58 protein-coding genes (2 of these 58 only partly in view) are annotated in these 56,602 nt (G+C 49.4%); 31 read left to right on the forward strand and 27 right to left on the reverse strand.

Annotated elements, in window-relative coordinates; translation table 11 throughout:
• From ACYVIC_RS14540 to bioH, 5 genes are all read right to left on the reverse strand, one after another.
• A protein-coding gene (locus tag ACYVIC_RS14540; protein WP_460861091.1) for a TonB-dependent receptor domain-containing protein crosses the window boundary here: on the reverse strand, positions 1-911 show its 5' end (the start). It extends 1,858 nt beyond the left edge of the window; 911 of the gene's 2,769 nt are visible here — the first part of the coding sequence; the start codon lies at positions 909-911; its stop codon lies off the left edge, out of view.
• Positions 912-1,173: 262 nt separating this feature from the next.
• Positions 1,174-2,334: a metallophosphoesterase gene (locus ACYVIC_RS14545; protein ID WP_460861093.1), complete on the reverse strand. Its 1,161-nt coding sequence runs from the start codon at positions 2,332-2,334 to the stop codon at positions 1,174-1,176.
• 220 nt (positions 2,335-2,554) lie between these two features.
• Positions 2,555-3,526 (reverse strand): putative metalloprotease CJM1_0395 family protein, encoded by a 972-nt coding sequence (locus ACYVIC_RS14550; protein WP_460861094.1) that lies wholly within the window; start codon positions 3,524-3,526, stop codon positions 2,555-2,557.
• 5 nt (positions 3,527-3,531) lie between these two features.
• Complete coding sequence (locus tag ACYVIC_RS14555; RefSeq protein WP_460861095.1) at positions 3,532-3,888, reverse strand: excinuclease ATPase subunit; 357 nt, start codon at positions 3,886-3,888, stop codon at positions 3,532-3,534.
• Between the two features lie 86 nt (positions 3,889-3,974).
• Positions 3,975-4,757, reverse strand: coding sequence for a pimeloyl-ACP methyl ester esterase BioH (gene bioH / locus ACYVIC_RS14560; protein ID WP_460861096.1), 783 nt, complete (start codon positions 4,755-4,757; stop codon positions 3,975-3,977).
• 34 nt (positions 4,758-4,791) lie between these two features.
• Here bioH and ACYVIC_RS14565 point away from each other — a divergent pair, with 34 nt between their 5' ends.
• Complete coding sequence (locus tag ACYVIC_RS14565) at positions 4,792-5,505, forward strand: ComF family protein (RefSeq protein ID WP_460861098.1); 714 nt, start codon at positions 4,792-4,794, stop codon at positions 5,503-5,505.
• Here ACYVIC_RS14565 and ACYVIC_RS14570 read toward each other — a convergent pair.
• Positions 5,502-8,039, reverse strand: a complete 2,538-nt coding sequence (locus ACYVIC_RS14570; RefSeq protein WP_460861100.1) for a M14 family zinc carboxypeptidase — start codon at positions 8,037-8,039, stop codon at positions 5,502-5,504. The two genes, ACYVIC_RS14565 and ACYVIC_RS14570, sit on opposite strands and share 4 nt — an antisense overlap.
• 125 nt (positions 8,040-8,164) lie before the next feature.
• Between ACYVIC_RS14570 and nfuA the strand changes: the two genes are divergently transcribed.
• Complete coding sequence (nfuA, locus tag ACYVIC_RS14575) at positions 8,165-8,743, forward strand: Fe-S biogenesis protein NfuA (RefSeq protein WP_460861102.1); 579 nt, start codon at positions 8,165-8,167, stop codon at positions 8,741-8,743.
• A 133-nt stretch (positions 8,744-8,876) separates the two neighbouring features.
• Positions 8,877-9,860, forward strand: a complete 984-nt coding sequence (locus tag ACYVIC_RS14580; RefSeq protein ID WP_460861103.1) for a polysaccharide deacetylase family protein — start codon at positions 8,877-8,879, stop codon at positions 9,858-9,860.
• Here ACYVIC_RS14580 and ACYVIC_RS14585 read toward each other — a convergent pair.
• Genes ACYVIC_RS14585 through ACYVIC_RS14605 form a run of 5 tightly spaced genes read right to left on the reverse strand, consistent with a single transcriptional unit; the run spans position 9,847 to position 13,614 of the window.
• Positions 9,847-10,488 (reverse strand): SCO family protein, encoded by a 642-nt coding sequence (locus tag ACYVIC_RS14585; RefSeq protein WP_460861104.1) that lies wholly within the window; start codon positions 10,486-10,488, stop codon positions 9,847-9,849. The genes ACYVIC_RS14580 and ACYVIC_RS14585 overlap by 14 nt on opposite strands.
• The gene (cyoE, locus tag ACYVIC_RS14590; protein WP_460861106.1) at positions 10,478-11,389 is read right to left on the reverse strand and encodes a heme o synthase; all 912 of its coding nucleotides are present in this window, start codon (positions 11,387-11,389) and stop codon (positions 10,478-10,480) included. Before cyoE ends, ACYVIC_RS14585 begins: the two co-directional genes overlap by 11 nt.
• Positions 11,386-12,381: a COX15/CtaA family protein gene (locus ACYVIC_RS14595; protein ID WP_460861108.1), complete on the reverse strand. Its 996-nt coding sequence runs from the start codon at positions 12,379-12,381 to the stop codon at positions 11,386-11,388. Before ACYVIC_RS14595 ends, cyoE begins: the two co-directional genes overlap by 4 nt.
• Positions 12,378-12,890, reverse strand: a complete 513-nt coding sequence (locus ACYVIC_RS14600) for a hypothetical protein (RefSeq protein ID WP_460861110.1) — start codon at positions 12,888-12,890, stop codon at positions 12,378-12,380. Before ACYVIC_RS14600 ends, ACYVIC_RS14595 begins: the two co-directional genes overlap by 4 nt.
• Positions 12,883-13,614 carry an SURF1 family protein gene (locus tag ACYVIC_RS14605; RefSeq protein ID WP_460861113.1) on the reverse strand — a complete coding sequence of 244 codons (732 nt, stop codon included), beginning with the start codon at positions 13,612-13,614 and terminating at the stop codon, positions 12,883-12,885. The genes ACYVIC_RS14600 and ACYVIC_RS14605 overlap by 8 nt, the downstream gene beginning before the upstream one ends.
• A gap of 26 nt (positions 13,615-13,640) precedes the next feature.
• Here ACYVIC_RS14605 and ACYVIC_RS14610 point away from each other — a divergent pair, with 26 nt between their 5' ends.
• Positions 13,641-13,850: a DUF2909 domain-containing protein gene (locus tag ACYVIC_RS14610; protein ID WP_460861115.1), complete on the forward strand. Its 210-nt coding sequence runs from the start codon at positions 13,641-13,643 to the stop codon at positions 13,848-13,850.
• A 3-nt stretch (positions 13,851-13,853) separates the two neighbouring features.
• On the opposite strand, the gene ACYVIC_RS14615 is transcribed toward ACYVIC_RS14610, so the two are convergent.
• From ACYVIC_RS14615 to lexA, 5 genes are all read right to left on the reverse strand, one after another.
• Positions 13,854-14,732, reverse strand: a complete 879-nt coding sequence (locus ACYVIC_RS14615) for a cytochrome c oxidase subunit 3 (RefSeq protein ID WP_460861116.1) — start codon at positions 14,730-14,732, stop codon at positions 13,854-13,856.
• A 1-nt stretch (position 14,733) separates the two neighbouring features.
• Entirely contained in the window at positions 14,734-15,294 is a 561-nt protein-coding gene (locus tag ACYVIC_RS14620) for a cytochrome c oxidase assembly protein (RefSeq protein WP_460861117.1), read from the reverse strand.
• A 9-nt stretch (positions 15,295-15,303) separates the two neighbouring features.
• Positions 15,304-16,887: a cytochrome c oxidase subunit I gene (gene ctaD, locus ACYVIC_RS14625; RefSeq protein ID WP_460861119.1), complete on the reverse strand. Its 1,584-nt coding sequence runs from the start codon at positions 16,885-16,887 to the stop codon at positions 15,304-15,306.
• Between the two features lie 3 nt (positions 16,888-16,890).
• Positions 16,891-17,961 (reverse strand): cytochrome c oxidase subunit II, encoded by a 1,071-nt coding sequence (gene coxB / locus ACYVIC_RS14630; protein ID WP_460861300.1) that lies wholly within the window; start codon positions 17,959-17,961, stop codon positions 16,891-16,893.
• Between the two features lie 377 nt (positions 17,962-18,338).
• Complete coding sequence (gene lexA / locus ACYVIC_RS14635; RefSeq protein WP_460861120.1) at positions 18,339-18,965, reverse strand: transcriptional repressor LexA; 627 nt, start codon at positions 18,963-18,965, stop codon at positions 18,339-18,341.
• Between the two features lie 137 nt (positions 18,966-19,102).
• Here lexA and plsB point away from each other — a divergent pair, with 137 nt between their 5' ends.
• Entirely contained in the window at positions 19,103-21,544 is a 2,442-nt protein-coding gene (gene plsB, locus ACYVIC_RS14640; RefSeq protein ID WP_460861122.1) for a glycerol-3-phosphate 1-O-acyltransferase PlsB, read from the forward strand.
• On the opposite strand, the gene tesB is transcribed toward plsB, so the two are convergent.
• Positions 21,541-22,410: an acyl-CoA thioesterase II gene (gene tesB / locus ACYVIC_RS14645; protein WP_460861123.1), complete on the reverse strand. Its 870-nt coding sequence runs from the start codon at positions 22,408-22,410 to the stop codon at positions 21,541-21,543. The genes plsB and tesB overlap by 4 nt on opposite strands.
• A gap of 70 nt (positions 22,411-22,480) precedes the next feature.
• Between tesB and ACYVIC_RS14650 the strand changes: the two genes are divergently transcribed.
• Together ACYVIC_RS14650 and ACYVIC_RS14655 are read left to right on the forward strand one after the other, a co-directional pair.
• Positions 22,481-22,939: an EVE domain-containing protein gene (locus ACYVIC_RS14650; protein ID WP_460861126.1), complete on the forward strand. Its 459-nt coding sequence runs from the start codon at positions 22,481-22,483 to the stop codon at positions 22,937-22,939.
• A gap of 54 nt (positions 22,940-22,993) precedes the next feature.
• The gene (locus ACYVIC_RS14655; RefSeq protein ID WP_460861128.1) at positions 22,994-23,224 is read left to right on the forward strand and encodes a hypothetical protein; all 231 of its coding nucleotides are present in this window, start codon (positions 22,994-22,996) and stop codon (positions 23,222-23,224) included.
• Between the two features lie 34 nt (positions 23,225-23,258).
• On the opposite strand, the gene ACYVIC_RS14660 is transcribed toward ACYVIC_RS14655, so the two are convergent.
• Together ACYVIC_RS14660 and ACYVIC_RS14665 are read right to left on the reverse strand one after the other, a co-directional pair.
• Positions 23,259-23,744 carry a hypothetical protein gene (locus ACYVIC_RS14660; protein WP_460861130.1) on the reverse strand — a complete coding sequence of 162 codons (486 nt, stop codon included), beginning with the start codon at positions 23,742-23,744 and terminating at the stop codon, positions 23,259-23,261.
• Between the two features lie 42 nt (positions 23,745-23,786).
• The gene (locus ACYVIC_RS14665; protein WP_460861132.1) at positions 23,787-25,523 is read right to left on the reverse strand and encodes a DUF885 domain-containing protein; all 1,737 of its coding nucleotides are present in this window, start codon (positions 25,521-25,523) and stop codon (positions 23,787-23,789) included.
• Between the two features lie 288 nt (positions 25,524-25,811).
• Here ACYVIC_RS14665 and ACYVIC_RS14670 point away from each other — a divergent pair, with 288 nt between their 5' ends.
• The 11 genes from ACYVIC_RS14670 (at position 25,812) to hemB (ending at position 34,333) form a co-directional block, all read left to right on the forward strand.
• The gene (locus ACYVIC_RS14670; protein WP_460861133.1) at positions 25,812-26,837 is read left to right on the forward strand and encodes a GGDEF domain-containing protein; all 1,026 of its coding nucleotides are present in this window, start codon (positions 25,812-25,814) and stop codon (positions 26,835-26,837) included.
• Between the two features lie 84 nt (positions 26,838-26,921).
• Entirely contained in the window at positions 26,922-27,677 is a 756-nt protein-coding gene (gene ubiE, locus ACYVIC_RS14675) for a bifunctional demethylmenaquinone methyltransferase/2-methoxy-6-polyprenyl-1,4-benzoquinol methylase UbiE (RefSeq protein WP_460861134.1), read from the forward strand.
• Positions 27,677-28,285, forward strand: a complete 609-nt coding sequence (locus ACYVIC_RS14680; protein WP_460861136.1) for a ubiquinone biosynthesis accessory factor UbiJ — start codon at positions 27,677-27,679, stop codon at positions 28,283-28,285. Before ubiE ends, ACYVIC_RS14680 begins: the two co-directional genes overlap by 1 nt.
• Entirely contained in the window at positions 28,285-29,910 is a 1,626-nt protein-coding gene (gene ubiB, locus ACYVIC_RS14685) for a ubiquinone biosynthesis regulatory protein kinase UbiB (protein WP_460861137.1), read from the forward strand. Before ACYVIC_RS14680 ends, ubiB begins: the two co-directional genes overlap by 1 nt.
• Before the next feature lie 78 nt (positions 29,911-29,988).
• Positions 29,989-30,237, forward strand: coding sequence for a twin-arginine translocase TatA/TatE family subunit (gene tatA / locus ACYVIC_RS14690; protein ID WP_460861138.1), 249 nt, complete (start codon positions 29,989-29,991; stop codon positions 30,235-30,237).
• Positions 30,238-30,240: 3 nt separating this feature from the next.
• The gene (gene tatB / locus ACYVIC_RS14695; protein ID WP_460861140.1) at positions 30,241-30,567 is read left to right on the forward strand and encodes a Sec-independent protein translocase protein TatB; all 327 of its coding nucleotides are present in this window, start codon (positions 30,241-30,243) and stop codon (positions 30,565-30,567) included.
• Positions 30,551-31,300 carry a twin-arginine translocase subunit TatC gene (tatC, locus tag ACYVIC_RS14700; protein WP_460861142.1) on the forward strand — a complete coding sequence of 250 codons (750 nt, stop codon included), beginning with the start codon at positions 30,551-30,553 and terminating at the stop codon, positions 31,298-31,300. Before tatB ends, tatC begins: the two co-directional genes overlap by 17 nt.
• 2 nt (positions 31,301-31,302) lie before the next feature.
• On the forward strand, positions 31,303-31,785 hold the full coding sequence (locus ACYVIC_RS14705; protein ID WP_460861143.1) for a hypothetical protein: 483 nt from the start codon (positions 31,303-31,305) through the stop codon (positions 31,783-31,785).
• 1 nt (position 31,786) lies between these two features.
• Positions 31,787-32,590: a TatD family hydrolase gene (locus ACYVIC_RS14710; protein WP_460861145.1), complete on the forward strand. Its 804-nt coding sequence runs from the start codon at positions 31,787-31,789 to the stop codon at positions 32,588-32,590.
• Positions 32,591-32,592: 2 nt separating this feature from the next.
• Positions 32,593-33,336: a GGDEF domain-containing protein gene (locus ACYVIC_RS14715; protein ID WP_460861147.1), complete on the forward strand. Its 744-nt coding sequence runs from the start codon at positions 32,593-32,595 to the stop codon at positions 33,334-33,336.
• The gene (gene hemB / locus ACYVIC_RS14720; protein WP_460861148.1) at positions 33,326-34,333 is read left to right on the forward strand and encodes a porphobilinogen synthase; all 1,008 of its coding nucleotides are present in this window, start codon (positions 33,326-33,328) and stop codon (positions 34,331-34,333) included. The genes ACYVIC_RS14715 and hemB overlap by 11 nt, the downstream gene beginning before the upstream one ends.
• 192 nt (positions 34,334-34,525) lie before the next feature.
• On the opposite strand, the gene gppA is transcribed toward hemB, so the two are convergent.
• Positions 34,526-36,067: a guanosine-5'-triphosphate,3'-diphosphate diphosphatase gene (gene gppA, locus ACYVIC_RS14725; protein ID WP_460861149.1), complete on the reverse strand. Its 1,542-nt coding sequence runs from the start codon at positions 36,065-36,067 to the stop codon at positions 34,526-34,528.
• Positions 36,033-37,319: an ATP-dependent RNA helicase RhlB gene (gene rhlB, locus ACYVIC_RS14730; protein WP_460861151.1), complete on the reverse strand. Its 1,287-nt coding sequence runs from the start codon at positions 37,317-37,319 to the stop codon at positions 36,033-36,035. The genes gppA and rhlB overlap by 35 nt, the downstream gene beginning before the upstream one ends.
• A 102-nt stretch (positions 37,320-37,421) precedes the next feature.
• On the opposite strand from rhlB, the gene trxA reads away from it, so the two are divergent.
• On the forward strand, positions 37,422-37,748 hold the full coding sequence (trxA, locus tag ACYVIC_RS14735) for a thioredoxin TrxA (RefSeq protein ID WP_460861153.1): 327 nt from the start codon (positions 37,422-37,424) through the stop codon (positions 37,746-37,748).
• Positions 37,749-37,940: 192 nt separating this feature from the next.
• Entirely contained in the window at positions 37,941-39,206 is a 1,266-nt protein-coding gene (rho, locus tag ACYVIC_RS14740; RefSeq protein ID WP_460861154.1) for a transcription termination factor Rho, read from the forward strand.
• 61 nt (positions 39,207-39,267) lie between these two features.
• Here the strand turns inward: rho and deoA are convergent, their stop codons facing one another.
• Positions 39,268-40,581, reverse strand: coding sequence for a thymidine phosphorylase (deoA, locus tag ACYVIC_RS14745; protein ID WP_460861156.1), 1,314 nt, complete (start codon positions 40,579-40,581; stop codon positions 39,268-39,270).
• A 3-nt stretch (positions 40,582-40,584) separates the two neighbouring features.
• Positions 40,585-41,010, reverse strand: coding sequence for a cytidine deaminase (locus tag ACYVIC_RS14750; RefSeq protein WP_460861157.1), 426 nt, complete (start codon positions 41,008-41,010; stop codon positions 40,585-40,587).
• Positions 41,011-41,053: 43 nt separating this feature from the next.
• Here ACYVIC_RS14750 and ACYVIC_RS14755 point away from each other — a divergent pair, with 43 nt between their 5' ends.
• Entirely contained in the window at positions 41,054-41,656 is a 603-nt protein-coding gene (locus tag ACYVIC_RS14755; protein WP_460861159.1) for a YgjP-like metallopeptidase domain-containing protein, read from the forward strand.
• Between the two features lie 15 nt (positions 41,657-41,671).
• Here the strand turns inward: ACYVIC_RS14755 and ACYVIC_RS14760 are convergent, their stop codons facing one another.
• Together ACYVIC_RS14760 and ACYVIC_RS14765 are read right to left on the reverse strand one after the other, a co-directional pair.
• Positions 41,672-42,460, reverse strand: coding sequence for an amidohydrolase (locus ACYVIC_RS14760; protein WP_460861160.1), 789 nt, complete (start codon positions 42,458-42,460; stop codon positions 41,672-41,674).
• Complete coding sequence (locus ACYVIC_RS14765; protein WP_460861163.1) at positions 42,448-43,593, reverse strand: methionine aminotransferase; 1,146 nt, start codon at positions 43,591-43,593, stop codon at positions 42,448-42,450. Before ACYVIC_RS14765 ends, ACYVIC_RS14760 begins: the two co-directional genes overlap by 13 nt.
• Before the next feature lie 106 nt (positions 43,594-43,699).
• Here ACYVIC_RS14765 and ACYVIC_RS14770 point away from each other — a divergent pair, with 106 nt between their 5' ends.
• The 5 genes from ACYVIC_RS14770 to ACYVIC_RS14790 all read left to right on the forward strand — a co-directional run bounded on the left by ACYVIC_RS14770 (position 43,700) and on the right by ACYVIC_RS14790 (position 47,450).
• On the forward strand, positions 43,700-44,332 hold the full coding sequence (locus tag ACYVIC_RS14770) for a methylthioribulose 1-phosphate dehydratase (protein ID WP_460861165.1): 633 nt from the start codon (positions 43,700-43,702) through the stop codon (positions 44,330-44,332).
• A 3-nt stretch (positions 44,333-44,335) separates the two neighbouring features.
• Positions 44,336-45,019 (forward strand): acireductone synthase, encoded by a 684-nt coding sequence (gene mtnC / locus ACYVIC_RS14775; RefSeq protein WP_460861166.1) that lies wholly within the window; start codon positions 44,336-44,338, stop codon positions 45,017-45,019.
• Positions 45,016-45,558, forward strand: a complete 543-nt coding sequence (locus ACYVIC_RS14780) for a 1,2-dihydroxy-3-keto-5-methylthiopentene dioxygenase (RefSeq protein WP_460861168.1) — start codon at positions 45,016-45,018, stop codon at positions 45,556-45,558. The genes mtnC and ACYVIC_RS14780 overlap by 4 nt, the downstream gene beginning before the upstream one ends.
• A gap of 185 nt (positions 45,559-45,743) precedes the next feature.
• Positions 45,744-46,631, forward strand: a complete 888-nt coding sequence (locus ACYVIC_RS14785) for a LysR family transcriptional regulator (RefSeq protein WP_460861169.1) — start codon at positions 45,744-45,746, stop codon at positions 46,629-46,631.
• A 111-nt stretch (positions 46,632-46,742) separates the two neighbouring features.
• Positions 46,743-47,450, forward strand: coding sequence for a substrate-binding periplasmic protein (locus ACYVIC_RS14790; RefSeq protein ID WP_460861171.1), 708 nt, complete (start codon positions 46,743-46,745; stop codon positions 47,448-47,450).
• A 32-nt stretch (positions 47,451-47,482) separates the two neighbouring features.
• Here the strand turns inward: ACYVIC_RS14790 and ACYVIC_RS14795 are convergent, their stop codons facing one another.
• Positions 47,483-49,903, reverse strand: coding sequence for an alpha/beta hydrolase family protein (locus tag ACYVIC_RS14795; RefSeq protein ID WP_460861173.1), 2,421 nt, complete (start codon positions 49,901-49,903; stop codon positions 47,483-47,485).
• Between the two features lie 271 nt (positions 49,904-50,174).
• Here ACYVIC_RS14795 and ACYVIC_RS14800 point away from each other — a divergent pair, with 271 nt between their 5' ends.
• On the forward strand, positions 50,175-50,699 hold the full coding sequence (locus tag ACYVIC_RS14800) for a tetratricopeptide repeat protein (RefSeq protein ID WP_460861174.1): 525 nt from the start codon (positions 50,175-50,177) through the stop codon (positions 50,697-50,699).
• 1,757 nt (positions 50,700-52,456) lie between these two features.
• Here ACYVIC_RS14800 and mtnA read toward each other — a convergent pair.
• Entirely contained in the window at positions 52,457-53,482 is a 1,026-nt protein-coding gene (gene mtnA / locus ACYVIC_RS14805) for an S-methyl-5-thioribose-1-phosphate isomerase (protein WP_460861176.1), read from the reverse strand.
• Positions 53,483-53,570: 88 nt separating this feature from the next.
• Between mtnA and mtnK the strand changes: the two genes are divergently transcribed.
• The 4 genes from mtnK to ACYVIC_RS14825 form a co-directional block, all read left to right on the forward strand.
• Complete coding sequence (gene mtnK, locus ACYVIC_RS14810; protein WP_460861179.1) at positions 53,571-54,773, forward strand: S-methyl-5-thioribose kinase; 1,203 nt, start codon at positions 53,571-53,573, stop codon at positions 54,771-54,773.
• 108 nt (positions 54,774-54,881) lie between these two features.
• Positions 54,882-55,556 (forward strand): ABC transporter ATP-binding protein, encoded by a 675-nt coding sequence (locus ACYVIC_RS14815; protein WP_460861181.1) that lies wholly within the window; start codon positions 54,882-54,884, stop codon positions 55,554-55,556.
• Positions 55,550-56,488, forward strand: a complete 939-nt coding sequence (locus ACYVIC_RS14820; RefSeq protein ID WP_460861183.1) for an HlyD family secretion protein — start codon at positions 55,550-55,552, stop codon at positions 56,486-56,488. Before ACYVIC_RS14815 ends, ACYVIC_RS14820 begins: the two co-directional genes overlap by 7 nt.
• Positions 56,485-56,602: the start of an HlyD family secretion protein gene (locus ACYVIC_RS14825; protein WP_460861185.1), read on the forward strand. It continues 896 nt past the right edge of the window; the window shows 118 of its 1,014 coding nt (coding positions 1-118); it begins with the start codon at positions 56,485-56,487; the stop codon falls past the right edge of the window. The genes ACYVIC_RS14820 and ACYVIC_RS14825 overlap by 4 nt, the downstream gene beginning before the upstream one ends.

Here is a 56,602-nt window from a genome sequence, read left to right on the forward strand (position 1 = left end):
CGGCATTTAAACCGGCTTTCAGCGTCATTCCAGATGCCATTTTTACCAAATAAATCGGCACATTGTTGCTGGTTCGCCATTATGTAGCTGGCGCTAGAACCCGATACGCCGACATTGTGGAAGGTTTTGTCGTAATCACGCAGATAAGCCGAGGTAGAACTGTACGTGTCGGTGCCATCGGGCCCGCCCAGCTTTGTCATATCGCGCTGGCCGGCGCGCAAAATCTCATCGTTGGCATATTCCAGTACCAACACAGTCTGACCCAATGCCGTTTCAAAGCCGCTGGTCAGGGTGGCTCTTTGCCGGTCTGCCCCGCCGTGCTGCGGGTTTTCATAGCGCACGTCCAGTGCCGAGCCGTCATACGACTTTTTCAGAATAATATTAACTACGCCGCCAACGGCATCAGACCCATAAATAGCCGATGCACCACCGGTCAAAATTTCTACCCGCTCAACGGCACTAGTCGGGAAGGTTGAGGTATTAACAAAGTTAGTGGTACCACCGGTTGCAGCAGGATATTGCGGCACCCGCTTACCATTAATCAGCACCAAAGTACGGTTTGCGCCCATACCCCGCAGGTTAATAGTGCTGGCACCCTGGGTCCAGCTGCTTTCATTACCCTCAATGGTGCGGCCGGCGTTTGCTACAGACGCCTGCAGTATCTCTTCAACACTGGTAAATCCACTACGCTCAATATCGTCGGCAGTGAAAACAGTTACCGGTGCCACACCTTCCAAATCAGTGCGCTTAATACGCGAGCCGGTTACTTCAATCCGTTCTACTTTGTCTGGCCCGCTTTGCTCTGTCGCATTTTGCTGTGCATTGCCAGCGGTACTGAAAGCTGCACTGCTAACTACCCCCGCCAGCAATGCTGTTTTGATGGCCAGCGCCACTGCTGTTTTCTTGCTCATGTTGTTATCCCTGAGTTCTTGTCACTGAATGTAAGCTACTTTGCCAGCTATGCTGATGTGACATCAGCCCGTTAAACCGGCAGTAATGCAAAGCGACCGGTTTACTGACAGCAGGTTTATCTCTGAGCTGTGTGTCAATGCAATGACTGCCAGCTCCATTTTTAACCAGTTATAACTCTATTTAATATCTATTACTTTAAAATCAATTAGATATAGAGTTTCGATACGAATGCCACAGTAAAGAAATCACACAGCCGCAGCATTAATTCGCCTGAGAAATGTGCTCAGTCAGAGTGCGCATTGGTAGCTGTTGCCCTGATAAAGTGCCGCGCCACAAAGCTCCGGCCTGCCACAATAATATTTCGCCGCTTTTACCCAGTTTGATGTTGCTGTCGACTGAAATAACGCGGCCATCAAAATGAGAGTAGACACCATCCATAGAGGTATGGCCTACGACAATCCGCCTCACATTTAACGTAGCTAACAACTGCTGTAGCAGCGGCTCTGTAATAGCGTTTTCCTGGCGGAAGTAACCGCGATACCATAAAGGTCCTAAAGAACCATATAAGAAATTAAGCACCGGTACGCCCTTTAGCTCGTCACGCGCAATGCCCAGTGATTGCCGGAATTGCTCGTTAACCTCGGCAACCGTCATACCCAAGGCCAGATAATCCGGGTGCAAACCGCCGTGCACAAACAACATATCGTTTACCTGAGCTAACACCGGACGGCTGCGCAACCATTGTCCCAGCACTGAGCTCTCACTGTACAAACCGCTGTAATCGGTGCCCAGCTGCTGCGCCACCTGTTGATACTTCTTGTTGATGTAACGCAAGTCATTGTAAAGCACCATCGTTTCGTGGTTTCCCAGTAACAAATGCACCTTGCCACCGGCAGAGTGCGCCTGCTGCTCTAGCTGATATAGCCACCAGAGGATTTCGGTCACTTTATCGCCACGGTTCATCACATCCCCCACCACCACTAAATGGCCCGCACCAAATGACCAATTTAGCTCAGCATCTACCACGGCATTGGCTTTGAGCAGTGCGGCCATGATGTCATACTGACCATGCACATCACTTATCGCTGCAACCTTATCCGCTCTGTAGCGCAGTGTGGGCTCTGGCAAGTGATGTTGTCGCACCTTAATCGCCTGCGGATAGGCACATATCGGTTGAATAACGTCTTCTACAGGCTGTGTTTTTTCTACCAACTGATCGTTGCACAGCCATTTTACCGCAAGTTGCTGATCGTTTTCGTAAAAAAATGCATAGGGGCCATCGTCAAAGACAGCTGGCGTTGCAGTTGGTTGCGGCACCTTAGTTGCAGGCTCCGCTAGCTGTGGCATTTCTGCGCCGCGCAAGCCAACTCCGTAAAAAAAAATGACGTAAACAAGAATAGAACTGAGCATCCAGCGGGTCATGGCTGTTTCCTGTGTTGTATAACAAACATAAGCGTACTTCAGACAATATTGTCTGTTGGTAATATTCTCAGCATGAGGTAAGCGCGTAGTATGGACAATCACGTGCTGCTGGTAAGAACACTTTTTTTGCCCGTTTTATTGTCTATTGTTAATCTATTCTTTTTTATTCAATACGTTATATGAAAAAGACTGAGATTTTATAACGAAGGGCTGTAGCGGATTAAATTTGCTGCAAAGATTGTTTTACTTGTGGCTCGGTTGCCTTTTGATAATAACCGGCAATAACGCTGCGGCGCAGTTGCATTTGCATCGATTCGGCTAGCGTATCACGTTGCTGATATACGACAGTGTTGCTGCCATTGTTTTCAGCCACCCTATAGCTGATGTCAGCTTGTGTTAGCTGTTCAGCAAAACGCCTGTTTTCGTTACTGCCAGCGACAGCTGTAGCTGCCGCACCGTCGTTGGCAGTACTCTGTGCGGGCGTTTTATCAGTGTTACTTGTCTTAGTTGTTTGCTGCACCAATTCAGCCTGAGCCTGCATTTGGCGCTGCAGGGCTTCACCGGCAATGCGACGGTCGGCTGCAGAAGGTTCGGCAGGTGCCAATGCCGCAGCGCGTACCTGCTGCATCTTTTGCACCGTTGCTTGCGGGTCGCCGGCTACCGGTGCAATATCAATTTGCACTTCACCCGCTACGGCATACTGCTTGCCATCTGGGCCACGCTCGTACGAATAGCTAGGCGCACCGGCATACTGCCCACCTACAGCAGCATGGGCTTGTTCGTGGGTTTTTACTTCCTGATCGCGCGCACTTAATTCACGTATCTCTTGTTGCTCAAGCTGTTCAGCCTGTTGTTGGCGCGCACTTTGTTTTGTCTCTGAATTTCCTTTGCTATCTTGCTGCGATTGCTGGCCCGGTTCACCATCTTGTTTATCTGAACCTTGCTCACCACGGCCCTCTATTGCCTGAGGCGTTTCAGCATCTTTGCCATTGGCATTGTACAGTTGCACTGTACCGTTATTAGTTGGGGCCGAACGGCTTTTGTCGTCCGTCAGTATTGGCTTTTCTGCACCAGACGCATTAGTTTCCTTTACCGGCTCAAATAAATCACGACGCAGCGCATCACGCCGCGCCATCTCTGTTGGTGGGTTGGCAGTGTTAATACTGACATTAGGATAATTTGATACCAGCATAGCGGCTAAACGCGAATATCAATCACAGAACCCAGCACCTGATCGGCGGTCTGGATGGATCTGACATTAGCCTGAGCATTGCGTTCTTCACTATTCAAACGTACCAGACTGTCGGTCAACTCTGGCTGCGCTGGCGTTTGCAACGAACGAGCCTGAGCACTGTTGTCTGTGGCTGCGACAGCTTGTTGAGTATCATTTTGTTGCACCGCATTCTGCTGTGCAACATTTTGCTGGCTAACGTCTTGCCGCGCCTGCTGGCTGGCCTGCGTTTGGCGATTAATATCCAGCGTGGCTTCGGTAACGCCGGCGCTGGCTCGTTGTAAGCCCTGTAAACCGGAATACGATGCAGATTGAATATTCATAATACAACTCCGCTAACCTTAGCACTGTTGGCTAATTATTAACCACAAACGGCATTTTGGGAAGCATTGCTTTAGGTTAATTGGTTTTAACCAACAATACTATTGCTACCAGAAGGACTTAACCATTGTTGCAGCCAGGCTAAAAAAGCGTCCGGATGCGAAATAAAAGGCGCGTGTGATGCGTGCGGTAATATGGTAAAACAACCCTGTGGCTGCAGTTGCTGCAAGTGTTCAACTATCTTTACCGGCACCAATGAATCAAGCCGGCCATACAGACCAGCCAACGGCATTTTTAGCGCGGTAAACTCGGAGCGCAAATCAACGTCGGTGAGCAATTGCAATGCAGCGGCAACAGCCTGCGGTTGCGCCAGCGGATAAGCCAAAATCGCCTGCTTAAGCGCTTTAGTATCAGCTCTTGCGCTGTCGCTACCCATGGCTTGTATGGCCAAAAAGCGCTCGATTGTTTGCTGCAGGTTATCACTTAGTGCACGGGCAAACTGCTGCATTACTGCCGGCGCCATACCTGGCCAGTCTGCCTGCGCCATAAAGCGCGGCGACGCCGCTACCAGCGCAAGTTTATGTACTTTTGCCGGATAACGTTTAGCCAACGCCAATGCGATTAAGCCACCCAATGACCAGCCACATAACGCGCTGCCATCAGGGATCTGCGCCGCTAGTTGCTGACACACTGCTTCTAAGGAATAGGGCTGCGGAAACTGCATCGCGTTACCAAAACCCGGCAGATCTGGCGTTAACACATTGGTAGTTGTAGGTAGACGTTGGCGTATGCTCTGCCATACGCCCTGATTTACCCCCCAACCATGTAAAAGCACCAAGGTCGGTTTGTCGGTAACGCTTTTGTCTGTCATAGTAATTAAAATGTTAATTAGTACGGATGTTAATTTGCCTTTTTCCGCAATCCGTCTGTTGCAGCAAGGCTGGCACCTGTTGATGCCCTCGTCATGTTTGTGGTGTAGTTTACCGGTGCAAAGTGCGGCATGCCAGCTTTGCACTGCATGCCAGCAAGCATTGCCACAGCTGCCTTACAGTCTGTGTCATTACAATTTACTTTGGTTACCGCAGGTAGCGCAGGGGCTAAAGAAACCGCGCTTTGATCAATTGCTCAGTGTCAGCTTGTATCAGCAACCCTACCGGCACTGGTTACAAAGTTGGAAATTCTCTAACGACGAAGCTGCCGGCGAGCTGTTGCAGCAACAATTTTCCGCGCTGTTAGCCCAGTATCACAGTGCTGGTCAGCGCTTACCTGACGCTATTGTCTACGTGCCTATGCATCCTTCCCGACAGCGCAAACGCGGTTACAACCAGGCCCAGTTATTAGCGCAGACTGCCGCCAGCCAACTACAGCTGCCACTGCTGCATATATTGCAAAAAAGCCGCCGTCTGCCACCGCAGGTCGGTTTAAGCCGAAAACAGCGCCAACGTAATTTACGTCAGAGTTTTACGTTGAAAAGCTACAGCAATCTGCCGTTACATCTGGCACTGGTGGATGATGTGGTAACCACCGGTGCTACCGCCAATGAAGTTTGTCGTTTGCTGCGCCGCCACGGTGTCAGACAAATCAGTCTTTGGACAGTGGCGGTGACAGCGTTAACTTAGTCGGCTTTAGTGTTAAAACTATGCCCCAGATACAACGCGTTGACTAGCAAACGGCTAGAGCCGTAAAAGTAACCACGGAATACCGGATTGTCTGTCATAGCAATGACTCTGCCTTTACCCAGATTATGTGCCAGCAGCACAGCAGATTGGCTGATGCGCGGCACATACTCTGGCGCGGTGTAACCGGCCAGTTGTGGCGCACTGCTGTATAGCGCGACATTAACAAAGGGCACGTTTGCCGGCTGCAGTAAGAGAGTGCTATTTTTGAACACCGGCAAAGTGTCTCGTGTCAGACCAAAAGTCAGCGGGTGCGACAGATCCAGCTCTGCCTGATAAATAGCACCAGCAATGCGTTGCTTGCCAGATAGCAGTTCTTTATCTTTATAACTCAGATTATCTGACGGGATCAGGCTGGTCATTTCCTCACCTTGCCATACCCCAGCCGACAGCAAGCCACTTTTTGCCAACCAGGCGGCACCGCGTTTGTGCCCCCACAATACACCACCTTGTTCTGCCCAACCTCGTAGCGCTGCAACTTCGGCGTCCTGCCAGCGGCTGTAATTGCCATCAGGCAAAATAATATGAGTGTATCGGCTAAGGTTCAATGCAGCTAAACGCTCAGGCTCGGCCATCGACGGCGAAATTCCGGCCAGTCGCTCCAGGTTGTACCAGACTTCTCCAGCCTCGGTAGAACTGACACCAGGCCCGGCTACCAGCAATACTTTTGGCAGATGTACCGGTGCAAACTGATGACTGCCCAGATCACTGCCGCTTACTGTCAGACCGCTGCTAATGGCAACAACGGGTAAATTGAAGCGCTGCTGCTGACGCTGCAAACGGGCAAACCAATCCGATTCGGTTTGCAGACCTGCCGCTACAACCATAGCACCACGCTGCAATGCTACCTGGCCGCCAGATGTTTTGGCAGTAAAATCCCCAAGGGCCACACGCATTACCAACTTCTCTTGCAACAGCGCCTGCAGCAATAACGGCGCTTGTTGATCTTGCCAATTAAAAGCATAGGCATAGGCGCCTGTTGTCAACGGTTGAACCTTGACTGGTTGTGGCCAGCTATCGCTTAGTGCCGAGGAGGCAGGCTCACGATTTAATGGCGTAAATGCAATATTGTAAGCGTATGGCAAGGTCCAGGCGGATACATCATAGAAGGTATTGTCATTAAAATTTTTCTCCGTGCTAAACATCGCCTTAATCAACCGGTATTGTGGCTGCTGCAAAGGCACATAGTAGCTGGTGGTTGCAGGATAATTGTTATTGTCGTCCTGCCAGTCTCTATTTAGCTGATGTACGGTAATATGATGACGTTGCAACAGGTCCAGCAACGCGGCCAACCGGCTTTGATCCGCTGTTTCTGTCAACATGTAGCCTTTTACCCTACTGGCTTTGGCCTGCTGCAACGCGGTGCGATAAAATTCCTGCTGGTAACTTAATAGTTCGGCGCGTTTGGCTACCGAGCCGCGAATGGTTGATAGCGAAGCAGTCAGCTGGTTCTGCACTGTTGTTGCAAAGCTAAGCGGACCATTGATGCTGTCTTGCAAGTGCCCACGGCTGCTGGCCTGCTCAAACAAAATACCGACGCTACCCTGCACATCCGGATAAGTTGAACCCTTGCCAACATAAAAATCATCAAAACTTTCCTCGGTGTAGTACAGCTGGCCTTGTTGGTCAAATGCTGCAGCATGGAACTGTGCTATCGCACTGGTCAGCTCGAAATTACGTTTTGGTGTCAGCGGATAGTTACGACTGGGAATGCCCGGCTGAAAAAAGTAGCTGCTGTTGGTACCCATCTCATGGTAATCGCCCACTACATTGGGTAGCCACTGTTGATATTGCGCGATACGGGCCCGGCTTTCCGGATGTTGCAGCAGCAGCCAATCACGATTTAAATCAAACCAATAGTGATTCGGCCGGCCATTTGGCCAGGGTTCATTGTGCTCGCGATGCTGTGGGTCCGCCACCGGCGCGGCACCTCTGTGCATATTGGCCCATAATGCAAAGCGATCATGGCCATCCGGATTTAGCACCGGCTGCAGCAAAATAACGGCGTTATCCAGCCAGTTACGCACTTCGTCTGTTTGTGCTGCGGCCAGGTAATGCGCTAGTAATAAGGCAGCGTTAGCACCACTGGGTTCATTACCATGTACACTATACCCCAACCAGATAATCACCGGCGCATTTTCAGCACGCTCTTTGCCTTGCCGGGCTGCTGCCAAATGCTGCTGCCGTATTTGCTCCAGCTGCTGCAGGTTTTTTTCAGCGGAGATAACTAACTGTAACAACGGCCGTTGCTCGTGGCTGTAACCTATTACCTCGAGCTGAGCGCGGCTGCTATGTTGCGCCAACAACTCAAAATAGCGTTCGATTTGATCATGCCGCGCATGCCATTGCCCTACATTAAACCCCAATACCTGCTGCGGTGTAGGCAGGGTTGAATTTTTTACTTCCGGCACATACTTAGTTTCAGCACTAACGTGGTAACTGATAAACAGTAGAACCAGTACAAGATATTTTTTCATTGTTGTCATTCCCCTTTGCTGCGGCTACGTTAGCCAGAACTGAGGCAAAACTCAAGCGGGGCTGGCAAGGCGGCAACGGGAAGAGTATCATAGTCATTAACCTAGTAATTTAGTCAGGTACTCTTATGATTAGGATTTTCGAACAGGCACAACAGCACTTTGCCAAGTTGCTGGCAAAACAACCCTCTGGCACCCACATTCGCGTGTTTGTGGTTAACCCGGGCACGGCGCAGGCCGAGTGTGGCGTATCTTACTGCCCACCCGATGCAGTAGAAGATACCGACTTACTGCTAAACTTTGATGGCTTTGATGCGGTGGTTGACGCAGAAAGTCAGCCATTTTTAGTTGACGCAGAAATAGATTTTGTTACCGATCAGATGGGATCCCAGTTAACACTAAAAGCGCCGAACGCCAAAGTACGCAAGGTGAGCGACGACGCCTCATTAATGGAACGGGTGCAATACGTTATCGACAGCGAAATTAATCCGCAGTTGGCCAACCATGGTGGCCGGGTGAGTGTAATGGAGCTGACTACCGACGGTGTGGCTATACTGCAGTTTGGTGGTGGTTGTAATGGTTGCTCTCAGGTCGATTTAACGCTGAAAGAAGGTATCGAGAAAGAACTGCTGAACCGCTTTAGTGGCGAGTTATCCGGAGTGCGCGATATCACCGAGCACCAGCGTGGCGAACACTCTTATTATTAAGTTGCTGCCAGTTCTGCACCCTGACTACTGCTGCGTTTCCTGCCCGCCTGTGTTATAAAACAGCCTTGTTTTAACCACTGGCGGGTATTTGACCATGAAGCTACTGTTGTCGTTTTGCACTCTTGTGTTCAGCATGACACTATCAGCGCAAGCTGCCGTTATGCTGATTTATCATCATGTTGCCAGCGATACGCCACGGGTTAGCAGCGTTACTGCTGATGAACTGCGTGGTCATCTGCAGTACTTCAAAGACAACAACTTTCAGGTAATAGGCCTTGATTTGCTGATTAAGCAGCTGCGCGATGGCACACCAGTGGCAGATAATGCCGTAGTGATTACTTTCGATGACAGCTACGAAAATAACTTCACTACCGCCCACCCAATCCTGCAGCAGTTTGGTTACCCCTATACCATTTTTATCAGCCCGGGCAGTATCGACAAAGGCGATGGTCCCTTACTCAACTGGCAACAAATAAAACAGATGTCAGACGACGGGGTGTTGGTTGCCAACCATGCAATGTGGCACGAGCATATGGCAAAACCCGCAGTAAATGAGACTGAGCAACACTGGCTGGCGCGGATGGAGCAAAGCATTCTTGCTGCCGAAGATAAAATTGAACAAGTAACCGGCCAGCGTCACCAATGGTTGGCCTATCCATATGGTGAATACAGCGCACCGCTGGAGCAGCTGGTCAGCAAAATGGGTTTTATAGGCATTGGCCAGCATTCCGGCGCCGTCAATAACAACAGTGCCCTTACCCGGTTGCCACGCTTTCCGGCGGCAGGCCGCTATGCTGATTTGAAAGATTTGGCGCAAAAACTACGTACACTGGCGTTTAATATTACTGACTATCACGGCGTTGACCCGCTGTTAAACGGCGCTAATCCGCCTCAGCTAACACTGTCATTGCAAGTCACAGACTTTAACCGTGGACAACTACAATGCTTTGCTGGCGCAGAAGTACTCAAACCTGAGTGGCTGAACGACAATACCTTTAGGGTAACCGCGTCCACACCTTTAACGATTGGCCGCAGTCGCTATAACTGCACCGCGCCATCGCAAAGTAAAAAAGGCTATTTTTATTGGTACTCGCAGCCCTGGCTTAACCAGCCTTAAGTTTGGCTAACACTAAAGGAAAATCAGCCAGCATTTGCTCAGTATCCAGCACTGGCAGTTTGCCCGCTTCAAGTGGTGGTTTAAACATTGCGACCAGCTGGCCCTGCGGGTTAATAAGTACTACTGAGGCGCTATGATCAACCAGATAATCAGTGTCAGTACTGCTGCTTAGTGCATACATTAAGCCTAGTTGGCGTACAAATGGAAACAGCTGATCATGGCCTGCTGTCATACCCAACACGTTTGGCTGATTAAAATAGCTAACGTAGTCATTAAGCTTTTGCGTACTGTCACGTTTGGGATCAACCGAAATAAACCAGACTTTTAACGGTTCACTAACCCGGGTTGCCAGTTCCGGTTGTAAGCCCGCCAGCTTGGCAAGCGTCAACGGGCAAATATCCGGACAATAGGTGTAGCCGACAAAAGCCAGTGTCCACTGACCGTAAAGGCGCTCACGGCTGACCTCTTCGCCATGTTGATCTGTCAGCTGAAAGTCGGCCAGCACTCTGGGCTGCGGATACACCAGCGCCAGCTTGGGCTCTGCGCTTACTTGCGACCACTGATATAGCAACACCCCGCCAGCCAGCGCAGCTGCAACTAATAACAAAGAAGCCAGATTACGAAACATAGATTGGCGCCACCTTAAAATAATGATCCACCAGCAGAAGCAGAAATAATACCATCAAATGAACGATGGAGAACTTAAACGTAGCCATTGCCGAACTGTTGTCGCTTTGCAGCTTTAGTTTCCAGGCATATTGCATAAACCTAAGGTTCAGTAATGCACTGCCCAGCAGATAAATAGCACCTGTCATACCCACAAGATACGGCATCAAACATACTAAAAACAGTAATACGGTATAAAGGCAAATCACGCTCTTAGTAAATTCAATACCATGGGTTACCGGCAGCATCGGCATATTTACCCTGGCATAGTCATCGCGACGATGTATCGCCAGTGCCCAGAAATGTGGCGGCGTCCAGGTAAAAATAATCATCACTAGCAGCAGTGCATGACCATGTATATCGCCGGTCATGGCTGCCCAGCCAAGTAAAGGTGGCATAGCACCTGCCAGGCCACCGATGACAATATTCTGCGGCGTTGCACGCTTTAAAAACATGGTGTATACCACGGCATAACCAAACAAGCTGGCTAGCGTTAACCAGGCCGTTAACGCATTGACAAAAGCATACAGGATAACAAAACCGGTTACCGCCAGTGCAAGGGCAAAACTAGCCGCCTGCACCGGGCTAATACGGCCTTTTGCTACCGGTCGGCTGTATGTACGCGCCATTTGGGCATCGATACGTTGATCCACCACATGATTAACTGCCGCCGCTGCGGCCGATAACAAGCCTATACCTAAGGTGGCAGCGAACAAGGCCAATAAATCTGGTAAACCGGGCTGAGCCAGCATCATGCCAACCCAGGCTGTCAGCACAAGTAAAGCAACCACCTTGGGTTTGGTAAGCTCGAGATAATCACGGCTGCTGGCTAGCAACGCCTTAGGCTTAATTGCTGCACTCATAGCGCCTCCTTGCTGCGCGTGGTGCGCAACTGCATATAAATAATCACTAATAGCATTAACAGGTTAGCGGCGACAAAGTTGTGCGCTACGGCGTTACCTAGTGGCAAATGCAGCGCCACGTTCAACACCCCCAGCGTGAACTGCGCTGCCAACAGCGCTGCAGCTGCCAATGCCAGTTTACGCAAACGGCCGTCTGTGGCGCTACGCCATAGCTGCCATAAAAACGCGGCTAATACTGCCAACGTTAGCACAGCCCCGAAACGATGGAACACATGCACAGTTTGCCTGGCTTCTGCTGACATCACGCCAAATTCATAATCGTCGTGCCCCAAATGCAAGTCAAACGCCTCACTAATATTCAGCCGTTGCTGCCAACCCGATTCACAAATTGGCAACTCTATACAGGCCAAAGCGGCATAGTTTGCAGCTGTCCAGCCGCCCAACGCAATTTGGCCAACCAGTACAACTATTGCTAGCAGCGCCAGTGGTTTTAACGATACTGGTTGCGGCTGCACTACCCGGTGCTGTGGGTGCAGGCGCAGCCAATACACTGCCAGAAAACAGAGCAAGCTAAAACCACCAAGTAAATGCCCCATTACTACTAGCGGCAGCAAATTCAGCGTTACTGTCCACATGCCCAACGCCGCCTGAAAGACCACCAGAGCCAACAGCGCCGACGGCAATAATTTGTTGTGCTGCCGACGAAATACGGCAATAAAAAACATCGCTGCAATCAACAGCCCCAAACTACCGGCAAAATAGCGGTGGATCATTTCATTCCAGGCTTTGTGCGGCTCTAACGGCCGCTCTGGAAACGCTTCCATCGCAGCGGCAACATGATGCTCCTTATGCGGCACTTTTAAAAAACCATAACAGCCTGGCCAATCCGGACAACCTAGGCCAGCATCAGTGAGCCTGGTGTAGGCGCCCAACAAAATCACAGCCATAGTAAGAAAAATAGCGATAGTCGCCAGCCACTGTTGTGTTCTCATACGCTGGTCCTGTCATAGTTAAGTAATTTAAGTAAATCCTGACGGATAGCCTTGGCCGTTCCGGCCATATCAGCACTCGCGGCTGGCATCGGGTAGCTAAGCAGCACCAATCCTTGCTGATCTATCAGCAATATCTTGTTATGCAACTCTGGTGGTACAGCTGATATGGCAGGCTGCTGGGTAAAAGCGGTAAATTCGGTTGCCGCTTGCTGCGTACTGATAAAAACCGGTTGCACCTGTGCTTGCTTGCGGCCAAGTCCAACATACAGCTGTTGCACTGTATGTAAAGCAGCAAGACATTGAGCTGCACATTCATCCGCTGGTATCACACCAACTCGCCAATGGGCTTTCTCAGCCGTCGCGGCCAATAAAAACACTTCTGCTTGCTGCCACTGCCCGTGGCTCGATACACCACGATTAAACCAGCCAAACTCCAATACCAGTTTAGCCGCCAGTAAAGGTAAGGCGCTGCACAGCACAAATAACCACAGAAATTTTTTCTTATTCATAATTTGCTTTTCCCTGATGACTGGCCGCCAGCGCAACACCCAATACGGCGATACCCAAAAAAAACCATTGCAACGCATAACCACGGTGTTTTTCCGGCGACAACACGACCGGTTGATAATGCGGTATAAATTCACTCTCGTTTTGTTGATACAGCAGGGCGGGATAAAGTGACAGTGCACTGTGCTTTGATAACTGCGCATAATTCACTTGTTGAATACGCATAGGCCATTGACCACTATCTTCAGCATTTTGACCGAGCAACAATAAGCCATCAACTTTAGTGCGTAGCAGGCCATCAAGTGCAATCTGTGGTGTTATTGCCACTTCTGGCAAGCTGTCGCGCCGCTGCGGTGCAGCAAGCCAACCTAAATTCACCAATAAAGGCTGGACCAAACCCTCTGCCTGCACCGGTATAATCACGTCATAACCCACCCGGCCCTGCACAATCTGATTGTCTAGTAGCCAAATATAGGGGGCTAACCAACGCCCCTGGCCTTTTAACGGTGCAGCGTCAATATCTGTGGCAGACAAGCTGGTTAATTGCGACGGTTGCAACGCACCCGCGGCCTGAAGTTGTGCAACCCGCGCTAATTGGGCAGTTTTATCAGCGGCACGGTTTAGCTGCCACCAGGACAAGTTGATTAATATGGCAAAAGCAGTCAAAGTGATTATTACCCACAGCGTATTTAGCACAAAAATCTGCTGAGCCAGCTTAATGCGCATCTATCAAACTCCGGAGCCTGTTACCGATGTTGCTAAAACTTATTATCATCGCACTACTACTTTTTATTGTTATTAACTTGTTCCGCGCCGGGCTGGTAATGGTCAGACAACCTCAGCCAGACGTTAAAATTTCGCGCTATCTTGGCCGACGTGTATTTTTTTCTGCCATAGTGTTAATACTGATCTTTATCGCTCAAGCGCTGGGGCTCATTGAACCGAACCCCAGACCATACTGAACGCTAAATAACATAAACAAACACGTACAAACACAACCAAACAACATCAACAAAGTGCCAGTACCATGCCGCTGCCTGAAACGCGAAGTGTTTCTCCGGCGTGAAATGCCCCTTTAACACGCGGAAGAACACAAACAAAAGGATAATGGCCCCCAAAGTGACATGCATACCGTGAAAACCGGTAAGTAAAAAGAAGGTATTGCCATAAAAGCCCGATGCGAGGGTTAACCCCAGATCGCGGTAAGCGTGGATGTACTCATACACTTGTAAACTTAAAAAGATGGCACCCAACAATAAGGTTAACAACAACATTAGTTTCAGCTGGCCGCGCTTATTTTGTTCCAGCCCGGTATGAGCAAAGTGCAATGTAATAGAGGAAATGACCAGAATCACAGTGTTAATCAGCGGCAGTCCTGTGGCGGGCATAGCCTGTGTTTCAATACCACCTGGCGTTTTCAGCAGCGGCCACATTGCTTCAAAGCTTGGCCAGAGAATTTCAAACGTCATGGCGTTATTGCTGCCACCACTTAACCAATCCAGTGCTATCACCCGGCCATAAAATAACGCTCCGAAGAACGCCATAAAAAACATCACTTCAGATACAATAAACCAGCTCATACCCTGGCGGAAAGAACGGTCCATTTGCGCGCTGTACAAGCCACTCATTGATTCATCTATGACATTTTTAAACCAGCCAAACAGCATAAAAATCAACACAACAAAACCGGCGGCCAGCATATAGCCGCCAAAGCCCGGTTGTTGCTTTGTCACTTCATTAACATAGGTGCCTGCGCCAAAAGCAATTAAAAACAGCGCCACGGCGCCAACAATTGGCCATGGGCTTTGGGCGGGAACATAGTATTTTTCATAGGTTTTAGTCATGTTATTCCCCAAGTTGGGATGGCTCTGCGTTATCGCCGGTCCAACCGCTGGTAACGTCATATAAGGTGTACGACAGCGTAATGGTACTGAACTGGCTTGGCAGCGCCGGATCCACATAAAACTGTAACGGCATCAACATGTTTTTACCGCCCGCTAACTGCTGCTGGGTAAAGCAAAAACATTCTATTTTGTGAAAGTACAATGCAGCCTGACCAGGTGAAACTGACGGTACTGCCTGGCCCACTATCATTCGGCTGGTCGGATTCTCTGCCAGGTAATTCATAATATGAATCTCCCCCGGGTGCACTGTCATACGGGTAACTTCCGGTTTAAATACCCACGGCATCTGTTTATTCGGACGGGCAATAAATTCAATTACCACCTGCCGGCTCAGATCAATCTGAGCCGCTTCCGCAGTAGCAGCTGTTGCTGCAGTTTTGCCGTTTAAACCGGTAAGATCACAGAACACGTCATATAACGGCACCAACGCAAAGCCAAACCCAAACATAGCCAGCGCGGTAACGACCAACTTAAAGGTTAATGGCTTATGCTTTAACGCCATAATGTGCTCCTACTTAATCACGGGTGGTGTTTCAAAGGTATGGTATGGAGCCGGCGAGGCCACTTCCCATTCCAGACCTTCGGCGCCTTCCCATACCTGAGCGGTCGCCTGTTCACCACCACGGGCACATTTCACCAACACCCAAACAAAAATCAGTTGCGAGGCACCAAACAGGAAGCCACCAATACTGATAAAGGCATTAAAGTCTGCAAACTGCAGCGCGTAATCCGGAATTCGTCTGGGCATACCGGCCAGGCCAACAAAGTGCATTGGGAAGAACAGTAAATTAACTGAAATCAGCGAACACCAGAAATGCCATTGACCAAGGGTTTCGTTGTACATATGGCCAGTCCACTTCGGCAGCCAGTAATATACCGCGGCGATAATTGAAAAGACTGCACCGGTCACTAACACATAGTGAAAATGCGCCACAACAAAATACGTATCGTGATACTGGAAATCAGCCGGGGTAATGGCCAACATCAAGCCGGAAAATCCGCCAATAGTAAACAGCACAATAAACGCCAGAGCAAACATCATCGGTACTTCAAAGGTCATGGCCCCTCGCCACATGGTCGCCACCCAGTTAAACACTTTTACCCCGGTTGGCACTGCAATTAACATGGTGCAATACATAAAGAACAGCGCCCCTGCTACTGGCATACCGGTGGTAAACATGTGATGCGCCCAGACCAAAAACGACAGTATCGCAATACTGGACGTGGCATAAACCATAGAGGCATAACCAAACAATGGCTTGCGGGCAAAGGTAGGAATGATTGCAGAAATAATACCGAAGGCCGGTAATATCATAATGTACACTTCAGGGTGACCGAAGAACCAAAAAATATGCTGGAATAACACCGGATCACCGCCACCGGCCGCATCAAAGAAGCTGGTGCCAAAGTATTTATCAGTTAGCACCATAGTGACTACACCTGCCAAAACCGGCATTACCATAATCAGTAAGAAAGCAGTAATTAACCAGGTCCAGACAAACAGCGGCATTTTCATCCAAGTCATGCCCGGTGCACGCAGGTTAAAAATGGTGACGATGACGTTTATTGCGCCCATAATCGACGAAATACCCATAATATGCACAGAAAACACAAACAGTGCAGTACTGTCTCCGCTGTAAGTAGTGGACAGTGGGGCGTAAAAAGTCCAGCCAAAGCTGGGACCACCGCCAGGCATAAACAATGACATCAGCAGGATTAAAAACGCAAACGGCAGGATCCAAAAACTCCAGTTATTCATCCGCGGCAGGGCCATATCAGGCGCCCCGATCATCATCGGTATCATCCAGTTGGCTAACCCGGTAAATGCCGGCATTACCGCACCAAACACCATAATCAAACCATGCACTGTGGTCATCTGATTAAAAAAGTGCGGATCTACAAACTGCATACCAGGTTGAAACAATTCGGCACGGATCACCATCGCCATAGCGCCGCCGATAAAAAACATAATCAATGCAAACACCAGATACATAGTACCGATGTCTTTGTGGTTAGTGGTGTACAGCCAGCGCTTTATACCGCTGGGTTTGTGATCATGATGATCATGTTCGTGATCTGTTACTACTGCACTCATCGGTTATTCCCCTTTGCCTTGTGCTGCCGCATGCACATCTGCCGCCTGTATCAGTTCGCCGGTATTGTTGCCCCAGGCATTGCGCTCATAGGTAATAACTGCAGCCAGCTCTTTTAAACTCAGCTGTTTAGCATAAGCTTGCATCGAGGTTCCTGCTTTGCCGTTTAGCACAATATCTATATGAGCCGCTTTATCATTTAGCGCCATAGCACTGCCTTTCAATGCTGGAAAAATGCCGCCCAGGCCTTCACCGTTTGGTTGATGACAAGCCGCGCAGTGGGCGATATAGGTACGCTCACCTACACTCATCAACTCATCCATGCTCATATTCATTGCCAGCAACTCTTGCTCTTCTGCTTTGGCTTTGGCAATACGCTGTTGCTCAGCGTCAAGCCAGGCAGCATAGTCAGCCGGTGCTTTGGCAATAACCACGATCGGCATAAAAGCGTGGTCTTTTCCGCACAACTCAGCGCACTGACCTCGATAGACACCGGGTTGATCAACCCGGGTCCATGCTTCATTAATAAAGCCGGGATTGGCATCTTTTTTCACCGCAAATGCCGGCACCCACCATGAATGGATAACGTCATCAGATGTCATGAGAAAGCGCACTTTTTTTCCGGTAGGAATAACCAAAGGCCGGTCAACTTCCAGCAGGTAATTTTCACCTTTGGCAAATTTGTTGTTTATTTGCTCTTTTTGAGTGGCAAGCAGCGAGTAAAACTCGACATCATGGTTAAGGTACTTGTAATGCCATTTCCACTGCGAGCCGGTAACCAGCACAGTGACATCAGCTTCTGTCGTATCTTCCATTGCAATCAAAGTTTTGGTGGCCGGAATAGCCATGATAATCAGTATTACTACTGGTATTGCGGTCCAGAGTATTTCTACTTTGGTACTTTCATGAAATTGGGCTGGCTGCACCCCACGCGCTTTTCGGTGTCGAAATATGGACCAGAACATGATCCCAAACACCACTGCACCAATTACACAACAGATCCAGAAAATGGTCATGTGCAGATCGTAAACCTGCTGACTGATTTCCGTTACGCCTTGGGTCATATTCAAGGGCATATCCGTTGCATTAGCTGTTGCAGCTAAAAGCAGGGTTGGCAGCGACCAACGAAGACAACGCGTTTTCGTCACTGGACTTCTCCTCTGTCATTTTGCAAAGCAAACTGCAGAAACTAAGTACACAGTACTACACGGTTCTTACTCACCCACACCGAACCCATGTCTGAAGTTTCATCAGTTTATTATTGTTATTGTACTTAGGCTTCTGGGCTAGCGCTGAAGCCGGAACTGACCTTATTGTTATTATTTAATCAGTTTCAGCTTAAGAATTATCCAAATCTGGCTCAGTGTAAACCCCTAAATAACAAAAGCGCCGGCAAACCTCAGTGGTCATACCAGCGCTTTTAGGTAAATTAACTTATTGAGCTAAGTACAAATTACAACCAACTTCCATTGCGAATAACGCCTACAGCCAAACCTTCAATAGCGAAGTACTGTGCGCGTAAATCAACTTTAATCACATTAAAATCTTTATTTTCACTTTGCAGCAATACCGTATTCCCCTCACGTTGAAAACGTTTAACGGTAACATCATCACCTACCCGAGCCACTATTACTTGCCCAGGCTGGGCAATATTAGTTTTATGCACGGCCAGTAAATCACCATCTAAAATGCCGATATCCTGCATACTCATCCCCTGCACCCGCAGCAAAAAATCTGCATGCGGTTTAAACAAGCTAGCATCAACTTTATAGTGGTCCTGCACGTGCTCTGCCGCCAGGATAGGTTGCCCGGCGGCTACCTTGCCAATCAGAGGCAAACCTGTTTCTTCTGCTGCATCATTCTGAGCGCTGTCCATCAAACGGATACCACGTGACGTGCCGGGCATCATTTCAATAACACCTTTTTTTGCCAGCGCTTTTAAATGTTCTTCTGCAGCATTAGCCGATTTAAAGCCAAGTTGCTGGGCGATTTCTGCCCGCGTGGGAGGCATACCTGTGTCTTGCTGATAATCTTTTATTAATTGCAGGATCTCTGCTTGCCGTGGCGTTAGAGGTCTCATAGTGCTGTTTACCTGTACAGTGAATACTGTGAGTATATACAGGTGCACTGTAATTGCAAGTTTCTGTAGCGACGGACGTTTTTCCGTACCAGCCGGGCATGTTATGCTAGCCAACTTTTACATTTGGAAGAAGAGCAATGTTTCGGTCGGTAAAATTGTTTGCAGCCCTGTTAAAATGGCCCATGTGGCCGCTGCTGAAGTACAAAATCGTTCCCGAGCAACCCATTTCCGATCTAGCACTGGATCAAGCCAGGCCGCTTTTTTACATCTGCACTACCGAGTCAGCAGCCGATCTGGCGGCAATCAGGCACATTTGTGCTGAACTTGCATTGCCCGATCCTGCCGGTAACGTCACGCTAAACGGTACTGAGCATCCACGTACTTTGTTTTTAGAAAAGCCACACACACTACTACTTAAGCGCGGTAAAACCACAGCCCTTGCCCAGGGCCAGGCACTATTGCATGCTCATTTGACTAATCCGGAACTGAATGCCCAGCTGGTGCCGTTGGCGTTGCTATGGGGACGGGCACCGGGCAAAGAAAATAGCATCAAGTGGCTATTGGGCGAGGCGCATGCGCCAAATTGGCTGGCAAAATTATTAATTGTGTTGATTTCAGGCCGTCACACGCTGGTTCGCTTTAGTCGGGCTGTGTCCTTGCAGCAGATGTCCGCTCAGTTTGGCGCAGAGCAAGATACCGCACATAAACTGTTGCGTATGTCACGCTTTCATTTTTACCGACAGCGTCTGGCTGCAACCGGCCCGAAACTGGTCAATCGCGCCCAGTTATTTAATGCGCTGTTAGCCGCACCCGCGCTGAAAAAAGCCGTTGACGATGAAGCGCGCAGCAAAAAAATATCCTCTAGCTCAGCACGGGCGGAAGCGCGCAAATTATTGCTTGAAATTGCAGCAGATTACCGTGCATCCACACTGCGGGTTGGTGATCGCGTGTTACGCTGGCTCTGGCACAAGCTGTACACCGGTATCAATGTTAACAACGCTGACATGCTGCGCGACCTGGCACAAAAGGGCCATGAAATCGTCTATGTCCCCTGCCATCGTAGCCATATGGACTATCTGTTGTTGAGCTATGTTATTTACCAACAAGGTTTAGTACCGCCACATATAGCCGCCGGCATAAACTTGAATTTCTGGCCAGCTGGGCCAATTTTCCGCCGTGGCGGAGCGTTTTTTATCCGCCGCAGTTTTAGTGGTAATAAGCTGTACTCGGCAGTTTTTCGCGAATACCTGTGTCAATTGTTTGCAAAAGGCTATTCGATAAAATATTACACCGAGGGAGGCCGCAGCCGCACTGGCCGCTTGTTGCAGCCCAAAACCGGCATGCTGGCAATGACACTGCAATCCATGTTGCGCGGTATAGAGCGCCCGGTAACGCTGGTGCCGGTATACTTGGGCTATGAGCACGTAATGGAAGTAAATACTTACCTGCGCGAATTGAAAGGCTCTGGCAAACAGAAAGAATCCATCTGGGGTGTGCTGAAAGCTATACGCAACCTGCGCAATTATGGCTATGGATTTGTTAATTTTGGCCAGCCATTGACACTTAACAACTATTTGAATCAACGGGTTCCTGACTGGAAACAGGACATTGACCCAGTAGAGGCAGCAAAACCACAATGGCTGAACCCGGTAGTTGCTGAACTTGCTCAGCAGATGATGCAACGCATTAACCAGGCGGCAGCATTAAACAGCATTAACCTGATTGCGCTATGTTTGCTGGCAACCGAAAAGCATGTGTTAACCCGGAACGAGTTGACACAGCAAATCGACTTCTACCTGAATTTGCAACGAACTGCACCTTACAACAGCGAGGTTACATTGCCGCCAGAAAACGCCGACGAGCTGATTGACCATGCGTTGAAGCTGCAAAAGGTCAGCCAGCAAAACGATAGTTTTGGTCAGTTAATTCAGCTCAGTGACGATAACGCTATTTTACTTAGTTACTATCGCAACAATGTACTGCATTTGTTTATGCTACCCGCAATTATTGCCAGCGCTATTTTGCATCAGCGTGATGTTAGCGAAAATCAGCTAAATACCATGGTGCAGCAGCTATACCCTTTGTTGCAACAAGAGCTATTTTTAAATGTCACTGATGTTGAGCGCTATTGTGCGGCTGTGCTCCAGCATTTACTCGACAGCGGCATGGCTGAGTTGCACGGCAACAAATACCGTGCACCGGCACAGCATAGCCAGGGTTACTTTATGCTAAACCTGCTGGCACACAACGCTGAGCATACGTTGCAGCGCTATGCGATGGTATTGCAACTTGTGGAAAGTCAGGGACCTCAAAGCCGGGCCGGGCTGGAGAAGCATAGCCATGAGCTGGCCCAGCGTCTATTGCAACTGCATGGTATCAACGCACCGGAATACTATGACAAACAGCTGTTTAGCACCCTGCTCAATGCGTTAAAAGACTGCGGCTACACCCAAACAGATGAGCTAAGCCGTGTTAACAGCACAACAGCGTTAAGCCACCTTAACGACACTGTCAGTCAGCTGTTGCGCAACGATGTACTTCAGAGCATTCAAAGCATTTTACCCGCCAGCACGCCTTAGCGGCTGGTAGGGTAGGCTCTGATAACCCCCTCCTGTATGGTCGACGCCACCAGTTTGCCATCGCGATTATAAAATTGGCCGCGAACCAGACCTCTGCCACCAGAGGCACTGGGGCTATCTACCGCATACAGCAACCAATCATCGAAGCGAAAATCCTGATGAAACCACATAGCGTGATCTATGGTGGCAACCTGCATATTTGGCGCCATAAAAGACTTACCATGCGGCTGCAACGCGGTTGGCAGGAAATTAAAATCAGATGCATAGGCCAACAGGTATTTATGCACCCGCAAATCATCTGGCATGGCGCCGTTAGCTTTAAACCAAACATAACGCTTGGCGGCACTCACTTGTGGCTTAAACGGGTTTTGAAAATCTACCGGGCGCATTTCAATGGGCTTTTCACAAATAAACTTGCTGCGCAAACTTTCCGGTATCAGCTCAGCATGTTGCTGATAAAACTCTAAATCCGATACTAATTGCTCGGGTCCTGGCACCTGCGGCATTACATCCTGATGTTCAAAGCCGCTTTCTTCGGCCTGAAACGAAGCCGTCATGTAAAAAATTGGCTTGCCGTATTGGATAGCACTAACCCGCCGGGTGCTGAAGCTTTTACCATCCCGGATATTTTCTACCTCATAGACGATTGGTTTAGCTGCATCGCCCGGACGCAAAAAATAGGAGTGAAATGAATGCACCTTGCGGTCTTCAGCGATAGTTTCTTTGGCTGCGGATAACGCCTGCCCCATCACCTGGCCACCAAACACCGCCTTAAAGCCTAAATCCTGGCTTGGTCCGCGGTACAAACCTTGCTCTATGGTTTCCAGTTTAAGCAAACCCAGCAAATTCTTCAGTACCTGACTCATCGCTACCTCTCCTATTACATCGGCAGAATATCTCGTGCTATTCTGCCGCAAAGCACGGAGATCAGCAAAGATGGCGTATTGGTTATTTAAAACAGAACCGACCGAATGCAGTATAGATGACTTTGCCAATACACCCGACACAGCCATTGTGTGGGAGGGCGTACGCAATTACCAGGCGCGAAATATGCTACGCGATAACGTCGCCGTCGGTGATCGGGTGTTTATTTATCATTCCAGTTGCAAACTGATCGGAGTAGCAGGGATTGCTCGCGTAGTTCGCCAAGCCTATGCTGATCCCAGCCAATTTGACGTTGCAAGTGCTTATTTTGACGCCAAATCTACTGTAGTGAAACCGCGATGGATTGCCGTAGACCTAATATTTGAGAGCAAACTGCCTGCTGTTATCCCGCTGGACAAACTTAAAAGCTCAGCTAAGCTCAATGAGCTGCCTTTAGTACAAAGGGGCAGCAGGCTGTCTGTTATGCCGGTTACACCCGAGCAGTGGCAAACGATATTGCAGCTAAGTTAAGCCGCAAACCCGATTGCACCTGAAACCTGTTATCCCTGATGGTTGGAGCCTGTTATGAACGATGAAAGGCGCCAGATGGATAAGGATATACATTTTTTCTGGGACGATCTTAATCTGGCACAGAAATTCTCTGTCGCTGAGTTGCAACGTTTTGGTTATGACTTGCTGTTTGTACGCCACCAAGCCAATGGCAGTATGGCGGTGTTATCTGCCGGCGCCAAGTTGGCAGCTATTGATATTGAAGGGCAGATAAATACCGAGCCCGAAGTAATGCTAAGGCACTAATTCACCAATACACGGCACACAGGCAATGGCGGGGCTAACCCGCTTTTGCCTGGGTTTCCTCTTGCGCCAAAGCCACTACCACTGAACACAACTGCAAATGCGACATTACACTGTTGTTCTGCCATAGTGATGTCAATCTGCTATGGCGCTTCATCATTAGTTCCATATGAGCGCCATCCGGTAAGCGTTGTGTCTGGCTTTTTATTACCTGTTGCGGCGTTACTGCCTTACTGCAGCATTCTTTTACCAGTAATGGCAAGCTTTGCACCAGTAACTGACACATTTTCAGTTCTACAGCACTCAGCACAGATGCGGCGGGAACCTGCTGTAACTGCTGTTGCAGAGCTGCTTTTTGTTGCTCGGCCAACTGATAAGCGGCCTGTTGTAACTTGAGCAGCTCCTGTTCCCGTGCTGTAGCCTGCTGCTTCAACCTTTTATTCGCTTTATCCAACAAGTCCATTTGCCACAATATATACAGCAGCACAACAACTAACACACCGATAAAAACTGCCCACACCATGCTAAATTCCTGTTAACCGTGCAATACCAGCGACATACCCAATTACTGCTGTTTTTGTATTATGTAGTTGCGCACCTGCTGTTCCAGCACAGCCAAGGGCACACTACCATTGCCCAATACGACATCATGAAAATCACGAATGTTAAAACGCTCGCCCAGTGCTTGTTCAGCTTCTAGCCGCAGGCGTTTTATCGTAATTTCGCCCAGCTTGTACGACAAAGCCTGACCGGGCCAACTGATGTAGCGGTCAATTTCAGTAGTCACATTATGCATCGACAGCGCCGTATTCGCCGCAAGAAAATCTATTGCCTGCTGCCGACTCCAACCCATGCTATGCATACCGGTATCAACCACTAATCTGGCGGCACGCCACATTTCATAGGTTAAACGGCCAAAGTTATTATACGGGTCCTGATAAAAACCCATCTCCAGCCCCAGATATTCTGCATACAAGCCCCAGCCCTCACCAAACGCCGAGGTGTAAAAACTGCGACGATAATCCGGTAGCGTGGCTTGCTCGCGCGCCAAAGCAACTTGTAAATGATGGCCAGGCACAGCTTCGTGCAGCGTCAATGCTTCCATTTCATATAATGGGCGCCGATCCAGCCGGTACGTGTTTACCCAGTAAAAACCAGCCTGATCGTCACGTGACGGACCAGAGTAACGCCCCGTAGTATATTTAGGCGCTATCTCTGCCGGCACCGGCACGACGCCATAAGGTGTACGAGGCAAAGTTTTAAACAGTTTTGGCAACTGCGCATCAGCTTTTTTCGATAAATACGCAGCATAACGCATCAATTCGTCCGGCGTCCTGGCATAAAATTGTGCATCGCTGCGTAAAAACTGGACAAAATCGGCGAAGCTACCGCTAAAACCCAACGTATCAATCACCGCCTGCATCTCAGCACGGATACGTTTTACTTCGTCAAGCCCCAGTTGATGTACTTGCTGTGGTGTCATCTGCAACGTGGTGTAATGCTGCAACCGGTTTTGATAATACGCCGCACCATTTGGCAACTCGCTGGCCGCGATGGTGTCGCGGGCACCTGGCAGATACTTCTCAACAAAAAACTGGTAGTACGCCTGATATGCCGGATTTACCGCCTTGACGATCTGCTGCTGTGCCCGCTCGGTTAAACTCTGCCAGTCCGCATCATTGATAAAAGCAGGCTGTTGTTTAAATGGCCGGTAAAATACGCTCTGGCTGGGCTGTTCGACAATATAGGAGCTGATGCTTTGCTCGTATCCCTGCAACATAGCTTTGGGTTGTGTCATGCCCATGGCCAGGCCTCGCGTCATCCAGTCTATTTGCTGTTGTACAAAGCGTGGCATATCCGCAAGTTTACTCAGGTAGTTGTTGTAGCTCTCAAGCGTATTAAAGCGACTGTATTGCGGCAAAAAGCCCAGGCTGGTGTGAAATCCTGATTCTGACGTCAGCGGCATCAGGTGAGCATTAAAACGATACTCGTCAATCTCGTTGGCTAACCGGTAACTCAAAATGGCATGGTTTATCTGATTTTGTTCAGATAGCTGGTTAACAGACACCTGCTGTAACCGCACTTGCCATGCCAAACGTTGCTGCTGCCGCTGCTGCATAGCCTGCGGTGATATGTCATGTAGTGCCGCAGCAGGCGCTTCATTTAATTGTTGCTCTGCCAGCCAAAGCTGCCGGGCAAGTTTAGTAAAGCTGTCATCTTCGCCACGCATACTGGCAGCGCAGCCGTTTAGCAAAAGCGCAATTAACAGCAAAGGTACTTTAAGGCCGGTGGTTCGTTTCATTTTATTTGTTCCCACGGTTCATGTCATAGCGATTGTAGCGACTTTAATGACAGAAAACAGCGTACTTAACCCATAACTTTTGCGGTTAAACTTAATTAGACATGCTTATTAGCAACGCCAGCCGGGAAAAGCACAGCAAACTGCTGAATTTTCCAACAGCATGATCTGTACTGAAAAAACAGCTGTTGCCAGCCTAAAATATTCGCGTACTATGACTGCCGTATTATGCAGGTTAACTTCAGGCTGCGATAGCATGACAAGGCAGCAAGCGGAGTAAGATGTGACCTTATGAAGTACCAGGATTCACTACAACAGGCAAGTGAAAAAGCCGCTCAGGTGAAGGCGTTTTTACAACATGCCGGCTTAGCTGCTCATCCGGTAAATTACGCGGTTTGCTATGACTACATCAGCGGCTATAATGCTGAGCTTTGCCATGTTATTGAGCAAAAACTGGCTGCCAGAGCGCTGCTTGACGATTTTGTTATGGCAGATTTGTATAGCCGTTTTTTAGCGCCTGCCAACAAACAACAAGAACAACTGCTCAATGACGCATCCAGCATGGTCAGCCGGATAGCTGCATACAGCGATGTTGCAGCAGAACAGGTTGATGAGTACCTGCAACAGCTAGATGTCGGTATTTATCAGCTACAACAGATATCCGGTGTACAACACTCATTGCCGCTATTAAACCAGCTACACCAGCAAACTACTGAATTCCGTCACAGCCAACAGCAACTAAAGCAGCAGCTCCTGCTGGCACATCAACAAAGCCATCAGTTACGCCAGGAGTTAGACCAGGTAAAACAGCAGCGCCTGCTTGACCCACTTACCGGGCTGTATAACAGATTTGCTATGCAAAACCAGATTGATCTATGGTTCAGCGAGCAACCCAGCCGTCGCATTGCAGCCATCGCCATTAATTTGGATCACTTTAGCCGGTTTAACCAGCAATATGGCGCCACTATCGGAGATGTAATTTTATCGAAAGTCGCGCGTAAAATAAGTAGTTATGTCCAAAGTAGCGGTTTACCCGTGCGCAGCGGTGGTGAAGAATTTTTAATCCTGTTACCTGATGTTGACTTGCGCAGCGCCAGTGAAATCGCCGAACAAGTGCGTCGCGGTGTTGAAAAGCTCCGCTTCGTATCTTCACGCAATAAAACCACCTTACCAAAAATTACCATATCGCTGGGTGTATCCTTGTTTCAACATCGCGAAAACTGGTATCAATTTTTGGGCCGCACAGCACAGGTACTGCAGCTGGCAAAGCAACGTGGCCGCAATCAGGTCGCCAGCGAAGCAATGTTGTCAGCCTGAACAGTATAAAAGCAACGAGATAAGTTGGCGGAGACAGCGTAATCTTTTACACTAGCCGCATTAGTCCGCCAACAGGCCTGCAGTATGAACGACCAGAACAGCAATACTACCCACTTCGGCTTTAAAACCGTTGCCGCTGATGAAAAAGTGTCGATGGTTGCCGATGTATTCCATTCCGTTGCCGCAAAATACGACCTGATGAATGATCTGATGTCATTGGGTATACACCGGCTTTGGAAACGCTTTACTATCGACTGTAGCGGTGTGCGCCCAGGCCAGCAGGTACTTGATCTGGCAGGTGGTACAGGTGATATCACCGCATTGTTTTCCAAGCGGGTTGGACCAAACGGCAAAGTGGTGCTGGCCGATATCAATGCCTCGATGCTAAACGTTGGTCGCGATAAACTGCGTGATCTGGGCCTTGTGAGTAATATTGAGTATGTCCAGGCCAACGCTGAAGCCCTGCCCTTTGCCGACGCCAGTTTTGATATTGTCAGTATTGGCTTTGGTTTGCGCAATGTGACTGATAAAGATGCCGCCCTACGTTCAATTTTTCGGGTGTTAAAACCAGGAGGCCGTTTGCTGGTACTGGAATTCTCTAAACCGGAGCAACAATGGCTGAGTAAAGTATACGACCTGTATTCCTTCAAACTATTGCCGGCAATGGGCCAGTTAATAGCCAACGATAAAGACAGTTATCAGTATCTTGCCGAATCTATTCGTATGCATCCGGATCAGGACACATTAAAAGTTATGATGGAAGATGCTGGCTTTGCCGAGGTCAGCTATCATAACCTAACTGGTGGTATCGTTGCGTTACATCGCGGATATAAATTCTGATGTTACCGCTGCTACCTCAGTTGGTTTGTGCGATGGCGGAAAAGATAAGCAGCCGACTCATCGCGATGGATCCTGCAGCAGCGAACGGTTTAGCGCGCTTACACGGTCGGCAGCTGGCATTTAGCTTAAAAGAGTGGCCCACCACCTTAGTGTTGAGCGCCAGTACAGACGGCATTTTATTTAATCAGCATGAAGAACCCGTTGATTGCCGGATTAAAACCGATCTTGCCAGCCTGCGGCTGTTACGTGATCCAAGCCAGTTAACACGGTTAATTAAAACAGACGCGCTACAGATTGATGGCGACATTCAGGTTGCACAACAATATAGTTATTTTTTTCAACATCTTAGCCCCGACTGGCAGCAGAGCTTATCTGGCTATGTCGGTGATGCTGTGGCACACAAAATTTCGCTAAGTCTGTCACAGCTGCAACGCTATATCAGCAAGCGCATTAGCTTGTTACAACAAACCGGCACTGAGCTGGCACAAGACGAATTGCAGCTAACACCCACGCCAACAGAAATGGCACAGTTTAGTGACGCAGTAAGCCAGCTAGCTGCCAGAGTAGAATTACTGCAGCAACACATAGCTAAAAGCCGGGAGCACTAGTGCGGATCAGTCGTTTTTATCACATTCAGAAAACTCTGCTGCAATTCGGACTTGACGAACTCATCCCGCGACAGTGGCAGCCCTGGTATGCCAGGTTAGCCAGACGCAGTTTTTTTTGGTTACGCAACCGTCATCCAGACCAGCCTGTTGGTGTGCGTTTGCGCCTTGCGCTGCAAAGTCTGGGGCCGGTCTGGATTAAGTTTGGCCAGATGCTGTCAACCAGACGGGATCTATTTCCTCCACAACTGGCCGACGAGCTGGCCAAATTACAAGACAAAGTGCCACCATTTGATGGCGCACTGGCACAAAAACTAATAGAGCATGCATTAGAGCTCGACAATATTGAGCAACTGTTTGACGGCTTTGATACCGTGCCGCTAGCCTCAGCATCAATTGCTCAGGTGCATACCGCGCGCTTGCGTCTTGTAGAAGGCCAATTGGCCGATGTCGTTATAAAAGTAATACGCCCTGATATCCGTAAGCAAATTCTGGCTGACCTGGCACTAATGGATACACTGGCAGATGCTGCCGCCCGCTTTTTGCCAGACGGCAAAAGACTGCGGCCACGCGAAGTCGTACAAGAGTATCGGAAAACCATACTCGACGAACTGGATCTCCAGCGCGAGGCAGCCAATGCCATCCAATTAAGACGCAACTTTGACGGTTCGGACTCGTTATACATTCCATTTGTTTACAGTGACTACAGCCGCACTAATGTCATGGTAATGGAGCGTATTTACGGTATACCGGTATCTGATATTTCTGCACTACAGGCACAGGGTACGGATATGGAACTGCTGGCAAAACGCGGTGTTGAGGTTTTTTTTACTCAGGTGTTTCGCGACAGCTTCTTCCATGCCGACATGCACCCCGGCAATATTTTTGTCAGCCGCGAAACACCTGATAACCCAAAATATATTGGTATAGACTGCGGTATTGTTGGCACCCTGAATGCCGAAGATAAGCGTTATCTGGCAGAAAACTTCGTTGCCTTTTTTAACCGCGATTATAAAAAAGTGGCTCAGCTGCACGTCGACTCAGGCTGGGTGCCGGCACATACCAAGGTTGAAGAGTTTGAAAGCGCTATCCGCACTGTATGTGAGCCAATTTTTCAAAAACCGCTGGCCGAGATTTCTTTTGGCCATGTATTGCTGAACCTGTTTAATACCGCACGACGCTTCGACATGCAGGTACAGCCACAATTAGTGCTGCTACAAAAAACCCTGCTGTATATTGAAGGCTTAGGCCGTCAGCTTTATCCTCAGCTGGATTTATGGAAAACAGCTAAACCCTTTTTAGAAAACTGGGTCAAACAACAAGTAGGCTTACCTGCGGTATGGCGGCAGATTAAAGATAATTTGCCATTCTGGGCCGAAAAGCTGCCACAAATGCCTAACCTGCTGCACCAATACCTGGAGCAAGGGCCGAGGCAGCAACGACAGTTATTACAACTGCTTACGCAGCTGCAGCAACAGCAGGTCAAGAGCAGAGTACAAATAGTTGCGGCAACCTTTGCTGCAGCCAGCCTTATTAGTGCTAGTATAGTGTTCTTTCAGGGTAGTATGCTGCTGGCTGCAATGTTAGTCGCTGGCAGTATCGGCTTTGCGATCAAAGCGTTAAATTAGGCGATCATAACGTTGTCATACTAGCGCCATATACTGGCAGTGACATCTGGTTAATTTTATCGTCGATGAGGATCTAACATGTTTGGCAATATCAGTATCTGGCAATTACTTATCGTACTGGCCATTATAGTATTACTTTTTGGTACGAAGAAACTGCGTGGCATAGGTTCAGATTTAGGCTCTGCCGTGCGTGGTTTTCGCAACTCAATAAAAGATGAACCGGAGCAAGATAACGAAGACTCCGCCACAGTACAATTGTCAGACAAAGCAAAGGCAGATACCGCAAAAACCTCTGCCACTGAAACAGCACCAAAAGATAAAGTGTAAGTAATGGGCTTTTGGGAACTGGTCGTTATTGGTGTAGTCGCTCTGTTAGTGCTGGGGCCTGAACGGCTTCCCGGCGCTATACGTTCTGTACATAAAACGGTACGTGGTATCAAACAGTTCGGTCAGCAAATGCAAGCCGAACTAAACGATGAACTACGTTCGCATGAGCTACATCAAAAGCTAAAAGACGCAGAAGCTAAAGATCTGCTTAATCTCACCGAGCAGGAAAAGGCTGCGATAGCCGAATTAAAACAAGCCGCCGCCGACGTAAATACACCACTGAGTTCTGCTACTGGCAGTAAAGATAATAAGCATGAGCCTGAACGCTAGCCCAAACAGCCTGCTTGGGCATTTAATTGAATTGCGCAACCGGCTGCTAAGATGTGTGATTGCTGTAATCCTGGTATTTGCGGCATTGGCTTCCTTTGCGCAGGACATCTACCACCAACTGGCAAAGCCGCTAATGGCAGTATTGCCGGAAAACAGCAGCATGATAGCTACTGACGTAGCCGCGCCCTTTTTTGCGCCGTTTAAATTGACCTTTATTGTCGCGATTTGCCTGGCTATCCCCTATATTTTGCTGCAAGTCTGGCAGTTTATCGCTCCGGCGTTATATAGCCGAGAAAAACGCCTGATGGCACCACTGGTGGTTAGCAGTACATTGCTATTTTACAGCGGCATTGCATTTGCGTACTTTATAGTATTTCCGATCGTCTTCGGCTTTTTTACCAGCGTAGCTCCAGAAGGTGTAACCGTGGCTACCGACATCAGCAACTATCTCGATTTTGTACTAAAGCTGTTTTTTGCTTTTGGCCTGTCTTTTGAAATTCCGGTTGCTATTTTACTGATGGTCTGGACCGGCGTTACCACCCGTGCTGCACTGGCTGAAAAGCGACCTTACATAGTGGTTGGTGCTTTTATTCTCGGCATGTTGTTGACACCTCCAGATGTTATCTCACAGACCTTGCTGGCTGTACCCATGTGGTTATTGTTTGAACTTGGTCTGGCGCTTAGCCGGTTTTATCAGCCGAAAACAGAACAACAAGAAAATCAGGAACACTAGTTATGAAAAATCTTATTACCTTTTTTGCTGCACTGAGCTGCTGCTTACCGCTTGCCGCAGCACCAATACCGCTGGAGCAGGCACTGGAACTATGCCGAGCAGAAAAAAATGCGCTACGCCGGTTAACCTGTTACGACGCAATAGCTGATGGCACAGCAACTGCGGCACCAACGCAGGCTACCAGTGCAACCGTGCAACCGTTAGCAAATAAGACGCAAGCATCTGAACAATTTGGTATCGAGCATCGCCAACAGGAACAAACAACTGTAGAACAGTTGAATGTTGTTGTTAAGTCATTGAAATATAACCCATACAAAGAGTTAACGGTTGAATTTACCAATGGCCAGGTCTGGCAACAGATTGGTACCGATTACTACAAGATTGCTGAGGGTGAAACACATACTATTCGCCGCAGTGCGTTCAACTCTTTTTTACTTGGCAATGATAAAAATAGCCGTACTATCCGGGTAAAACGCGAAAAATAATATGAATTTCTGGTGTGATGCCGGCGTAAATTTATTCAGCACACAGTTCGATAATGATCGCGCTGATGTTCTGCTGCGTGCGGCACAAGCTGGCGTAACACGGCTACTACTTATTAGCAGTGATATAACCGAAAGCCAGCGCAATCTGCTGTTGTGCCAGCAAGCAGCGAATTATAAAACCACAGCAGGTGTGCATCCACATCAGGCTTCAGCGGTAACAACAGATTGGTTAAATCAACTCAAACGCTTATTAGCCTTACCGCAGATCGCCGCAGTTGGCGAGTGTGGCCTTGACTTCAACCGCGATTTTTCACCTCGACCAGTACAGCAGCAAGTGTTTGCCGAACAATTGCAGCTTGCCAGACACTGGCAAAAACCGGTTTACCTGCACGAGCGTGACGCCTTTGAAACCCAACTGGCTATGCTAAACGAGCAACAAATCAGCCACGGCATAGCCCACTGTTTTACCGGCGACACCACTCAACTAAAAGCTTATCTTGATATCGGGCTATATATTGGTATAACTGGCTGGGTCTGTGATGAACGCCGCGGGCAAGCTCTACAGCAGGCAATTGCATACATTCCATCAGACCGGATTATACTGGAAACTGATGCGCCCTACCTGTTGCCGCGTAATATTAGCCCGAAGCCATCTGTACGACGTAATGAACCGGCACTGCTGCCCGCGGTAGCGATGAAAGTAGCCGAGCTGATGAATTGTTCGCTATCAGACCTGGCAGAACACTGCTGGCGCAATAGCACAAGGTTATTTGGCTTTACAGGCAGCACAGCGATGCAGGAGTGATCATGACGGAAATCTTACTCTACCTACTTGCCAGTGCTTTAACAGGTAGCGCCATTAGCGGTTTTATTGCTTATCACTTGCTGAAAAAGGCACAGCGCAACGCTGCCGAGCTGGAAAACCAACTGCGCTCACACAGCTTTGAGCTGCAGATTACCCTGGATGAACTGGCAGAAAAAAACCGCTTACTGGAAAAACAAAGTCGCACCGATAGTTTGTCCGGAGTGTTTAACCGGGCAAGTTTCGACCAGCAAATGCGCGCCGAAATTAAGCGCAGCCGCCGTGAGCAAAGGCCTCTGGCATTAGTACTGCTGGACATTGATCATTTTAAACGCATTAATGACAGCCTGGGCCACCTGGCAGGGGATCAGGCTATTAAGGCCGTTGCCGACATTATCCAGCAGCAATTAAAGCGGCCAGCCGATAAAATATGTCGCTACGGTGGCGAAGAATTTGCACTGATTTTACCCACTACAGATCTGCATGGTGCCGAGCAACTGGCAGAGCAGATCCGCCAGGCACTGCAAAGTGAGGCACTGACATTAAACGGGCAACCTTATCAGCTAACACTGAGTGCCGGCTGTTACGCCAATATTCCGGCAACTGACAGTGATAATGACGAATACATCCGCTTTGCCGATGAAGCCCTTTATCGCGCCAAACATCTTGGACGCAATCAGGTACAAAGTTATCCGGCACTCATTTCCGTCTCTGCAGACACCGCCATAGGAGTATTACATGAACACTAACCGTTTCTTTCCGGCAGCCCGTCTGCGCCGAATGCGTGAACATGATTTTAGCCGCCGACTAATGGCAGAGCATCAGTTAACGGTAAACGACCTTGTTTACCCAATGTTTATTATCGAAGGTGATAACCAACGCGAAGCTATTGCCTCTATGCCAGGAATTGAACGCCTGAGTCTGGATTTATTGCTGGCAGAGGCAAAAGAACTGGCTGCACTGGGTATTCCGGCCATTGCGTTATTTCCGGTTATTGCTGCAGACAAAAAATCGTTGCAGGCTGAAGAAGCCTGGAACCCTAACGCTCTGGCGCAGCGCGCGGTGCGCCTGCTAAAACAACATGTGCCAGAGCTGGGCATTATTACTGACGTGGCACTGGACCCGTTCACCACTCACGGTCAGGACGGTATTATTGATGACAGCGGCTATGTTATGAACGACATTACTACTGCAGCGTTGATAAGACAGGCTTTGTCGCACGCAGAGGCTGGCGCAGATGTGGTGGCGCCTTCAGATATGATGGATGGCCGTATCGGTGCTATCCGCGAAGCACTGGAAGACGCTGGCTTTGTTAACACCCGCATTATGGCGTATTCAGCTAAGTACGCTTCAAGCTACTATGGTCCGTTTCGCGATGCAGTGGGCTCTGCCGGTAATTTAAAAGGCGGCAATAAAAAAACCTACCAGATGGACCCAGCCAACAGCAACGAAGCGCTGCATGAAGTGGCGCAGGATCTGGAAGAAGGCGCTGATATGGTAATGGTAAAGCCCGGCATGCCGTATTTAGATATTGTACGACGGGTAAAAGATGAATTTGGCGTGCCAACTTTTGCTTATCAGGTCAGTGGTGAATACGCTATGCATATGGCCGCTATTCAAAACGGCTGGCTGGCAGAACAGCCGGTAATTATGGAGTCGTTGCTGGCTTTCAAACGTGCCGGTGCCGATGGCATTCTGACGTACTTTGCCAAGAAAGTGGCAATTTGGTTAAAGCAGGGCGGCTAAACCCATCAACGTAGAAGCAGTGCGTCTACAGCAACACGCCGTAAACCCTTCCGTGGGGGCTCGATTATGAACTTCATCCTTGAAGTTCACCCTTACGGGCCAGCCAGCTGTTCAAATTCGCTCCTGACGAATTAGTCACGCATCCCTTCGGTCAACGGTTGCTTTAGAACGCACTGCTTCTCTGTAACATCCTTATTTGATCAGCAGCTCCCAGCCGGCTTGTTGCTGATATTGTACTTCCTGCTCCAATTCTGCCCGCATCAGCGGGTGCTGCTCCAACCAGCCAGCCGGCATTTGCAACATCAGAGTTTCGCCTTTATTGCTGATATTCACCTGTGGCAGAACTTCGTGGCGCCGGCGCATTGATAAAATCACTGCCAGCCGTAAAATACGTGTTAAACGCACCGTTAACAGCACTGATGTCATGGTTTGGCGGGCGATAATTTCACGGCTGATGTCGGCGCGATGATTATGCACCAACGCCATCACTAACTGTTGCTGGGCGCGGGTAAAGCCGGGTAAATCAGAGTGATTAATAATATAGGCGCCATGATGATGATGGTTCTTGTATTCAATTAACAGCCCAAGCTCATGCAGCAAGGCACCGCTTTTTAGTATGCTGTGGCCTTCAAATTTATTAAGATCCCAGCGGCTTTGCAGTTGGTTGGCTAACTCAGAGGCCATTTCTGCTACCCGCTCGGCGTGGCTTTGGTCAATAAAATAGCGCACCATCAGGCTGTTAACCGTACGGTTACGGACATCCGTGTGTTGCAACTGCGGCAACATGCTATAAAGCACACCTTCACGCAGTGCGCCGCCGGATAACGTCATACCACTGATCTGCAAGGTTCGGAACAATGCTATCAGAATGGCTAATCCCGATGGAAATACTTGCTTACGTTCCTGCGCCAGGCCGGTAATAGTCAGTTGTTCCATCCGGCCGCAGGCCAATGCCTGCTGCATAATGTCTTCCAGCCGGCTTAACGTTATTACTTCATCTTTACCCTGAGCGACTAATATTTCCTGCATTGCCTGCACAGTGCCAGAGGCGCCTACTGCTAGTTGCCAGCCAGTGTGCTGATACTGCGCCGCAATGCTCAACACTTCCTGCTCTGCTGCGTTAATAGCGCGGTTAAAGTTATCTTCGCTTAACTCATCATCAGCAAAATAGCGTTCAAGATACGTTACGCAGCCCATATTCAGGCTAGACAGCAATAACGGATTGAACCCGGCACCAATAACCACTTCCGTGCTGGCACCACCAATGTCGATCACCAGCCGGTTGGTATCACTGTTTGACGTGTGCGCGACACCAAGATAAATAATACGGGCTTCATCTTCGCCGCTAATGACGGTAACTTTTTGGCCTAAAATTGCCTCGGCTTCTTTGAGGAAGGTTTTTACATTTTTTGCCAACCGTAGCGTGGCAGTGCCGACAATGCGAATATTTTGCGGTGGTATGTCCTGCAGGCGCTCAGCAAACAAAGCCAGACATTCCCAGCCACGTTTCATGGCTTTACGGCTAAGGACAAGGTTATCATTTAAACCCGCAGCTAAACGTACTTTACGTTTTACCCGACCAATCACCTGCACCGAGCCGCCAACCACTTTCACCATCAGCATGTGAAAGCTGTTGGAGCCAAGATCAATCACCGCATAGATATCCTGATGCGGTGACTGGTCGGCAGTTAGTCCCTGATTAACGAGGACGGTTGCGAGGAGCTCTTGCGCCATTACTGCTGCGTCCACCAGAGCCAGTACGGCTACCGGTTCTGGCCTGACCGGCACGACGGCGAACCCGTGGCTTCGGTGTTTTCATATCATCCAGTAAGGCGCTGGCGTCATACTGACTCACCGGCACCGGATGACGGATATAGTCTTCAATCGCGGTAAGGTTAAGCGCATAGCGCTCGCAGGCAAAACTGATGGCTTTACCGCTTTCGCCGGCACGGCCAGTTCGGCCGATACGATGCACATAGTCTTCGCAGTCATCCGGTAAGTCGTAATTAAATACATGGCTCACCTTAGGGATGTGCAGGCCACGGGCAGCAACATCAGTGGCTACAAGAATGTCCAGTTTACCGCTGGTGAAATCCTCTAAAATGCGCAAGCGCTTTTTCTGGATCACATCACCGGTTAATAAGCCAACGCGGTGGCCGTCGGCCTCTAACCAGGCGTGTACTTCTTCACACCAGTGTTTAGTGTTGGCAAATACGATGGCTTTGTCCGGCCATTCTTCTTCCATCAATGTTAACAACAGCGGCAGCTTATGCTCATCTGATGGATAAAATAGCTCTTCGCTAATTTGGCTGCCGGTCATTTCGTCTGGCGCGACATGGATATGCACCGGTTGATTCATTTTTTCAAACGCCAGCTCCTGTACCTTATAAGACAAGGTAGCTGAGAACAACAGGCTCAAACGCTCTGTCGCCGGCGGCATGCGGTTAAACATAAAACGGATGTCTTTGATGAAGCCCAAATCGAACATCCGATCAGCTTCGTCTAACACCACGACTTGAATTTGTGATAAATCGTACAAACCTTGCTTTAAGTAGTCGATTAAGCGGCCTGTAGTACCAATTAAAATATCAACGCCATTTTCTAATAGCTGACGTTGTGTATCATAACCCTCGCCCCCATAGATCAGTCCAAGGCGCAAACCGGCTTTTTCTGCCAGCATTTTTGCATCATGGTGGATCTGCACTGCCAGCTCCCGCGTCGGCGCCATAATAATGGCACGTGGCTGACCAGAGCCTTTAGGTTCATGGGTTAGCAAGTGGTGGAATGTCGCCGTCAAAAACGCCAGCGTTTTACCTGTGCCCGTTTGGGCCTGACCGGCAATATCTTTACCAGCTAACGCCAGTGGTAAACATTGCGCCTGAATGGGCGTACAATAGCCGAAACCTTGCGCGTTTAATGCGTCAAGAACCTGTGGTGCCAATGCGAAATCGGCAAATTTATGTGAAGTTAAGTGTGTTTTATTCATACGGCGCTAAGCATAACCGTTACGCTTGCAATAAGGAACAGCCACGTTTAAATTGATAACACTTTTTTGCAGCCAGGCTGCACAGCACTAGCGGAGACATAAATGAGCGAACATATTTTACAGGTTTCGGATGATAGTTTTGAAACCGACGTACTGAAAGCCGAAACACCGGTTTTAGTTGATTTTTGGGCAGAGTGGTGTGGTCCTTGTAAAATGATCGCTCCTATTCTGGATGACGTGGCACAAGAATATGCCGGCAAAGTAGCCGTGGCTAAAGTCAACATTGACCACAATCCGAACACACCGCCGAAATTTGGTATTCGTGGTATTCCAACCTTACTGTTATTTAAAAACGGTCAGGTTGCAGCGACAAAAGTTGGCGCGTTATCTAAAACCCAGTTAAAAGAGTTTCTTGATGGCAACATCTGAGTAAACTGAAAAAGGCGTATTTTTATACGCCTTTTTCACTCTCAGAGCTGGACGCACCATTAGCCAGCTGCTATTGTGTAGCCATTAGTACGTTCTAAACCACGCTTGTCTGTCGAAAAACCACTTCCAAACCTTATTTTATCGAACCGATAAGCATTACCCTGTTTTTATTTCAACAAGAAACCCATCAATATGCATTTAACAGAACTGAAACTGAAGCCAATTAGCGAGCTGGTTGAATTGGCCGAGTCTATGGGCCTGGAAAATATGGCCCGCCTGCGTAAACAGGACATAATTTTCGCCATCTTAAAATCACATGCCAAAAACGGCGAAGAAATTTTCGGCGATGGCGTACTGGAAATCCTGCAGGACGGTTTCGGTTTTCTGCGTTCCGGTGACAGTTCATACCTGGCAGGCCCGGACGACATTTATGTGTCGCCAAGCCAAATTCGTCGCTTTAACTTGCGCACCGGTGACAGCATCTCTGGTCTTATTCGCCCACCGAAAGAAGGCGAGCGCTACTTCGCCCTGTTAAAAGTTAACGAAGTTAACTTTGGCCGGCCAGAACAAGCCCGTAACAAAATTTTATTTGAAAACTTAACCCCGCTGCACGCCAATTCGCGTATGCGGATGGAGCGTGGTAACGGCAGCCGTGAAGATATCACAGCACGGGTACTGGACTTAGCCTCGCCTATTGGTCGCGGCCAGCGGGGCTTAATTGTGGCGCCGCCAAAAGCCGGTAAAACCATTTTGCTGCAAAACATTGCCCAATCTATTGCTGCTAACCACCCTGAATGTGTACTAATGGTGCTATTGATTGACGAGCGGCCGGAGGAAGTAACCGAAATGCAGCGCCTGGTAAAAGGCGAAGTTATCGCTTCTACCTTTGATGAGCCGGCCAGCCGCCACGTCCAGGTTGCTGAAATGGTTATCGAGAAAGCCAAGCGCCTGGTAGAACACAAAAAAGACGTGATTATCCTGCTTGACTCTATCACCCGTTTAGCCCGTGCTTATAACACCGTGATCCCAAGCTCTGGCAAGGTGTTAACCGGTGGTGTCGACGCCAACGCCCTGCATAAGCCGAAACGCTTCTTTGGTGCGGCGCGTAATGTTGAAGAAGGCGGCAGCTTAACCATTATCGCTACTGCGCTGGTCGATACCGGTTCAAAAATGGACGAAGTGATTTACGAAGAATTTAAAGGTACAGGTAATATGGAACTGCACCTGTCGCGTAAAATTGCCGAGCGCCGTGTGTTCCCGGCCATCGACTTTAACCGCTCAGGCACCCGCCGTGAAGAGCTGTTGGCCTCGCCGGAAGAACTGCAGAAAATGTGGATCCTACGTAAAATTCTCAACCCGATGGATGAGACTGAATGTATGGAATTCCTGATAGACCGTCTGTTGATGACTAAAACCAACGACGAGTTCTTTGAAGCCATGAAGCGGCAAAAAAGCTAACTGAGTTATCATAAAAAACCGGCTTCTACGCCGGTTTTTTCATATCTGCAACTAGCGCCAATTACCCTATAGTGTGATGCACCAATGGAAAAGCCTGAGCCGCTTTCGGCTGTATCATCAACGCCTGTAAATACTCAGCCGTTGCTAGCTTAGCTGCATCAGTATTGGCGGCATGCACTTTAGCCAATACATCGCCTTGCTGTACTGGCTGGCCAGAAGGGACAATGTGGCTAAAACCCACCGCAGGGTCAATTTGCTGGCTGGGGTGCGAACGACCGCCGCCTAAACGCACTACCGCCATACCCAGGCCAACAGTATCGTGGTACTGCAAATAGCCGCTTTGCGGCGCAATAATATCCTGCACCACAGGCGCAGTAGCCAAGTACTGCTGTGGTTTTTCTATTAAGTCGGCCGGGCCACCCAGTGCCGCTACCATTTTGGCAAAAATTTCTGCTGCCTTGCCCGAGCTTAAGCTGTGCTCCAGCGCCGCCACCGCGCTGGCTTTATCCTGGTGTAAGCCGCCCAGCATTAACATATTGGCGCCCAGCTCCAGCGTAATCTGGTGCAAACGTGGCTCGCGGTATTTGCCGGTCAGGTAATCCAACGTTTCTATCACTTCCAGCGCATTGCCGGCTGTGTTGCCTAAAATCTGGTTCATATCTGTTAACAAGGCACGGGTCGGTACGCCGGCACCATTGGCCACGTTAACGATGCTGCTGGCCAGCGCCGAGGCGTCATCGACGGTACGCATAATGGCACCGTTGCCAATTTTCACATCCATAACCAGCGCATCTAAACCTTCAGATAGCTTTTTCGACAAAATAGAGGCGGTAATAAGCGGTATCGACTCTACCGTGGCGGTAACATCGCGAATAGCATATAAGCGCCGATCGGCGGGCGCTAACTGGCTACTTTGACCAACAATCACGCAACCCAATTGTGGTAATAATTGCTGAATTTTTTCCAGCGGCTGGGTACAGCTGTAGCCCGGGATGGTCTCCAGCTTATCGACTGTGCCACCGGTATGGCCCAAACCACGGCCGGCAATGCTGGGCATATAAGCACCACAGGCCGCAACCATCGGCGCCAGCATCAGCGTGACTTTATCACCGACACCGCCGGTGCTGTGTTTATCTACCACCGGGCCATTTAACTTACCCTGCCAGTTCAATACTGTGCCGCTGTCACGCATCGCCAGCGTCAAAGCCACTATTTCATCGGTTTGCATGCCATTTAAATAAATCGCCATCGCCAGCGCCGCCACCTGGCCTTCGCTGAAACTGTCGTCGGTTAAACCGCGGACAAACTGCTGAATTTCGGCCTGGCTTAAGTTGCCACCGTTACGTTTGGTTTTTATTATTTCCTGTGGGATCATATTTTAAGCTCCGACTTTTGTGCTGTTAGCTAAATAGGTCGGCGTAAAGGCCGCCGGTAGCAGCTCGCCAAGCGTCCAATCTTGCTGTTGCTGTAAATGATTGCAACTGGCGATAGGCGCATCGGGGGTGAAAAACTCGGCAATCACCTGTCGGCAAATACCGCACGGCGGCGTTAACATGGCTTGCGGTGTATACACCAACAGCGCACTGAATTTGCGCTCACCGGCCACTACTGCCGCACCAATGGCATTGCGTTCGGCGCACACAGTGCCGCCGTAAGAAGCGTTTTCAACATTGCAGCCGGTATAAATTTTGCCGCTGTCAGCCAGCACGGCCACACCGACGGGGAATTTGCTATATGGCGCATAAGCCTGCGCGGCGGCTTGTTGTGCTGCCTGTTGCAGGGCAGCCCAGTTAATTTCGCTCACTGGTTAAACTCATGTTAGTAATGGGCATACAGTGTTACTGCGAATGCGGTTTTGGTCAAGCCTGCTGTACGCAACTGCGACCGCGGCGGCTGACGTCGCGACAAACAGCCGCTATACTGCCGGCTTTATTTCCTTAACCAGCGAAAACGTGAACAGCATTAATTACCTTGCCGGTTATCCGGAACATATTCAGCAGCAGGCAACCGGCTTATTACAAAGCGGCCGCTTAAGCAGCTACCTGGAAGAGAAATACCCCGCAGTGCATCAGGTGCAAAGCGATAAAGCGCTGTATGGCTATGTTAATGAGCTGAAAAACAGCTATATGCGCAACACGCCATCACTTAGCCAGGTGCGCTACGACAGCAAACTTAATGTGATAAAGCAGGCGCTGGGCATGCACACCTTTGCCTCCCGGGTGCAGGGCAATAAGCTTAAGGCGCATAACAGCATCAGCATAGCGGCATTGTTTAAACAGGCGCCGGAAGCATTCTTACGCATGATCGTGGTGCATGAACTAGCCCACTTTAAAGAAAAAGACCACAACAAAGCCTTTTATAAACTGTGTCAGCATATGGAGCCGGCCTATCATCAGCTGGAGCTGGATACCCGGCTATGGTTGCTATGGCGTGATAACAGTGAGGGCTAACTTAACAAACACCGCTTATGCCGTTGGCTGTTGCAACGCAAAAATATCAGCATCCAGTGCAGCCGGGAATTGCTGACGGTATTGGTTAAGCGCGGCCAGATCCAGCGCAGTCATCAGCACACCGGGCTGGTTTGGTGTTAAATTAGCCAGTGGCTGACCGCGATAATCGACAATCAGGCTGTCGCCGCTGTAGTCAACCCCATTGCCATCTGTGCCAACACGGTTGCAGCCCAGTACAAAGGCCAGGTTTTCTATCGCCCGCGCCTGCAATAAGGTACGCCAGGCATGCGCGCGGGCAGCCGGCCAGTTGGCGACATACAGTGCCACGTCGTAGTCATTGCAGTTACGGCTAAATACCGGGAAGCGCAAGTCATAACATACCTGCAATAACAAACGCCAGCCGCGATACTGTACCACCACCCGCTGTTCCCCGGCGATATAAGCCTGATGTTCACCAGCCATACGAAACAGGTGTTTTTTATCGTAATAACTGACACTGCCCTGTGGCGTGACAAAATAGCAACGGTTAACACAGCCGCGTTCAGTGCGGGTGGCCACTGATCCACACAACGCCGCACCGCACTGCGCTGCCTGCTGTTTAAGCCAGGCAAGTGTTTCACCTTCGGGCTCAGCGATAACATCACTTTGCATCGAAAAACCGCTGCTAAACATTTCCGGCAGCACTATCAAATCGGCTTTAATTTGTTGCAGCTGCTGTGCCAGCTGGCAGCGGTTTGCCGCGGCGTCTTGCCATACCAGTGCAGTTTGCAACACCGCAACCTGCAATAGCGTTAAATCTGACATAACGCCTCCGCTGCAGCAGCAAGCGTACTGTGCTGTTTGGCAAAGCAAAAACGAATAATGCGGCTTTGTGGCGGCGTTTGGTAAAACACTGACAAGGGTATCGCCGCTACCTTGTGCTCAGTGGCGAGCCAGCGGCAAAAGGCGACGTCGTCCATATCGCTGATCGCGCTGTAATCGGCCAGTTGAAAATAAGTGCCCTGGCAGGGCAGCAACTTAAAACGGCTGTTAGCCAGCAGCGTGGCAAAGCTATCGCGTTTTTGCTGATAAAACGCCGCCAAACTGTGCACCTGCTCGCGTTGTAGCTTAAGCATATCGGCGATGGCATGTTGCGCTGGGGTAAAGCTGGCAAAGGTAACGTACTGATGAATTTTACGAAATTCTACCGTCAAGGCCGAGGGTGCAACACAATACCCCAGCTTCCAACCGGTAACGTGAAAGGTTTTGCCAAACGACGACACAATAAAACTGCGCGCCGCCAGCGCGCTAAAACTGTTGGCGCTTAGCTGCACCGCGCCATCAAACACCATATGTTCGTATACTTCGTCGCTGACACAATACAGGTTATGTGCTGACACCAGTTGCTGCAGCGCCAGCCAATCTTGCTGGCTAAACACCATGCCGCTTGGGTTATGCGGGCTGTTAACAATAATCAATCTGGTGCGCGCCGTAATCGCATTAGCTACCTGTTGCCAGTCAACACGGTAATCCGGCGCATGCAGCGCAATATGCACGGCTTTACCGCCGTTTAGTGCTATCGCCGGTGCGTAGCTGTCGTAGGCCGGGTCAAAAACAATGACTTCATCACCCGGGTTCACTGTGGCGCTAATGGCAACAAACAATGCCTCGGTGGCACCGCTGGTCACGGTAATCTCTGCTGCCGGGCAAATATGGCGGCCGTAACAATGCTGTACCAGCGCGGCAATTTGCTCACGTAATGTCATGATTCCCGGCATCGGCGCATATTGATTCAGGCCCCGCGCGCTGTATTCAGCCAGTGCAGAAATCAGCTGTGGGCTGGCAGAAAAATCCGGAAAACCCTGAGATAAATTAATGGCTTGCTGCTCTGTTGCCAGTTGCGACATCCGGCTAAAGATAGTAGTGCCAACGTCTGGCAGTTTGCTTTTGAGTGTCATATCGGCAAGAAAAAGTTGCTAAAACCGGCTTGAATGCTATCATTTAGCCCGTTTCATGTATAGACATCTAAACGTTTGAACGTATAGCAACCAGGTTTAACTTATTATGAATAATACTGCCCAACTGCATCAGCTTAATCCAAACGCCATCGCCTTATGCGCGCTGGGGCGCTGGATCGCCAACCGGCATTGGGTACCGGCCACCGGCGGTAATTTTTCTATCAGAAGCGGTGAGCACAGCGCGCTGGTGACCGCTTCTGGTAAAGATAAAGGCGAGCTGAGCCCGCAGGACTTGTTGCCGGTAAGCTGGCAAGACAGCACGTTAAGTTGCCCAGGCACACCGTCTGCAGAAACTGCACTGCACGCCCGGCTTTATCAGCTCGATCCGGCCATCAAAGCGGTGCTGCATACTCACTCGGTGCAGGCTACGGTTTTTTCTCGCTTAATCAAAGACGAGAGCTACCTGTTCTGTGGTTATGAAATGCAAAAAGCTATCAGCGGCAATAGCAGCCACGACGCCCCCTGCGCTCTACCTCTGTTTGACAACACCCAGGATATCCCGCTTTTAGCGCAGCAGGTTGCACAGCGCTGGCAACAGCAACCGCTAAATTGGGGTTTATTGGTGCGCGGCCATGGCCTCTATGTCTGGGGCCGCAGCCTGGATGAAGCAAAAAGGCATTTAGAAGGCTGGGAGTTTCTTATAAACTGCGAGCTTGAAAGGTTAAAATTAACAAGGTAAGCCGTGAAGTACTCTGCCATTATTACCGACATTGAAGGCACCACCAGCCGTATCAGCTTTGTCACAGAGGTATTGTTTCCCTATGCTGCAGCTGAGTTGCCAGCATTTATTCAGGCTAATGCAGCGCAGCCTGCTGTGGCTGAACAGCTAAGCGCTTGTCGCAGCCTGATGCAACAAGCCGATGCCAGTGTCGATGTCATCATCACTCAATTGCTTGACTGGATAGCCACAGATCAGAAAATCACACCATTAAAAGCCCTGCAAGGTATGGTCTGGCAGCAGGGCTATCAAAGCGGCGCCTTCAAAGGCCATGTGTATACCGACGTGCATAGCGCGCTTACACGCTGGCAGCAGCAGGGTATTAAGCTGTATGTATACAGCTCCGGCTCAGTGCAGGCACAGCAGTTATTGTTTCAGTACAGTGATTTTGGCGATGTAACGCCCTTATTTAGTGGCTATTTTGATACCCGCATAGGCGCCAAACGCGACATCTCCTCCTACGCCGCCATTTTGCAGCAGTTGCAATTGCCGCCAAAGCAAGTGCTGTTTTTATCTGATGTAGCGGCTGAACTGGATGCTGCCGCGCCACTCGGTATTGGCACTATTCAGCTGATCCGCGACGGCCAGGCGGCAGGCAGCCACGCCATCGCGCATCACTTTAGCCAAGTTGAGGAGCAGATTGCATGAGCCAGTTAACAGTATTTGCCAGTGATAACCCGGCGCAGCCGCTGCTGCAGACGGCTAACAGCAGCGAAATTCAGCGCGAGCTGAATAATGCCGGTGTACGTTTTGAGCAATGGCGAGCAACAGCGCCGCTTGGCGCTGACAGCAGCGTCGAGCAGATCAAAGCCGCCTATGCCGCTGACATCGCCAAATTACAAGCTGAAGGCGGCTATATTACCGTAGACGTAATTTCGCTTAGCGCTAGTCATCCGGATAAAGCTGCATTACGGCAGAAATTTCTGGCAGAACATACCCACAGCGAAGATGAAGTGCGCTTTTTTGTTCGTGGTCAGGGGCTGTTTTGCCTGCATATTGCCGGCAAGGTGTATCAGGTGTTGTGCCAGCAAAATGATTTGATAAGCGTACCTGCCAACACACCTCATTGGTTTGATATGGGCAGCGAGCCAGAATTCAGCGCCATACGTTTATTTAATAATGTTGAGGGCTGGGTAGCCAAGTTTACCGGCAACGCTTTAGCAAGCCACTTTCCTCTGCTGCCCTGATTTAACAGCTATGCTGCACTAATAATGTGCAGCTTTAGCCGCCAACACATACTAGCAACTCGCTAAAGTAAATAATTATCAATAAATTAGTGCCAGTGCTTTCGCTGGTACTGCAATTGCTTATCCTTGTCATATTTTGCTGTCATACTAGAGCAGCATGCGTTTAGCACCAGAGCTGATTAACTATGTTACCACTGCATACACCGATGCGCGGCCTGCGTTGTTTTTGTGTCGCCGCTGAGTGTTTAAGTTTTAAAGAAACAGCCAAAAAGCTGTATTTAACGCCGTCGGCGGTTAGCCACCAGATAAAGCAACTGGAGGAAAACCTAAATTTAGCGCTGTTTGAGCGTAAGACCCGCGCCGTGGTGCTAACCGAAGCCGGTAAACGCTTTTATCAGGCCATAGCACCGCTGATGGAACAACTGGCCGACACCATTGCCGATTTCAGCCAGGCTGAGCGCATGCTGGCTGTCAGTATTTCAATGCCGGAGTTTTTTGCCAGTGAGTTGTTTGTGCCTCGGTTAATTGGCTGGTCAGAACAGTACCCAAATATTAACCTGACGCTGGAAACGGTAAAATCACGCCGTGACAGCCCAAAATATACCGATTTGTCGATAGTGTTGTCGGGTAAAAGGCCAGAACAAAAGCAAGTTTACGATTTGTTTCCGATAAGTTATATACCCGCCTGCAACCCGCAGCAATACCAGAAGTGGCACAGCAAAGGTTACCGTATTTTAGAGCAGGTACCATTAATTCTGCATCAGGCCCGGCCGCATGCATGGCACCAATGGGCCGAGCACGTCGGCTACCATAATTTTCAACCAAAACAAATTATGCAACTCGACAGTATGTTTAGTGTGGCACGCGCGGCACAGCAAGGGCTGGGCGTGGCGCTGATACCGCTCCCCATTAGCAGCAGCTGGTTTAGCAACGGCAGCCTGCAACCTTTATTTGAGCAGGAGCTACTCAGTCGCGATCGCTATTATCTGGTGCGGCACGACGACGACCCAAACCGGCATGAAATACAGCTGCTAATAGACTGGGTGCTACAAAGCTTTCATTTAAGCCAATAGCAGACATACTTATACATCGTACTGCCTGAGATCTGAATAATGGTCAGAATGCTTAGTGTGTTACTCGTTTTAATTAGCACAACAGCCTTAGCTGCAAGCTGTGAGCTTAGCATGCAGGCTCAGCATTATCCGCCGCGTTTTATTAAACCAGCGCAAACAGAGGGCACAATACCCTGGCAAGGGTTTAACGCCGAGTTATTTTATTTACTGGCAAGCTCAGCCGGCTGCACAGCAAAAATTGTCGAAGTACCCTGGGGCAGAGCGCTGCAACTACTGGCGGCAGGTGAGCTTGATGCAATGAGCAATATGTCGCGCAACAAAGAACGCGAAAGCTATGCCTATTTTGTTGGCCCTCATCAGCAAGAAAGCATTCTGGTGCTAAGTAATAGCCGGGAATATGACGTAGTGCAGGATCTCAACGCACTGCTACAAAGCCGCGAGCCGGTGTCAGTAATGCAAGGGATATATTACGGCGAGCAATTTGAACAGTCACTGGCGCAGCAAACCGACTGGAACAAACGGTTAATTTATGTCAGCTCCAGCCAGCATAAACTTGAGTTATTTATCGCCGGCAGGGTACGCTTTACCTTTGAAGACAGTATCAACCTGCAACAGCTATATAACGACGGCGTACTGGACCCCGGGCAGCACAAGGCGTTATTTACCCTGCACTACAACCCGGTGTACTTCGCGTTTAGCAAGCAAAGCGTTACGCCAGAGCAATTATTACGCTTGCAACAGGCCTGGCAGCAACTCAGTGCCGATGGCAGCGTGCAGCAACTACAACAACGCTATTTTCCGGCCAGCTATGCTGAGTAGACTGGCCAGGTTTACCTGCAGCTAAATTAGCATTACTTTTTAGCATCTGCGTCGGCGTTTTTAACAAACTCATCCAGCCAGCTTACTGTTTCCCACAGCATATGCAGTACCGATTCACGTGCACGGTAGCCATGTGACTCCAGCGGCAGCATCACTAACCGGGTGGTACCACCCAGGCCTTTAACCGCCTGATACAAACGCTCGCTTTGCAGCGGGAAGGTACCGGCGTTGTTGTCGTCGGAGCCATGAATTAACAACAACGGCGTGGTAATTTTATCGGCATGGAAAAACGGCGACATCTGGGTATACAAGGCAGTATCGTCCCATAAAGTGCGCTGCTCACGCTGAAAACCAAATGGTGTTAAGCTGCGGTTGTAAGCACCACTTCTGGCAATACCGGCTTTAAACAGCTTGGTATGCGCCAGCAGGTTTGCTGTCATAAAGGCGCCATAGGAATGGCCGCCTACCGCAACGCGATTTGGATCTGTCACGCCGCGCGCTACACCAGCAGCAATTGCTGCTTCAGCATTCATCACCAGCTGCTTGATAAAGCTGTCATTAGGCTCGTTTTCGCCCTCGCCAACGATTGGCATAGTGGCGTTGTCCAGCACCGCATAGCCCTGAGTCGCCAGAAATTGCGGTGTCCAGTAACGGATAAAATTAAAACGGTACGGTGAGTCGCTAACCTGGCCCGCCGCCGCCGCACTTCTGAATTCGCGTGGATAAGCCCAGATCATTGTTGGCAAGGCGCCATCGCGTTTAGCTTGATAACCGGCCGGCAGCAACAGCGTAGCCGACATTGGCACCCCATCAGCCCGCTGATAAGTAATCAGCTCACGGCTGATACCGCGCGTTTGCGGTAACGGGTGCGGCGTTTGTGTTAGCGCAGTTAACTTGCCGGTTTGCAGGTTGCGCAGATAAAAATCTGGCGGTGTGTCCGCAGCTTCTCTTTGTGTTAGTAACTGACCGTCCGCTAACAAGGTGTAGGCATATTCATAAAACGGCGCTTCAGAACGCCATAGACGCTCGGTTTCACCCGTTGCCAGCCGCATTTTATCAATAAAAGGCCGGTTACCCTCTGGGGATGCTCCGACAGCGGTTAAGTAGATACTACCCTGCTCCAGCCGTAACAAGCGCTGACCATTTTTTGCTGTCTTTGTCAGTGGCTGGCCCGGATCGTTGTAACGGTCTTCTGACGAGCGCTGCCACAGTAACCGGGCGGCCTGTGCTGGCGCTAAATGCCAGACCTTTTCTACCCTATCCTGCCACCAGCGCTCCCATACCAGCAGGGTGCCATCGGCAGCGGCCAGCAAACGCGAAAAACGAAAGTTAAAGTCGAGCAGTTTTTCCGGTTCAGCGTTAAAAGGCGCTGCCAATTGATACAGGCTGTCACGCACATCCGCCTGCTGCGCCGGGTCGCCACCATCTGCAGCCTCTGCCCAGTAAAGGGTTGCCGGTGCATCCGGGCGCCAGTTAATACTACGCCGGCCAGTTGGTACAGCATCAAATGCAATAGGCAGGTTGTCGGCTACCGGTTGCTGTACTACCTGGTATTGCAGTTTACCTTTGCTGTCCCATACCTCGGTAGTTGAGGCAAAGCGCGATACCGGCACCGCATAAGAAAATGGCGCTTCAATCCGCTCAACCAGCAGCAGCTGGTTATCCGGCGACAGCTCTACGCTGCGCAGCAGCTGTGGCTGGCTAATGCTGCTGAGCTTGTTTTTCAGATCAATCTTTACCAGCTGGCTGGTAAAGTAATAGCTAAACAGCGCTTCGTCATGTTTGTTTTTTAATAAATCCTGATAAGTTCGGGCGGGCGCAGTGCGACTGCGCGCCTCAGTCACTACCGGCCCGGTTGGCACTTTAGCTGCTATAGGCTCTGCGCCACGTTTAGCAGGTATGGTCAGCGCATAAATACTTTTACTGTCGGCACTCCATTGTAAGGCCGCGCCCCAGATAGCATTAAGCTTACTTTTTGACCATGGGCTGGCTTTCGCTTTAGCAATATCAATACGCCACAAGCTTGCCTGCTGGTCGTCCAGCTGAATAAATGCCAGATAACGGCTATCCGGCGACCAGGTTAAATTAACGGCTTTTAGCGTTTTAGGTAAACCACTAATGGGCTTTGCCTGCGCCGTTGCCAGCTCTATCAGGGTTAAACCGGCAACATAACGCGGTAACGCCGGGCTGCTATTGGCCGGATTAAAGCGCACACCGGCCAGCCGGTACTCTGGCGCCGCTAAATCGGCCAGCTGTGGCAACGCCGGATACGCCAGGCTTAACATCGTTTTGCCATCCGGGCTTAAACTGGCACCGGGTGTGGGTGCGGCATCAACAATATCAATAATCTCTTGCGCCGGTTGCTGATAGCTAATATCAACCGCCGTACTGTGAACATAGCCGGCCTGACAAAGGGCAAAGCTCAGCAACGCCAATATGACAAGTTTCTTCATTATTTTAATTCCTTGTTAAACAACCCTATTTTTAACACAGCCTGGCGTCTGCTGTAACCTGTAAGTACGACCATTACACCGAAAATCGGGCCTGTAAGTTGCTCTATCCGTTCAATAAACTCTGGCTTGCCCCAACACAGCTGTTTATGGGTGAATTTTTCTCACTTATCAGATTTTTTTTTATCGTTTGTCAGTATTAGTGCTTTTGCTCAGAATTACTCCTGCAGACACTAGCGCGTTTGCCTTAACCGAAAAATTGGAGCGACACACTATGAAAGCGAGATCAGTAAAATTAGGCAGTACTTTAGCGTTGATGCTGATGGCCTCAGGTTCATTTCTCGCATCAGCCAGCACTAACGGCTACAAGATGGTACTAATTGAAGATACACCGGGTGCGGCAGCCTTACAGGCCGGCCAGTTTGACCAGGGTATTAATGAAACGTTAAACAGCAGCGCAGAAGTAGATAACTTCTCGCGCCAGATGAGCTTGTGCGTTGGCTTTACTAAAAGCGGCCAGCTACAACAAGCAGCAACAGCCTGTGACAACGCGGTAACAGCAGCGCAGCAGTTTCACCATGTCAGCAGCAGCGACAAGCGTGAAATGCGTGCCTATGCTCTGACTAACCGTGGCGTACTGCAACTGTTACAAAACAACAACCTGGCAGCATTGGCCGACTTTAAACGCGCCGCCGAGTTAAACCGCAGCGATGTAAGCGTACACAATTTACAGCGGTTAGAAGTGGCATTGAACAAAGCCAGCAACGGCCTTGACGTTGCAATGGTCTCAGCAGAGTAACATCTGCGAAGTAACATCTGCCGGGTAAAAGCGGCAACCCTATTCTGCTGCAATGTAGCAGAAAACAGTGCGGAGTAAGCGCCCGCGCTGCGGCAGCTAACAGAGTAAGCGCCTGTTAACTGTTTAGCTTAACTTAAACACCTCCCCCGTGTGTGTATGCAGCGTTATTCCCCCGGATAACGCTGTTTTTTTTATTTATCCCCAGATAAAACCAAATAAATTAAATAGGTTATCAGACAAGCAATCGAGCCCAATATGGCAGGCGTGAAAGACGCGAGCATGTTCTTTATTGAACTTTGATAATGTGGCCAGGCTTCTAATAATTTAAGACCAAACAACCGCTTGCAAATCCATGTCAAAGCCACGTTAAGCACAATTAAAAGACTAAACCAGGCAAGTGTTGTCATAGCACTCCGAAATCTAATTTCTATTATTCTTTGGGCGGTGAAAAAGTTTTCCGCAAAGAAACATACAACCCAGCAAGCATGCCGCGCTGTCAGGTCGGAAAATATATTTTATTTATCTGAGTTAAGCCCTTTAGCGACTTGTTGGCTATTGAGAGCTTGCCCTATTAGATACCCTGTTATTAAGCCTGTAATATGCGTAGCCATACACGCCAGCCGGCATTCAGCAGCTTGGGATTGGAGCATCATTCACTTTTTCTTGTTCTTAAATCAGTACTCGGAACTTAATCACTCTTTAGCGATGAATACTTTTTATTCATAAAACTAATATACTTAGGTATCAAAACTGACAAAAATATTGCTGCGATTAATGCCCATATAAGAACGTTCCAATGTTCTCGTGTCAGCTCATCTGAAAAAATGTAGTCTATAAAGTATCGAGCACCGAGCAGTGCAAAGAAATATATAATTAAATCAAAGATACATTTCTTAACCTTAATCATATTAATGGCCTCTAATTCTTTTGATTTAGTTATCTGTGCAAGCAACATGTGCTTGCTCTGTTTATTTACTTACACATTGCAATAAAAAGTTTTTATGCAAAGTCTGCGCTTAACAACATGCCCAATTGCTGCGGAATTGTATAGCTGTAAGCTCAGATGCTTTGCGATAAAACTAGTCACACTGCCTGTTTATCCAGATATACCGTCAATATCGATAACATCAAAAAAATTCCACCCAAGAGTGCATCTGTATTAATTTCAGCACGGCTTTTTTCTTTATAAATAGCAAGGGCATCTTTCATGCTATTAGAAAACAAGTACCTATTTTTACTAAAAAACCTTATAACTATCAAACTCATTACGGTGACAAGAAAATACGACACGTTGCTACCTCAAGATTTCTTGACTGATCAGCCCCCCCCCAAACCTCGACCCACCATTTGTTTACAATACCACTACATTTGTAACGGCGCGCACTTTAGGTGAATGACAACTGAACAGCAATAAATTGTTATATTCTATTTAATTATAAGTGCATTGGTTTTTACAACACAAAGCTGGGGGGGGGTAATTAATTCAATACGTTAGCAGTTAAAGTAAACAGGTACAGTTGTACGCTATTAAAATCAACCGGCTAATATTTAACCACCTGGTTAGACCATTACCTGATAAGACAGCTGGAACCTCGAATTGGTCGTCACAGGGTGTCTGAGTGAACGCGCCAGCGTGAGCGACAAGTTCATCGGGAATGAATTTGAACAGCTTTAGCTGGCTTGCGTAGGGCTGGACGCCCGGAGTACCTGCTGTGACGAGCCAAGGCGAGTGTTGCAGCTGTATGTAACGCTATACTTTAGACAAACTGTTGCAATGCGCCGCTGACAATATCCGCTTGTGAATACACACCAGTATCCAGCACCCAACCGGTTACTAACGTTGCGGGGGTGACATCAAAGGCCGGGTTAAATACCGGCGCTTGCTCTGGCGCCCAGATGGCAGTGCCAAAGCCGCCGCTAACACCGCGTACTTCGTCGCCATGGCGCTGCTCTATCGGAATGGCACTGCCATCAGCACAGGCTAAGTCGACCGTAGTGTGCGGTGCCACCACATAAAACGGCACCTTGTGATAATGCGCCAGCACAGCCAGCGAGTAAGTGCCGACTTTATTGGCAAAGTCGCCATTGGCAGCAATACGGTCGGAGCCAACAAAGATACGGTCTACCTGACCACGCGCCATTAGCATGGCGGCCATATTGTCGCAGATAAGCTGATACGGAATACCCAGTTGCTGGCACTCCCAGGCCGTTAAGCGCCCGCCTTGCAGTAATGGCCGGGTTTCATCTACCCAGAGGCGGATATTTTTACCCTGCTGATGCGCCAGATTAATCACCCCCAGCGCGGTACCCACACCGGCTGTGGCTAAGCCACCGGTGTTGCAGTGGGTAAGTAATTGCTCCCCCTGCTGCACCAAGGCCGCGCCATGCTCCGCCATGCGCTGACACAAGGCGACATCTTCGGCAAACAACTGTTCGGCACAGGCGACGGCTGCAGTTTTAAAATCTGGCAGTTGCAGCGCCGCTATCATCGTATCAAGGTTATTCATCAGGTTTACCGCGGTCGGCCGTGCGGCGCGCAGCACTTCCGCGCCCTGCAGCAATTGCTCGCGGCTGTCGCCTTTACTTGCCCGATAGGCCAGCAATAAACAGGCACCAATGCCAATAGCCGGTGCGCCACGTAGCTGCAGCGCTTTAATCATACTAACCATCTGCGGTACTGTTTCACAGCTTAACCAAACTTGCTGCTGCGGCAGTAAGGTTTGGTCCAGCACATATAGCTGGCCTTGTTCAATTTTCAGGCTCAGTGCGGTTAAGTTTTTCATAGCTTATTCCTGTTTGGCGTTGCAGACGTCTATCAGGTTTGCGATTATGCAGCCCTGCTATTTTCAACACAAGTAACGGGATACCCAGATGACAGACTACCGCACCTTTACCGCCGACGATGCTATGCGTTTTGCAGACGAGCACAGCGAGCTGTTTGGTGATCATAGCAAGCTTAGCTGCAAAGAATTTGGTGATGGTAATCTTAATCTGGTATTCAGGGTAGAAAACGACAAAGGCACCAGCCTGATTGTTAAACAAGCCCTGCCTTATGCCCGCTGTGTTGGCGAAAGCTGGCCGCTAACCATAGACCGCGCCCGTATTGAAGCCGAAGTGCTGCTGGCCCATCGCAAGCTGTGCCCTGAGCATACGGTAGAAGTATTGCACTACGACCCGCAGCTGGCCGCCATTTTAATGGAAGATTTAAAGCAATACCGCATTTTACGCGCCGAACTGATTGCCGCTAAACAATTTCCGCATCTGGCAACGCAGATGGCAAGCTATCTGGCACATACCTTGTTTTATACCAGCGACTTTGTCTTGACCGGGCCGGGCAAAAAGCAGCAGGTTGGCAAATTTTTAAACCCCGAATTGTGCCTGATCACAGAAGATCTGTTTTTTACCGACCCTTATTGCAACCACGAGCGCAACAATATCCACGCTGAAATACGCCAAGAGGCGCAGCAACTGTGGCACGACGAAGCCTTGCAGGCCGAAGTGGCGCAGTTAAAGGCTGATTTTTTATCTAAACCGCAGGCCCTGCTACATGGCGATGTACACAGTGGCAGCATTTTTATTAATGACGAAAACTGCAAAGTGATTGACGCCGAATTTGGCTTTTATGGCCCAATCGGTTTTGATGTAGGCAGCTTAGTGGCAAATTTACTGCTGAACTACCTCGGTCACTTCGGCTTAACTGCCGATACCAGCGCCCGTGAGCAACACCAACACTACTTGCTGCAGCAAATCGACAGCCTGTGGCAGCAGTTTGCCAGCCAGTTTAAGCAACTTATGGCGGATAAATGCAAAGAACCAACTTTGCAAAATCCGTTGTATCAGCAGCGCTTTTTGCAGCAGGTATTTGCCGATACGCTGGGTTATGCCGGTTGCGAGCTAATCCGCCGTACGGTTGGCCTGGCGCATGTTGCTGACTTAGACAGCATCAGTAACACCTCGCTGCGCGGCCAGTGTGAAAGCAAAGCCATTAAACTTGGCCGCGACCTCATTATGCAGCGCCATAGCCTGGCAAACATGGCGCAAGTTATGGCGCTGCTTAGCTATCAAAGCACCTAAAACTGACATGTTTTGTTACATTTTCACTATATGGCTGTAGCAATACCGCGTTCCAGTTAACGCTACACTGTGGCATCCTGTTTTCTTACAGAATAACAGGATGTTGTGATGATTTTAGCCGAAGGGCTCAGCCGCACATTTGGACAGGGCGAGACCGCAGTTCAGGCATTACGTGATGTTAGCGTTACTATTGCCGAGAACGAATTTGTTGCCATTATGGGCAGTTCTGGCTCGGGCAAATCGACGCTGATGAATATTCTGGGCTGCCTCGACACCCCTAGTTCTGGCAGTTATCAGCTTAATAATCAACTGATAAGCCAACTCGATGATGTGCAACTGTCAGCACTGCGCAACCGGCATATCGGCTTTATTTTTCAGTCTTTTCATTTATTACCGCGCTTAACCGCCGCGCAAAATGTTGCCTTGCCACTGCGCTATAGCGACATAGAGCCCGCAGCCGCATTGGCGCGTGCTAATACGCTATTAGACCAGGTAGGCCTGGGTCACCGCAAAGAACATAAGCCGCATGAAATGTCCGGCGGGCAACGGCAACGGGTTGCCATAGCGCGCGCGTTGGTAAACACACCTAAGGTTATTTTCGCCGATGAACCCACCGGCAATCTCGACAGCAAAACCTCAAAAGAAATCATGCAGTTACTATGTGAATTGCATAATAAAGGCAACACCATAGTAATGGTAACCCATGAAGATGATATTGCCGCCTACGCTAAGCGGGTGATACGGATGCGTGACGGCCAGATTTTAGAGGATAGCCGATGTTAACCACACTTTACGCCGCGCTGGCACTAAGCGCAGCAACAGAGCTGCCGTTGTTACTTAGTGGCACCTTGCAGTCGGCCGACAAACAAAGCGTTGTTTCGCCCATGAGCGACAGCTGGCGTGTGCAAGTGCAGTGGTTACATCCGGAAGACCAGCCGGTAAAACAGGGTGAGCTGATCGCCGTATTTGATGCCGGCAACGTAAAAAGCCAGATAGAGCAACTTAAAAGCACGCTGGTTAACCATGAAGAGCGGTTAAACCAGCTAAAAAGTGAACATAAACAAAAGGTAATGGAAGCCGAGTTCGAGCTGCAACGACAACAGCTGCTGTTAGAAAAAGCCGGCATCGACGCCTCAGTACCGTTGGCTAACCTGAGCCAATACGACTATGAACAGTACCAGTTAGAGTTAAAACGCGCCCGCACAGAAACCAACAAAGCCGCAGAGCAATTGGCTGTTACGCGCATTGTGGCCAATAGTGCCTTAGCTAAGCAGCAACTGCAGATAGACCAAACCCAGGCAGAACTGCAAGATGCGCAAAACCAGCTTAGCCTGATGAGCGTAACGGCGCAGCAGGATGGCACTATCAGTTACGGCACTCATCCGTGGTATGGCAGCAAACTATACGCCGGCGTTACCGCCCAGCCAGGCTGGACTATAGCCGAACTTAACAGCACCAATGACTTGTTTATTGAAGCCTGGGTGCATGAAACCGACGTACCCAGGCTACAGCTGCATACCAGCCTGACCGCCCGCTTTGATGTGATGCCACAGGCCCCTTTTGTACTGCAACTTAGCAGCCTTGCCAACCAGGGTGAAAAACGGCAAAACTGGGGTAATGCCCTGTATTACAAAGCGGTGTTTACCTCTGACCATATGCCGCTGCAGCAACCTATGCTGGGCATGGGATTATTAATAGAGGTAAGCCAGCCATGAGAACACTACCTCAGCTGCTGGCTTTCAGCCTGGTTGCACTGCAACTAAGTGGCTGTCAACCACAGCCAGTTACTGTTGCAAACAACAGTAACCCGCAAATCAGGGCAACCGGTG

This window comes from Rheinheimera gaetbuli (assembly GCF_054781935.1).

What these genes read in the sequence shown, in the direction of transcription:
- ACYVIC_RS14545 (WP_460861093.1), bottom strand. Translation starts at nt 2,334, where the DNA reads ATGACCCGCTGGATGCTCAGTTCTATTCTTGTTTACGTCATTTTTTTT.
- ACYVIC_RS14550 (WP_460861094.1), bottom strand. Translation starts at nt 3,526, where the DNA reads ATGCTGGTATCAAATTATCCTAATGTCAGTATTAACACTGCCAACCCA.
- ACYVIC_RS14555 (WP_460861095.1), bottom strand. Translation starts at nt 3,888, where the DNA reads ATGAATATTCAATCTGCATCGTATTCCGGTTTACAGGGCTTACAACGA.
- bioH (WP_460861096.1), bottom strand. Translation starts at nt 4,757, where the DNA reads ATGACAGACAAAAGCGTTACCGACAAACCGACCTTGGTGCTTTTACAT.
- ACYVIC_RS14570 (WP_460861100.1), bottom strand. Translation starts at nt 8,039, where the DNA reads ATGAAAAAATATCTTGTACTGGTTCTACTGTTTATCAGTTACCACGTT.
- nfuA (WP_460861102.1), top strand. Translation starts at nt 8,165, where the DNA reads ATGATTAGGATTTTCGAACAGGCACAACAGCACTTTGCCAAGTTGCTG.
- ACYVIC_RS14580 (WP_460861103.1), top strand. Translation starts at nt 8,877, where the DNA reads ATGACACTATCAGCGCAAGCTGCCGTTATGCTGATTTATCATCATGTT.
- ACYVIC_RS14585 (WP_460861104.1), bottom strand. Translation starts at nt 10,488, where the DNA reads ATGTTTCGTAATCTGGCTTCTTTGTTATTAGTTGCAGCTGCGCTGGCT.
- cyoE (WP_460861106.1), bottom strand. Translation starts at nt 11,389, where the DNA reads ATGAGTGCAGCAATTAAGCCTAAGGCGTTGCTAGCCAGCAGCCGTGAT.
- ACYVIC_RS14595 (WP_460861108.1), bottom strand. Translation starts at nt 12,381, where the DNA reads ATGAGAACACAACAGTGGCTGGCGACTATCGCTATTTTTCTTACTATG.
- ACYVIC_RS14600 (WP_460861110.1), bottom strand. Translation starts at nt 12,890, where the DNA reads ATGAATAAGAAAAAATTTCTGTGGTTATTTGTGCTGTGCAGCGCCTTA.
- ACYVIC_RS14605 (WP_460861113.1), bottom strand. Translation starts at nt 13,614, where the DNA reads ATGCGCATTAAGCTGGCTCAGCAGATTTTTGTGCTAAATACGCTGTGG.
- ACYVIC_RS14610 (WP_460861115.1), top strand. Translation starts at nt 13,641, where the DNA reads ATGTTGCTAAAACTTATTATCATCGCACTACTACTTTTTATTGTTATT.
- ACYVIC_RS14615 (WP_460861116.1), bottom strand. Translation starts at nt 14,732, where the DNA reads ATGACTAAAACCTATGAAAAATACTATGTTCCCGCCCAAAGCCCATGG.
- ACYVIC_RS14620 (WP_460861117.1), bottom strand. Translation starts at nt 15,294, where the DNA reads ATGGCGTTAAAGCATAAGCCATTAACCTTTAAGTTGGTCGTTACCGCG.
- ctaD (WP_460861119.1), bottom strand. Translation starts at nt 16,887, where the DNA reads ATGAGTGCAGTAGTAACAGATCACGAACATGATCATCATGATCACAAA.
- coxB (WP_460861300.1), bottom strand. Translation starts at nt 17,961, where the DNA reads ATGCCCTTGAATATGACCCAAGGCGTAACGGAAATCAGTCAGCAGGTT.
- lexA (WP_460861120.1), bottom strand. Translation starts at nt 18,965, where the DNA reads ATGAGACCTCTAACGCCACGGCAAGCAGAGATCCTGCAATTAATAAAA.
- plsB (WP_460861122.1), top strand. Translation starts at nt 19,103, where the DNA reads ATGTTTCGGTCGGTAAAATTGTTTGCAGCCCTGTTAAAATGGCCCATG.
- tesB (WP_460861123.1), bottom strand. Translation starts at nt 22,410, where the DNA reads ATGAGTCAGGTACTGAAGAATTTGCTGGGTTTGCTTAAACTGGAAACC.
- ACYVIC_RS14650 (WP_460861126.1), top strand. Translation starts at nt 22,481, where the DNA reads ATGGCGTATTGGTTATTTAAAACAGAACCGACCGAATGCAGTATAGAT.
- ACYVIC_RS14655 (WP_460861128.1), top strand. Translation starts at nt 22,994, where the DNA reads ATGAACGATGAAAGGCGCCAGATGGATAAGGATATACATTTTTTCTGG.
- ACYVIC_RS14660 (WP_460861130.1), bottom strand. Translation starts at nt 23,744, where the DNA reads ATGGTGTGGGCAGTTTTTATCGGTGTGTTAGTTGTTGTGCTGCTGTAT.
- ACYVIC_RS14665 (WP_460861132.1), bottom strand. Translation starts at nt 25,523, where the DNA reads ATGAAACGAACCACCGGCCTTAAAGTACCTTTGCTGTTAATTGCGCTT.
- ACYVIC_RS14670 (WP_460861133.1), top strand. Translation starts at nt 25,812, where the DNA reads ATGAAGTACCAGGATTCACTACAACAGGCAAGTGAAAAAGCCGCTCAG.
- ubiE (WP_460861134.1), top strand. Translation starts at nt 26,922, where the DNA reads ATGAACGACCAGAACAGCAATACTACCCACTTCGGCTTTAAAACCGTT.
- ACYVIC_RS14680 (WP_460861136.1), top strand. Translation starts at nt 27,677, where the DNA reads ATGTTACCGCTGCTACCTCAGTTGGTTTGTGCGATGGCGGAAAAGATA.
- tatA (WP_460861138.1), top strand. Translation starts at nt 29,989, where the DNA reads ATGTTTGGCAATATCAGTATCTGGCAATTACTTATCGTACTGGCCATT.
- tatB (WP_460861140.1), top strand. Translation starts at nt 30,241, where the DNA reads ATGGGCTTTTGGGAACTGGTCGTTATTGGTGTAGTCGCTCTGTTAGTG.
- tatC (WP_460861142.1), top strand. Translation starts at nt 30,551, where the DNA reads ATGAGCCTGAACGCTAGCCCAAACAGCCTGCTTGGGCATTTAATTGAA.
- ACYVIC_RS14705 (WP_460861143.1), top strand. Translation starts at nt 31,303, where the DNA reads ATGAAAAATCTTATTACCTTTTTTGCTGCACTGAGCTGCTGCTTACCG.
- ACYVIC_RS14710 (WP_460861145.1), top strand. Translation starts at nt 31,787, where the DNA reads ATGAATTTCTGGTGTGATGCCGGCGTAAATTTATTCAGCACACAGTTC.
- ACYVIC_RS14715 (WP_460861147.1), top strand. Translation starts at nt 32,593, where the DNA reads ATGACGGAAATCTTACTCTACCTACTTGCCAGTGCTTTAACAGGTAGC.
- hemB (WP_460861148.1), top strand. Translation starts at nt 33,326, where the DNA reads ATGAACACTAACCGTTTCTTTCCGGCAGCCCGTCTGCGCCGAATGCGT.
- gppA (WP_460861149.1), bottom strand. Translation starts at nt 36,067, where the DNA reads ATGGCGCAAGAGCTCCTCGCAACCGTCCTCGTTAATCAGGGACTAACT.
- rhlB (WP_460861151.1), bottom strand. Translation starts at nt 37,319, where the DNA reads ATGAATAAAACACACTTAACTTCACATAAATTTGCCGATTTCGCATTG.
- trxA (WP_460861153.1), top strand. Translation starts at nt 37,422, where the DNA reads ATGAGCGAACATATTTTACAGGTTTCGGATGATAGTTTTGAAACCGAC.
- rho (WP_460861154.1), top strand. Translation starts at nt 37,941, where the DNA reads ATGCATTTAACAGAACTGAAACTGAAGCCAATTAGCGAGCTGGTTGAA.
- deoA (WP_460861156.1), bottom strand. Translation starts at nt 40,581, where the DNA reads ATGATCCCACAGGAAATAATAAAAACCAAACGTAACGGTGGCAACTTA.
- ACYVIC_RS14755 (WP_460861159.1), top strand. Translation starts at nt 41,054, where the DNA reads ATGCGGTTTTGGTCAAGCCTGCTGTACGCAACTGCGACCGCGGCGGCT.
- ACYVIC_RS14760 (WP_460861160.1), bottom strand. Translation starts at nt 42,460, where the DNA reads ATGTCAGATTTAACGCTATTGCAGGTTGCGGTGTTGCAAACTGCACTG.
- ACYVIC_RS14765 (WP_460861163.1), bottom strand. Translation starts at nt 43,593, where the DNA reads ATGACACTCAAAAGCAAACTGCCAGACGTTGGCACTACTATCTTTAGC.
- ACYVIC_RS14770 (WP_460861165.1), top strand. Translation starts at nt 43,700, where the DNA reads ATGAATAATACTGCCCAACTGCATCAGCTTAATCCAAACGCCATCGCC.
- ACYVIC_RS14780 (WP_460861168.1), top strand. Translation starts at nt 45,016, where the DNA reads ATGAGCCAGTTAACAGTATTTGCCAGTGATAACCCGGCGCAGCCGCTG.
- ACYVIC_RS14785 (WP_460861169.1), top strand. Translation starts at nt 45,744, where the DNA reads ATGTTACCACTGCATACACCGATGCGCGGCCTGCGTTGTTTTTGTGTC.
- ACYVIC_RS14790 (WP_460861171.1), top strand. Translation starts at nt 46,743, where the DNA reads ATGCAGGCTCAGCATTATCCGCCGCGTTTTATTAAACCAGCGCAAACA.
- ACYVIC_RS14795 (WP_460861173.1), bottom strand. Translation starts at nt 49,903, where the DNA reads ATGAAGAAACTTGTCATATTGGCGTTGCTGAGCTTTGCCCTTTGTCAG.
- ACYVIC_RS14800 (WP_460861174.1), top strand. Translation starts at nt 50,175, where the DNA reads ATGAAAGCGAGATCAGTAAAATTAGGCAGTACTTTAGCGTTGATGCTG.
- mtnA (WP_460861176.1), bottom strand. Translation starts at nt 53,482, where the DNA reads ATGAAAAACTTAACCGCACTGAGCCTGAAAATTGAACAAGGCCAGCTA.
- mtnK (WP_460861179.1), top strand. Translation starts at nt 53,571, where the DNA reads ATGACAGACTACCGCACCTTTACCGCCGACGATGCTATGCGTTTTGCA.
- ACYVIC_RS14815 (WP_460861181.1), top strand. Translation starts at nt 54,882, where the DNA reads ATGATTTTAGCCGAAGGGCTCAGCCGCACATTTGGACAGGGCGAGACC.
- ACYVIC_RS14820 (WP_460861183.1), top strand. Translation starts at nt 55,550, where the DNA reads ATGTTAACCACACTTTACGCCGCGCTGGCACTAAGCGCAGCAACAGAG.